Origin of the sequence: Actinoplanes sp. KI2, from assembly GCF_025630775.1 — a bacterium.
In the GTDB taxonomy this organism is placed as follows: Bacteria; Actinomycetota; Actinomycetes; order Mycobacteriales; family Micromonosporaceae; genus Actinoplanes.
In genome coordinates, this window is record NZ_JAOSZE010000026.1 from 110,995 (window position 1) to 158,564 (window position 47,570).

General features: G+C 73.0%; 44 protein-coding genes (1 of these 44 running past the window's edge). 19 read left to right on the forward strand and 25 right to left on the reverse strand.

The window, feature by feature from the left end:
- From ODJ79_RS26910 to ODJ79_RS26925, 4 genes are all read right to left on the reverse strand, one after another.
- On the reverse strand, nt 1-1,545 hold the 5' portion of the coding sequence (locus ODJ79_RS26910; protein WP_263026374.1) for an Hsp70 family protein. 660 nt of this gene lie to the left of the window's left edge; only the first 1,545 of its 2,205 coding nucleotides appear in the window; the start codon lies at nt 1,543-1,545; its stop codon lies off the left edge, out of view.
- 213 nt (nt 1,546-1,758) lie between these two features.
- Nucleotides 1,759-1,986, reverse strand: a complete 228-nt coding sequence (locus tag ODJ79_RS26915; RefSeq protein ID WP_263026375.1) for a hypothetical protein — start codon at nt 1,984-1,986, stop codon at nt 1,759-1,761.
- 49 nt (nt 1,987-2,035) lie between these two features.
- Nucleotides 2,036-2,287 carry a hypothetical protein gene (locus tag ODJ79_RS26920; RefSeq protein WP_263026376.1) on the reverse strand — a complete coding sequence of 84 codons (252 nt, stop codon included), beginning with the start codon at nt 2,285-2,287 and terminating at the stop codon, nt 2,036-2,038.
- A 47-nt stretch (nt 2,288-2,334) separates the two neighbouring features.
- On the reverse strand, nt 2,335-3,237 hold the full coding sequence (locus tag ODJ79_RS26925; RefSeq protein ID WP_263026377.1) for an aminoglycoside phosphotransferase family protein: 903 nt from the start codon (nt 3,235-3,237) through the stop codon (nt 2,335-2,337).
- 112 nt (nt 3,238-3,349) lie between these two features.
- Here ODJ79_RS26925 and ODJ79_RS26930 point away from each other — a divergent pair, with 112 nt between their 5' ends.
- From ODJ79_RS26930 to ODJ79_RS26940, 3 genes are all read left to right on the forward strand, one after another.
- A complete protein-coding gene (locus ODJ79_RS26930; RefSeq protein ID WP_263026378.1) occupies nt 3,350-6,847 on the forward strand; it encodes an ATP-binding cassette domain-containing protein in 3,498 nt (1,165 codons plus the stop codon).
- 67 nt (nt 6,848-6,914) lie between these two features.
- Nucleotides 6,915-7,523, forward strand: coding sequence for a TetR/AcrR family transcriptional regulator (locus ODJ79_RS26935; protein WP_263026379.1), 609 nt, complete (start codon nt 6,915-6,917; stop codon nt 7,521-7,523).
- Between the two features lie 79 nt (nt 7,524-7,602).
- Nucleotides 7,603-9,093, forward strand: coding sequence for an FAD-dependent monooxygenase (locus ODJ79_RS26940; protein WP_263026380.1), 1,491 nt, complete (start codon nt 7,603-7,605; stop codon nt 9,091-9,093).
- A gap of 6 nt (nt 9,094-9,099) precedes the next feature.
- On the opposite strand, the gene ODJ79_RS26945 is transcribed toward ODJ79_RS26940, so the two are convergent.
- Entirely contained in the window at nt 9,100-9,999 is a 900-nt protein-coding gene (locus ODJ79_RS26945; RefSeq protein WP_263026381.1) for a S1C family serine protease, read from the reverse strand.
- A 651-nt stretch (nt 10,000-10,650) separates the two neighbouring features.
- Between ODJ79_RS26945 and ODJ79_RS26950 the strand changes: the two genes are divergently transcribed.
- Entirely contained in the window at nt 10,651-10,902 is a 252-nt protein-coding gene (locus ODJ79_RS26950) for a peptidoglycan-binding protein (RefSeq protein ID WP_263026382.1), read from the forward strand.
- 10 nt (nt 10,903-10,912) lie between these two features.
- Entirely contained in the window at nt 10,913-11,623 is a 711-nt protein-coding gene (locus ODJ79_RS26955; protein WP_263026383.1) for a TIGR03089 family protein, read from the forward strand.
- Between the two features lie 342 nt (nt 11,624-11,965).
- Here the strand turns inward: ODJ79_RS26955 and ODJ79_RS26960 are convergent, their stop codons facing one another.
- The 9 genes from ODJ79_RS26960 to paaN form a co-directional block, all read right to left on the reverse strand.
- Nucleotides 11,966-12,796, reverse strand: a complete 831-nt coding sequence (locus ODJ79_RS26960) for a PHP domain-containing protein (RefSeq protein ID WP_263026384.1) — start codon at nt 12,794-12,796, stop codon at nt 11,966-11,968.
- A 43-nt stretch (nt 12,797-12,839) separates the two neighbouring features.
- Nucleotides 12,840-13,898, reverse strand: a complete 1,059-nt coding sequence (gene paaE, locus ODJ79_RS26965; protein WP_263026385.1) for a 1,2-phenylacetyl-CoA epoxidase subunit PaaE — start codon at nt 13,896-13,898, stop codon at nt 12,840-12,842.
- A 1-nt stretch (nt 13,899) separates the two neighbouring features.
- Nucleotides 13,900-14,388, reverse strand: a complete 489-nt coding sequence (gene paaD / locus ODJ79_RS26970) for a 1,2-phenylacetyl-CoA epoxidase subunit PaaD (RefSeq protein ID WP_263026420.1) — start codon at nt 14,386-14,388, stop codon at nt 13,900-13,902.
- Between the two features lie 14 nt (nt 14,389-14,402).
- Nucleotides 14,403-15,455: a 1,2-phenylacetyl-CoA epoxidase subunit PaaC gene (paaC, locus tag ODJ79_RS26975; protein ID WP_263026386.1), complete on the reverse strand. Its 1,053-nt coding sequence runs from the start codon at nt 15,453-15,455 to the stop codon at nt 14,403-14,405.
- Nucleotides 15,456-15,463: 8 nt separating this feature from the next.
- Complete coding sequence (gene paaB, locus ODJ79_RS26980; protein WP_263026387.1) at nt 15,464-15,760, reverse strand: 1,2-phenylacetyl-CoA epoxidase subunit PaaB; 297 nt, start codon at nt 15,758-15,760, stop codon at nt 15,464-15,466.
- The gene (gene paaA, locus ODJ79_RS26985) at nt 15,757-16,863 is read right to left on the reverse strand and encodes a 1,2-phenylacetyl-CoA epoxidase subunit PaaA (RefSeq protein WP_263026388.1); all 1,107 of its coding nucleotides are present in this window, start codon (nt 16,861-16,863) and stop codon (nt 15,757-15,759) included. Before paaA ends, paaB begins: the two co-directional genes overlap by 4 nt.
- The gene (locus tag ODJ79_RS26990; RefSeq protein WP_263026389.1) at nt 16,860-17,741 is read right to left on the reverse strand and encodes a 3-hydroxyacyl-CoA dehydrogenase family protein; all 882 of its coding nucleotides are present in this window, start codon (nt 17,739-17,741) and stop codon (nt 16,860-16,862) included. The genes paaA and ODJ79_RS26990 overlap by 4 nt, the downstream gene beginning before the upstream one ends.
- Before the next feature lie 112 nt (nt 17,742-17,853).
- Nucleotides 17,854-18,588, reverse strand: a complete 735-nt coding sequence (locus ODJ79_RS26995) for an enoyl-CoA hydratase/isomerase family protein (protein WP_263026390.1) — start codon at nt 18,586-18,588, stop codon at nt 17,854-17,856.
- A gap of 177 nt (nt 18,589-18,765) precedes the next feature.
- Entirely contained in the window at nt 18,766-20,460 is a 1,695-nt protein-coding gene (paaN, locus tag ODJ79_RS27000; RefSeq protein ID WP_263026391.1) for a phenylacetic acid degradation protein PaaN, read from the reverse strand.
- A 97-nt stretch (nt 20,461-20,557) separates the two neighbouring features.
- On the opposite strand from paaN, the gene paaI reads away from it, so the two are divergent.
- The 4 genes from paaI (at nt 20,558) to ODJ79_RS27020 (ending at nt 24,070) form a co-directional block, all read left to right on the forward strand.
- Nucleotides 20,558-20,938 carry a hydroxyphenylacetyl-CoA thioesterase PaaI gene (gene paaI / locus ODJ79_RS27005; protein WP_263026421.1) on the forward strand — a complete coding sequence of 127 codons (381 nt, stop codon included), beginning with the start codon at nt 20,558-20,560 and terminating at the stop codon, nt 20,936-20,938.
- Nucleotides 20,935-21,525: a TetR/AcrR family transcriptional regulator gene (locus tag ODJ79_RS27010; protein ID WP_263026392.1), complete on the forward strand. Its 591-nt coding sequence runs from the start codon at nt 20,935-20,937 to the stop codon at nt 21,523-21,525. Before paaI ends, ODJ79_RS27010 begins: the two co-directional genes overlap by 4 nt.
- Before the next feature lie 35 nt (nt 21,526-21,560).
- Nucleotides 21,561-22,877 carry a phenylacetate--CoA ligase PaaK gene (gene paaK, locus ODJ79_RS27015; RefSeq protein WP_263026393.1) on the forward strand — a complete coding sequence of 439 codons (1,317 nt, stop codon included), beginning with the start codon at nt 21,561-21,563 and terminating at the stop codon, nt 22,875-22,877.
- 122 nt (nt 22,878-22,999) lie between these two features.
- The gene (locus ODJ79_RS27020) at nt 23,000-24,070 is read left to right on the forward strand and encodes a glycoside hydrolase family 3 N-terminal domain-containing protein (RefSeq protein WP_263026394.1); all 1,071 of its coding nucleotides are present in this window, start codon (nt 23,000-23,002) and stop codon (nt 24,068-24,070) included.
- Between the two features lie 575 nt (nt 24,071-24,645).
- On the opposite strand, the gene ODJ79_RS27025 is transcribed toward ODJ79_RS27020, so the two are convergent.
- The gene (locus tag ODJ79_RS27025) at nt 24,646-25,641 is read right to left on the reverse strand and encodes a LacI family DNA-binding transcriptional regulator (RefSeq protein WP_263026395.1); all 996 of its coding nucleotides are present in this window, start codon (nt 25,639-25,641) and stop codon (nt 24,646-24,648) included.
- 97 nt (nt 25,642-25,738) lie between these two features.
- Here ODJ79_RS27025 and ODJ79_RS27030 point away from each other — a divergent pair, with 97 nt between their 5' ends.
- The 4 genes from ODJ79_RS27030 (at nt 25,739) to ODJ79_RS27045 (ending at nt 29,309) form a co-directional block, all read left to right on the forward strand.
- Complete coding sequence (locus tag ODJ79_RS27030; RefSeq protein ID WP_263026396.1) at nt 25,739-26,920, forward strand: Gfo/Idh/MocA family protein; 1,182 nt, start codon at nt 25,739-25,741, stop codon at nt 26,918-26,920.
- Nucleotides 26,921-26,931: 11 nt separating this feature from the next.
- On the forward strand, nt 26,932-27,933 hold the full coding sequence (locus ODJ79_RS27035; protein ID WP_263026397.1) for a sugar phosphate isomerase/epimerase family protein: 1,002 nt from the start codon (nt 26,932-26,934) through the stop codon (nt 27,931-27,933).
- A 492-nt stretch (nt 27,934-28,425) separates the two neighbouring features.
- On the forward strand, nt 28,426-29,055 hold the full coding sequence (locus ODJ79_RS27040; RefSeq protein ID WP_263026398.1) for an SDR family NAD(P)-dependent oxidoreductase: 630 nt from the start codon (nt 28,426-28,428) through the stop codon (nt 29,053-29,055).
- A 116-nt stretch (nt 29,056-29,171) separates the two neighbouring features.
- Nucleotides 29,172-29,309, forward strand: coding sequence for a hypothetical protein (locus ODJ79_RS27045; RefSeq protein WP_263026399.1), 138 nt, complete (start codon nt 29,172-29,174; stop codon nt 29,307-29,309).
- A gap of 209 nt (nt 29,310-29,518) precedes the next feature.
- On the opposite strand, the gene ODJ79_RS27050 is transcribed toward ODJ79_RS27045, so the two are convergent.
- The 6 genes from ODJ79_RS27050 to ODJ79_RS27075 all read right to left on the reverse strand — a co-directional run bounded on the left by ODJ79_RS27050 (nt 29,519) and on the right by ODJ79_RS27075 (nt 35,491).
- Nucleotides 29,519-30,472 (reverse strand): serine hydrolase domain-containing protein, encoded by a 954-nt coding sequence (locus ODJ79_RS27050; protein WP_263026400.1) that lies wholly within the window; start codon nt 30,470-30,472, stop codon nt 29,519-29,521.
- 152 nt (nt 30,473-30,624) lie between these two features.
- On the reverse strand, nt 30,625-31,212 hold the full coding sequence (locus ODJ79_RS27055; RefSeq protein WP_263026401.1) for a hypothetical protein: 588 nt from the start codon (nt 31,210-31,212) through the stop codon (nt 30,625-30,627).
- A 4-nt stretch (nt 31,213-31,216) separates the two neighbouring features.
- Nucleotides 31,217-32,050 (reverse strand): carbohydrate ABC transporter permease, encoded by an 834-nt coding sequence (locus ODJ79_RS27060; protein WP_263026402.1) that lies wholly within the window; start codon nt 32,048-32,050, stop codon nt 31,217-31,219.
- A gap of 57 nt (nt 32,051-32,107) precedes the next feature.
- Nucleotides 32,108-33,076, reverse strand: coding sequence for a carbohydrate ABC transporter permease (locus tag ODJ79_RS27065; protein WP_263026403.1), 969 nt, complete (start codon nt 33,074-33,076; stop codon nt 32,108-32,110).
- 26 nt (nt 33,077-33,102) lie between these two features.
- Nucleotides 33,103-34,440, reverse strand: a complete 1,338-nt coding sequence (locus ODJ79_RS27070) for an ABC transporter substrate-binding protein (protein ID WP_263026404.1) — start codon at nt 34,438-34,440, stop codon at nt 33,103-33,105.
- Nucleotides 34,441-34,456: 16 nt separating this feature from the next.
- On the reverse strand, nt 34,457-35,491 hold the full coding sequence (locus tag ODJ79_RS27075) for a LacI family DNA-binding transcriptional regulator (RefSeq protein ID WP_263026405.1): 1,035 nt from the start codon (nt 35,489-35,491) through the stop codon (nt 34,457-34,459).
- Between the two features lie 241 nt (nt 35,492-35,732).
- On the opposite strand from ODJ79_RS27075, the gene ODJ79_RS27080 reads away from it, so the two are divergent.
- The 6 genes from ODJ79_RS27080 to ODJ79_RS27105 are packed head-to-tail and all read left to right on the forward strand — an operon-like array spanning nt 35,733 to nt 42,749.
- Nucleotides 35,733-37,058, forward strand: coding sequence for a Gfo/Idh/MocA family protein (locus ODJ79_RS27080; RefSeq protein ID WP_263026406.1), 1,326 nt, complete (start codon nt 35,733-35,735; stop codon nt 37,056-37,058).
- Between the two features lie 4 nt (nt 37,059-37,062).
- Nucleotides 37,063-38,487, forward strand: coding sequence for a glucuronate isomerase (uxaC, locus tag ODJ79_RS27085; protein ID WP_263026407.1), 1,425 nt, complete (start codon nt 37,063-37,065; stop codon nt 38,485-38,487).
- Entirely contained in the window at nt 38,484-39,749 is a 1,266-nt protein-coding gene (locus ODJ79_RS27090) for an enolase C-terminal domain-like protein (RefSeq protein ID WP_263026408.1), read from the forward strand. Before uxaC ends, ODJ79_RS27090 begins: the two co-directional genes overlap by 4 nt.
- Nucleotides 39,746-41,209, forward strand: a complete 1,464-nt coding sequence (locus tag ODJ79_RS27095; protein ID WP_263026409.1) for a mannitol dehydrogenase family protein — start codon at nt 39,746-39,748, stop codon at nt 41,207-41,209. The genes ODJ79_RS27090 and ODJ79_RS27095 overlap by 4 nt, the downstream gene beginning before the upstream one ends.
- Before the next feature lie 49 nt (nt 41,210-41,258).
- Complete coding sequence (locus ODJ79_RS27100; protein WP_263026410.1) at nt 41,259-42,395, forward strand: Gfo/Idh/MocA family protein; 1,137 nt, start codon at nt 41,259-41,261, stop codon at nt 42,393-42,395.
- 42 nt (nt 42,396-42,437) lie between these two features.
- The gene (locus ODJ79_RS27105) at nt 42,438-42,749 is read left to right on the forward strand and encodes a hypothetical protein (RefSeq protein ID WP_263026411.1); all 312 of its coding nucleotides are present in this window, start codon (nt 42,438-42,440) and stop codon (nt 42,747-42,749) included.
- Between the two features lie 19 nt (nt 42,750-42,768).
- Here ODJ79_RS27105 and ODJ79_RS27110 read toward each other — a convergent pair whose 3' ends face one another.
- The 4 genes from ODJ79_RS27110 to ODJ79_RS27125 form a co-directional block, all read right to left on the reverse strand.
- Nucleotides 42,769-45,009: an ATP-binding protein gene (locus ODJ79_RS27110; RefSeq protein WP_263026412.1), complete on the reverse strand. Its 2,241-nt coding sequence runs from the start codon at nt 45,007-45,009 to the stop codon at nt 42,769-42,771.
- A 119-nt stretch (nt 45,010-45,128) separates the two neighbouring features.
- Nucleotides 45,129-45,962, reverse strand: coding sequence for a PmoA family protein (locus ODJ79_RS27115; RefSeq protein WP_263026413.1), 834 nt, complete (start codon nt 45,960-45,962; stop codon nt 45,129-45,131).
- A complete protein-coding gene (locus ODJ79_RS27120) occupies nt 45,959-46,762 on the reverse strand; it encodes a sugar phosphate isomerase/epimerase family protein (RefSeq protein WP_263026414.1) in 804 nt (267 codons plus the stop codon). The genes ODJ79_RS27115 and ODJ79_RS27120 overlap by 4 nt, the downstream gene beginning before the upstream one ends.
- On the reverse strand, nt 46,762-47,570 hold an 809-nt coding region (locus tag ODJ79_RS27125; RefSeq protein WP_263026415.1), incomplete at its 5' end, for a dihydrodipicolinate synthase family protein. The genes ODJ79_RS27120 and ODJ79_RS27125, both read right to left, overlap by 1 nt.

Genomic DNA, 47,570 nt, shown 5'->3' on the forward strand with positions numbered 1-47,570 from the left:
CAGCCACAGGATGAGCGGGACGCTGACGGCGATCACGAGAACGGCGACGACCGCGATCAGGATCCGGACGCGGTTGCGGCCGGCGGCCCGTCCGGAAGCCCTCGGTGGCGGCGCGATGTCCGGCGGACCGCCTGGGCCGATCATGCCGAGCGGGAGAAGCTGGACGGGGGTCTGCTCGTCCGCCGACGCCTGGCCCACCGCGAACGGCCGATTCGGCCCGGGCGGCTGCGTCGGCGGCACCCCGGGCTGCGGCGCCCCGGGCTGCGGCGCCCCGGGCTGCGGCGACGACACGGGCTGCGGCGACGACACGGGCTGCGGCGGCGACGCGCGCGAGGCCGGGGAGGGGGCGGGCGCGGTCACCGGGGCGGCCGCGGCGGCGGGTGACCTGGGTGCCGGGGCGACGGCCGGCACGCGCTCGGGAGCTGGGGCGGGTGCCGGGCCGGGCGCGGGTGCCGGGCCGGGCGCGGGTGCCCGCGCCGGGGCCGGGGCCGGGATGACGCCGGTCAGGCGGGCCGCGCCGAGCGCCATGCTGTGCTCCGGGTTGGGGTCGACGACGACCGGCCGCCCGAACGCCTCGCCGACCAGCGCCCCGATCAGCGGAATCCGCGACGACCCGCCGGCCAGCAGCACCACCCGCAGCCCGTCCGGCTCGACCTGTGCCGAGCGCAGCGCGCGACCCAGCGCGCGCGTCGTCTCGTCCAGCGCCGGCGCGATCATCGTCTCGAACTCGCGCCGGGTCAGCCGCACCCGGGTGTGCAGGCCGGGCAGCGCCACCGGGATCATCACCTCGGTGTCGAAGGACAGTGCCTCCTTCGCGTCCACGCAGTCGCGCCGCAGCCGGGTGAGTGCCGCCACCAGCTCGGGGTCGTCCCCGGCCAGCCGCTCGGCTGGCAGCACCCGGGTCACGTGGTCGAAGACCGCCTCGTCGAAGTCGGCCCCGCCCAGCTGCTCGATCCCCTCCGGCGTGCCGAGCAGCTCGAACCCGCCGGCGGTGCGGCGCAGCACGGCCGCGTCGAAGGTGCCGCCGCCCAGGTCGTAGACGGCCACCACGTCGCCGTCGGCCATGTGCTCGCCGGCCGCGTACGAGACCGCCGCCGCCTCGGGCTCGCTGCGCAGGACCACCTGCGGCACGTCGGCCATCCGCGCCGCCTGGGCCAGCAGGTCCCGTTTGTACGGACCCCAGTTCGCCGGGCAGGTGAGCACCACCGAGTCGGGCGGCCCCTGCTCCGCGGCCGTGGCGACGGTCAGCACGTGCTCCAGCTGGCGGGCGAGCAGCGCGTGCGCCGGATAGGGCGAGCCGCCGACCAGCAGCGGCACCGGATCGCCGACCCGCCGCTTGAACTCGCGGGCCAGCCGAGCCGGCTGCGCCTCGCCGCGACGCACGGCCGGCTCGCCGACCAGCACCGGCCCGCTCTCCGGCAGGAAGATCACCGAGGGGATCTCGGGCCGCCGGCCGCCGAGCCGCAGCACCTCCACGGCCTGCCCGCGGCGCACCGCCGCGGCGGTCCAGGTGGTACCGAGGTCCACGCCCAGCCCGTACGTCATCTCGGCCTCACCGCGACCTTCACCGGCCCCTTCCGCTCCGCGCCCCGGCGGGCCACGGCCGCACCGGCGACCGCACTCAGCATCGCCCCGCACCGAGAGCGGGGACAAGGCCGACACCAAGCATCGGCCCGCACCGATGCGCGGACAAGGCTACACACGACCGCCGCAGCAAAGGCTGCCCCGGCACACCCCCGCCGCGAGGGCGGTCGTGCGCTACCGGCGCCGGTTGCGGGGATGCTGCCGGGCCGCCCGCTCGTTGCCGTGCTTGTAATTGCCGGTGACGCGGGCCATCAGCTCCTGCGGATCGTCGCGGTCGACGTCGGCCAGGAACCGGGCCGCGGCGGCGCCCCGGAGCACCGTGGCCGGGCGGCCGTGGTGCAACACCTCCACGTCCCCGTTCTTGCGGAGACGATAGGTGAATCCCTCAGGCACGCCGGACATCCCCGCATCCTCCCCGCCCGGCCGATCCGCGCGCCACCGATTTCTCCGGCTACAGCAGCTCTGACAGCGGGGTGTCCGGGCCGGCCGTGTCGAGGCCGACGTCGAGCTCCTCGCGTACGTCGTCGATCGTGTCGTCCTCGCCGAGCACCTCGGGCACGTCGTTGCTGAGCTCCAGCTGCTCGAGCATGTCGTACGCCTCGCCCAGGGTCTCCGCGCCGTTCTCCTGCGCCCAGCGCAAGGTGTTCAGGGCGGCGGTGGATGGGGAGAAATCGTCATCCCACGGGTTGCTCACGGGCACCATCCAACCATCGCCGACGGCGCGATCGCGGGCGCAGCGCCGCCGCGACGTCAGGGGCGAAACGGTTCGGTTCCGGCCGCAGCGATCTCCTCGGCGGCGGCGAGCATCTGCGCGGCGACCGGCTGGAGGCCGGCCACCGTCAGCGTCAGTCCGGTGGCCACCCGGTCGAGCAGACCCCATTCCCAGATCGCCCGCGGGTCGGTGCCGGTCCGGTCGGCCAGCCATCGGCACCGGTCCCGGAGATCACCCTCGGCCGGGTCCTCGCGCAGCAGGACACCGAGATCGCACTCCGGCTCGGCGACGTACCCGTCCGGGTCGACCAGCTTGAACCCGGCCCCGGCGCGCATCGCGTTCCACTGGTGGATGTCGCCGTGCACCAGGACGGCCCGGCCCGGGGCGTGTGCGCGCCGCCGGCTCTCCCCCGCCGCGAGCGCCTGGTCGACCGCCGCGCGGCAGCACGGCTCGCCTAGTTCCGCCCACTTCCGGTGGACATAGCGGGACATGCGGGCCGCCCGTACGGCACCGGTCGGGAGATCCACATCGGTCGGGCGCCAGACCGCGGCGGCCAGGTCACACAGAATCGGCAGCCGCCGCGACATCGGGAGACCCAGGTCGGACAGGGCCGGGCCGAGCCGCTCCAAAAGCAGAGCACCAAGGCTTTCCTCGTACGCGAGGAGCCGGGCACACGCGTCGCCGCCCGCCTCGCGCAGGAACGTGATCTCGCCGGCGGCCGTGCTGCCGGGGCGCGGGACGAGCAGCTTGAGCACGGCCGGCGTGCCGTCGTTCCGGGTGACTTCCACGACGTACGCCTCGGTCGGGTCCTGGAACGGCGCACCCAGGCGCAAGTCCCACGCCGCGGCCAGGGTCGCGATCAGCTCGGGGAGGTTCTCCAGCCACGCCGTCGCGCCCAGGTCCACGGCCTTGGCCCGCACGGCCGCCGGAAGATCTCGCACGACGGCCGATGGTGGCACACGTGACATCCGGCGGCGACGTAATTGCGTTGAAGACCTTCCGGCTCGTCCGGAGGATGGAGAGACCGCCAACCGCCGACCGACGAGGTGTCTCATGCGTCTGCTTCGTGACCTCTGGGCCACGTCACCCAGCCGCACGGCCATGGCGGCCTTCCTCATCGTGCTCGGCGCGGCCGGGCAGGCGGGCGCGCTCGCGCTGGCCGGCGCCGTGCTGGTCAACCGGTCGGTCCCGCAGTTCGTGCTGCTCGCCGCCGCGCTGGTCGCCTCGGTGGTCAGCGACCTCGCGGTCGGGCTGATCGCGGCCGGGCTGACCGCCGACTGGGCGGCCCGGGTGCGCCGCGGGCTCAACCGGGTGGCCTTCGGGCAGGACCTGCCGACCCTGGAGAACACCCCGGTCGGCGAGCTGCTCGACCGCATCGACTCCGACGTCTACCAGGTGGGCTCCGAGATGCGCGGCGCCGGCGTGCGGATCGCGCAGTCGGTGGCGGTGGCGACGCTGTCCATCGTGACCGCGTTCTTCGCCTGGTGGCCGGCCGGGGTCGGCATGGTGTTCGTGTCGATCCTGCTCTACCTCACGATGAGCAGGCCGATCCGGCGCCTCTCGCCGCTGCGGATCGCCGAGGAGGAGTCCTGGTCCGACCTGGCCGCGGTGATGGAGGAGTCGATCCACGGGCAGGACGACGTACGCACCAGCCTGGCCGCGCCGTACGTGCTCCGCTTGTACGCCCAGCGCGCCGCCGAGGTGCTGCGCCGCGGCCGGCTGGTCTGGCGGTCGTCGTCCCGGATCACCATGGGGGCCGGCGCGATCACCCGGTCGCTGATCGCGATCCTGGTCGTGGTCGGCGCGTGGGCGCTGCTCACCGGCCACATCGACGGCGCCCGGCTGACCGCGGTGTGGCTGCTCGCGCTCGGCTTCGGCGGCACCCTCGAGCACGTCACCCGGATGGTCCCCGAGCTGCAGAACGCGCTCGGCGCCTGGAGCCGGGTGCAGCTGCTGCGCGACGTGCCGCAGGAGCCGGCCGGCGGGCTCGATCCGGTCGACGGCGACCTCACCGTGCAAGACCTGACCTTCCGGTACGCCGAGTCCGACAGCGGGCGCCCGCCGGCCCTGCGCGACGTCAGCCTCACCTTCGCGCGCGGCCGCTCGTACGCGCTGATCGGCCGGACCGGCTCGGGCAAGAGCACCCTGGCCAAGGTGCTGACCCGGGCGGTCGACGTGCCCCGGGGGACGGTGTTCCTCGGCGGGACCGACCTCAACGACCTGGACGTGGAGGCGCTGCGCCGGTGGACGGCGATCGTCCCGCAGCGCACCGAGATCCTGGCCGGCACCCTCGCGGAGAACATCGCGCTGTTCGACCCGGAACTGCTGCCGCTCGCGGCCGGCGCGCTGGCCGAGCTGGGCCTGACCCCGTGGGCGTCGAGCCTGCCCGAGGGCATCGACACCAAGCTCGGCGAGGGTGGCTACAAGCTGTCCGCCGGGCAGGAGCAGCTGGTCGCGTTCGCCCGGATCCTGGTACGCAACCCGCACGTGGTGATCCTCGACGAGGCCACCGCCCGGATGGACCCGGTCACCGAGACCTGGGTGCAGCGGGCCACCGACCGCCTGCTCGCGGGGCGGATCGGCGTGATCGTGGCGCACCGGCTCTCCTCGGTGCAGCGCTGCGACGAGGTCGTCGTGCTGGCCGACGGCGAGGTCCTGGAGTCCGGGCCGCTGCGCGAGTCGCGCCGCTTCGCCGAGCTGATGGCCTCCAGCGCGCTGACCGTGCCGGCCGCCGGCCCGGCCGGCGGCGGGGTGCTGGTCGAGGAGCGCGACTGGGCCGAGTCTTGGGAAACCGGTGCGGCACAGCTGGAGCTCGGCGCCGACGCGCTGGCCAACACGCTGCCCGCGGTCGAGCCGCCGCCGCTGCCCGACGAGCCGCCGACCCGCACCATGCGGGAGATCGTCCGGCTGGCGACCAACGACCCGCGCTACGGCCTGGCCGCGGTCGCTCTGTTCCTCGTGCTGATCGTGCTCGGGCTGGACGGCGCGGTCCTGCCGCTGCTCTGGGCGGACGTGGTCGACGGGGTGGGCAACCCGCTGCACCCCGCGATCGTCATCGCGGCCGCCCTGCTCGTGGCGATTCCGACGCTCTACTACACCGGGGCCTGGTTCCCCGAGTGGTGGGTGCGGCAGATGCTGCGGATCAGCCTGCGCCTGGTGCACGGCCAGATCGGCCCGCGCCGGGTCAGCAAGCACACCCCGGCCGAGGTGGTCGCCCAGGGCGGCGACACCGAGCGGGTGGTGATGCTCGCCGACAACCTGATCGACAACGCCGCCAGCCTGGTCCTCATCACGGTGATGACGATCGCGGCCCGGTCCCCCGTGCCCGCCCTGTTCTTCCTGGGCACGATGGTGGTCTCCGGGCTGGCCGCGACGATGTTCGGCCCCCGGCTGGAGAAGGCGGCCCGCCGTACCGTGCTGGCCCGGGCGGCGTTCGCCACCGCGCTGGTGTCGTCGCTGTCCGCGGCCCGCACGGTCAAGCTGGCCGGCGCCACCGAGCCGGTCCTCGACCACCTGGCCGGGCTCGACGTGGTGCGCAGCGACCGGCAGCGCCGGGAGATCGCGATCCAGGTGTGGGCGCGCTCCACGCCGTCGATCGCGAGCGGGCTGCTGCCGATCGCCGCCTGGGCGCTCTACCTGGACGGCCGGCTCACCTCGGCGGCGACACTGATCGCGGTGTCGGTGCTCGGCGCGGCCCGGTGGTTCGCGTGGACCACCGCGTCGCTGGTCTCGCAGCTGCCCTCGGCCCGGGTGTGGACCAGGCGGACGGTCGCCATGTCGGGCATCTCCGAATACACCGCGGACGTGCCCGGCGTGGACATCTCGGCCGGCACCGCGCCGGCACCGCCGACCGCGCCGCGCAACCCGCTCGACCGGCTCGAGCTGCGCCGGTTCAGCGCCGTGCACGAGAACGGCACGGTCGGCGCGCAGGACGTCGACCTCGCGGTCGACCGCGGCCAGCTGGTGCTGGTCGTCGGGCCGGTCGGGTCGGGCAAGTCGTCGCTGCTGCGGGCCCTCGCCGGGATCGTGCACCACACCGGCGAGCTGCGGTGGAACGGGCAGGTGGTGGACGAGCCGGAGATGTTCCTGCGACCCAACCAGGTCGGCTACGTCGCCCAGCTCCCGCGGGTGCTCTCCGGCACGGTGGCCGACAACATCCAGCTCGGGCACGAGCTGGACGCGGCCGACGCGGTGTCCACGGCCCAGCTGGAGCACGACCTGAAGGCGTCCGGCGGCGGCCTGCAGCTGCTGATCGGGCACAAGGGCACCCGGCTCTCCGGCGGGCAGCTGCAGCGGCTGGCGCTGGCCCGGGCCCTCGCGCCCCGCACCGAGCTGCTGATCGCCGACGACGTGTCCTCGGCGCTGGACGTCACGACGGAGCTGGAGCTCTGGCGGGCGCTCCGCGAGCACGGGGTGACCGTCGTCGGGTCGACGTCCAAGCGGGCGGCGCTGACCCAGGCCGACCGGGTGGTCGTGCTGATCGGCGGCAAGGTCGAGGACCAGGGGTCGTGGGCGGAGCTGCAGAACCGCTGGGACCACCTGGCGGGCTGAGAGTGGGCTGAGAAAACTGCGTGTCCCGCATCTTTGCGGGTCACGCAGTTTTTGCTACGGTGGTGGCGTGGGGCTGAGGGAGCGGAAGAAGCAGGAGACTCGCGCGGCGCTCAGCTGGGCGGCGATCAGGCTGATCGTCGAGCGAGGCTACGACAAGGTTCTGGTCGAGGACATCGCCACCGAGGCCGGCGTCTCACCCCGCACCTTCAACAACTACTTCGGGAGCAAGGCCGAGGCGGTCGCGTCCCGCCACCTCGACCGGATCCACCGGATGGCCGAGGCGCTGCGCGAGCGCCCGGCCGGTGAGCCGCTGTGGGACGCGCTCACCGAGACGACCATCGAGCAGCACCGGGCAGGGCCCGAGGTGACCCCGCAGTGGCGGCCCGACCGCGAGGCGTGGACGGCGGGGCTGCGGCTCATGTTCGAGGTGCCGGCCATCCAGGCCGAGACGCTGCGGGCTGGGGCACAGGCACAGGACGCGCTGGCGGCGGCGATCGCCGCCCGCACCGGGACCGACACCGAGACCGACATCTATCCGCACCTGGTGGCCGCCACCGCGCTGGCGGCACAGCAGGTGGCGCAGTCCGCCTTCATGGCGACCGGCCGGAGTCTGACCGACTTCATCCGGGATGCGATGCGGCAGGTTTCCGCGGGCCTGCCACCACCCACTCACTGACCACAATCGACCTTTATCGGAATGGCTGCCTGCGAGAAATGGCGGCGGGTGAGCCATGCCCATCGAGAGGTGTGCGGCAATGAATTTCGACGTGGTGATTTCCGGCGGCGGGCCCAACGGGCTCATGGTGGCGAGCGAACTGGCGCTGGCCGGGGTCCGGGCCGTGGTGCTCGAAAAGCTGACCGAGCCGACCGGCGAGCAGCGGGCCAACGGCATGGTCGGGCAGGTGGTCCAGCTGTTCCAGCGGCGAGGGCTGTACGGGCGGCTGACCGGGGACACCTCGCCCCCGGCGCCGGTGCCGCAGTTCATGTTCGCGGCGTTTCCGTTGCCGCTGCACGAAGTGGACGGCAATCCGGTCTACACGGTGATGGTGCCGCAGCGGAAGATCGAGGCCACGCTCGCCGGCCGGGCCGCGGAACTGGGCGTGACGGTAAGGCGGGGGCATGCCGTTTCCGGATTCGCGCAGAAGGACGACCTGGTGGTCGTCTCGGTGGACGGGCCGGACGGGCCCTATGAGATCGAAGCGCATTATCTGGTCGGTGCGGACGGCGGGAAATCTCTCGTACGCAAGATGGCGGGTATCGGTTTTCCGGGTTTCACCAACGACCGGACGGTGTCGCGAACCGCGCACGTCACGGTCCCGCCCGAGTTCCGCGACCCGGTCACCGGCGGTCTGCTCGTGCCCGGCTACGGGGTGATCCCGCCGTTCCTGCACCATCGCGCCGAGCGAGGACTCATCGCGTTCGCTCCGTTCCCGGACGGACGGACGCTGCTGAGCGTGAGCGCGTTCGACCTGCCGGAGGATGCCGAGCCGTTCGACCTCGCCGAGCTGCAGGCCGCGTTCGCGCACGCCGTCGGCGTCCAGATCCCGATCGGGCCGCCGACCGGCGACGGGCCGCACCTGCTGCGCCGGCTCAGCGGCGGGCAGACCCGGCTCGCCGAGCGCTACCGGGCGGGACGGGTGTTCCTGGTCGGTGACGCGGCGCACGTGCACTCGGCGATCGGCGGGCCCGGGCTGAACCTGGGCCTGCAGGACTCGGTCAACCTGGCGTGGAAACTCGCCGCGTCGGTCCGGGGATGGGCGCCGGACGGATTGCTCGACACCTACGAGGCGGAACGGCGGCCGGCCGGTCAGCGGGTCACCATGCACACCCAGGCCCAGCACCTGCTGGTCGGGCCGGGAGCGGAGGTCACCGCGATGCGCGAGCTCTTCGGCGAGCTGTTGCGGGAGCCGGCCGTGCTGCGGCGCATCGCCGATCTCATCGCCGGGTCGGACATCCGGTACGGGTCGAGCCCGTCGTCGCCGCTCGTCGGGGGTTTCGTTCCCGATCTCGGCGAGTTGACCCGCTCGGGTCGCCCGCTGCTGGTCGACAACACCGGAACGCTGGCGTCCGTGGCCAGGTCGTGGCGGGACCGGGTCGACCTGGTGACCGCGCCCGGCTTCGACCAGGCCACGGCGATGCTGGTGCGGCCGGACTGCTACGTGGCGTGGGCATCGTCGTCGCAGCAGCCCGACGAGGAGTCGTTGCGGGCCGCGCTGATCGAGTGGTTCGGCGCGCCTCTCAGCTGAGTCGGCTCACTGGATCTGGGTCTTCAGCTGGCTGATCACCTTGGTGACGGTGTCGGCCGGGATCGCGAAGCCGACGCCGATGCTGCCGCTGTCGCTCTGGCTCGCGGTGGCGATCGCGACGTCGATGCCGATCACGTGGCCGGAGGTGTCGACCAGCGCGCCGCCCGAGTTGCCCTCGTTGATCGGGGCGTCGGTCTGGAGCAGGCCGGACAGCTTCTCGGTGCCGGTGTCGACGCTGCGATCCACCGCCGAGACGATGCCGGAGGTGACCGTGTTCTCCAGGCCGAGCGGGGCGCCGAAGGCGAGCACCGTGTCGCCGACCACCACGCCGTCGTTCGTGCCGAAGGTCGCCGGGGTCAGCCCGGACAACCCGGTCGCCTGCACCAGCGCCAGGTCGTTCGTCGCGTCGGTGGCAACCACCTTCGCGGGTACGGTCCGGCCACTCGACAACCGCACGCTGACCGTCCCGTCCGAGGCGACCACGTGGTTGTTGGTGACGATCAGGCCGTCCGAACTGATGATCACGCCCGAGCCCAGCGACGACGACCGCGCCCCGTCGACCAGGACGGTGACGATGCTCGGCTGCACCGCCTTCACCACGCTCGCCAGGTTGTCGCTCTCGGTGGCCGTCGCGGCGGCGCCGGTCGCGACGGTGCTGCCGGTGGTCGTGGCGGGGTGGTCGGTGAGGTACCGCCCGGCCAGCACGCCGCCGGCCGTCCCGCCGCCGGCGATCAGGGCGAGCACCGCGGCCCCACCGGCTATCCGGCGCGGCCAGTGCCGTCCGCCGGGGGCCGGCGGGATCGCGTACGGGGGCGCGGGCGGCGGCGGGGGCGTCGTCCGGTCGTGCCGGTCGCCGGCGTACGTGTCGTCGCTCTGCTCGGGTGGCCGGGTCATCAGATCGGTCATGGCGGCGCCTCGCTTCCGTGGGGTGGTGACTCCACAGTTGCCCGGAAAGTTGTTGTCCAGCGGTGAGCGCGTTGTGGGTTGGCTGTACGCGGAAGATCACCCGGTCGGGTCAGCTCGGCGCCCGCCCGCGTGCCGGGTGGGCCACGGCGCGGCGGGGTCGGCCTAGGGTCACCGAATGACTTTTGCCCGCTTTACCGCCGTTTCGGTACCGTTACCGCCCCGGAAGCCCGCACCGCCGCCGCCACCCCCGGCCACCGTCATCTCCGGGCGCAACACCCTCCTGCTGCCCGTCTACCCGGCCGACGCCGGTCGGGAGAAGGCGCTGCCGCCGGTCTTCGGGGGCCGGCACCGCGGAGGCCGGGCGATCAGGCGGATCGAGATGCTCGCCGGGATCGGAGCGCCGGCCGAGGCCCGCAGGCTCCAGCAGGGCGGAGTCGCCCGCAACGTCGCCCTGAACCTGGTGCGGCTCGCCCAGGACGTCGCCCTGATCCTGGTACGGCTCGCCCGCGACGTCGCCGTCCGGGTCGGCCGAAAGGCAGAGAGCGAGCACGGCAACCCGGGACCTTGGTCCGATGTGCCGCACAGTCTTTACGCGGAAGCTGGAGATGTCCCCACCTGTGGGGCTTCAAGTTCGCCGCGAAGGAGGCCGCGATGTCCGCACGAGAAGTGCTCGGCTTGGTCGGCACCGCCCTAGGTGGCCTGATCGGCTGGACCGAGACGCCGCCACCGGCCGACCCGGCCAGCGTGCGCGCGCTGCTCGCCGAGGCCGGAGTGCCGCCCGGCGAGTCGCTCGAGGAGCAGGTGCGCACGTTCCAGGAGCGCGCCGGCCTGGAGCCGGACGGCGTCGCCGGCCCGCGCACGGTGCACCAGTTGGCCCGCTATTCCCAGGTCGCCCTTCGGTAGGGTGGGCCTGATGACCGCCGAGCTGCTCACCTACTACGACGACGCGACCGGCGAGCGGGCCGGGCTCAGCGCGGCCGAGCTCGGCGAGTGGTCGGCGGCGACGGCGGCGCTGCTCACCGCGGAGTGCGGCCTCGCTTCCGGCGACCGGGTCGGCGTGCTGCTGCCGCCGCACTGGCAGACCGCGGTCGTGCTGCTCGGTGCGTGGTCCGCGGGCTTGGCGGTCTCGTTCCGCGGCTGGGCCACGGCGGGGCTGACGCCGGCCGCGCCCCTCGACGCGACGTTCGTGGAGCGACGCCGGGTCGGCAGCTGGCTCGACGACGTGCCGCCGGCCCGGCACCAGTTCGTGCTCACGCCCGGTCCCCCCGTCGCCGACGCGCCGGCCGGCTACCGCGACTTCCTGACGTCGGTGCGACCACACCTGGGCGCCGCCGCGCCGGCCTGGAGCTCCGTCCTGCACGGCTCGGCCGTGCCGGACGGATCAACCTTCGGCGAGTACGGTGCCATGGCGCTCGAGATCGCCTCGGTGCAGGGCATCACCCGGGGCGACCGGGTGCTGATCGACACGGCCGCCGCCTCGGAGCAGCCGCTGATGTGGCTGCTCGCCCCCTTGTCGGCCGGGGCGTCGATCGTGCTGTGCGCCAACCTGGCGGCGGACGAGGTCGCCGCACGGGCCGCCGCCGAAGGCGCCACCCGGGTCTTCCCGCGCTCCATGGTCCACTGAGCCCGGCGTCACCGGCGTCGCGCCCGGCCGCCAGCCCTCGCCCCGGCGTCACCGGAGTCGCGCCGAACGGTCAGCCCTCGACACGGCCCCGCCCGCGTCGGGCCCGGCGGCCACCCGCGGCCCGGCCCCGCCGCGTCGCGTCGCGCCCCCCGGCCTGGCCCCGCCCCGCCGCGTCGCGCCCCCCGGCCCCGCCCCGCCGCATCGCGCCCCCGGCCCCGCCCCGCCGCGCCGCGTCGCGTCGCCCGCCCCGCCCCGTCGCGTCGCGTCGCGTCGGCGGCCATCTCGGCCCAGCCCCGCCGCGTCGCGCCCGGCACTCAGCCCCGGCCCGGCGTCACCGCGTTCTCAGCGGCGCCACAGGTCGTAGGGGTGGCGGCCCGGGCGGAAGCCGTGCGCCTCGACCATCGCCGCCGCCTCGGCGAAGGCGCGCGCGAGCTCGGCCGGCGAGTGTGCGTCGCTCCCGAAGCTGATCGTGGCGCCGCCCTCGGCTCGCCACCAGCGCACGATCTCGGGCATCGGCCGCCGGCTCGTGTTGACCTCCAGCGTGCGACCGGCCAGCGACCGCAGCGCGAAGCGGAACTCGTCCTCGAACTCGTTCACGTCGAACGGCGGCCCGTCCGCCGGCCAGGAGCGCACCGCGTAGTCGATGTGCGCGAGCACGTCGAACCGATCGTCCCCGGCCACGAGCCGCGAGATCTCGGCCAGGTAGTCGCGGAGCACCGCCCCCGGCGCCCGGCCGAAGTAGAGCCCACCCACCTCGTAGAACCGCTCCCCCACCGGCAGGCAGTGCAACGACCCCAGCACCCGGTCGAACCGATGCCCGCCGACCAGCTCGGCCATGCGCTCGGGAAACAGATGCGGCTCACCGAACTCCACGCCCGTCATGATCCGCAACCCCGGGAACAGGTCCCGGCACCGCTCGACCGCCGCGAAGTAACCGTCCGCGTCGAACCCGGGCGGCACCACCTCGAGGCCGGCCGTCTCGTACTGCCGGAGGTGCGGAAAGTCGTCCAGCTCGCCCTCCCGCACCGTCCACGGCGCGAGGTCGACGTGCTCGGTGAAGGCGACCGCCGGCAGGCCGATCTCGACCGCCCGGCGGCAGGTCTTCTCCATCGCCCCGTCCGGGGCGTCCCACGACCATTCGGTGTGGACGTGGTTGTCCGCGGGGATCGTCACTCGTCGAAGGTAACCGCCACCGTCGGACGGGCCACGGGGATCGTCAATCGTCGAAGGTCACCGCCACCTTCGGACTGGCCGGGTGCGACTGACAGGTCAGCACGAATCCCGCCGCCAGCTCCGCCGGTTCGAGCGCGAAGTTCCGCCGCATCGTCACCTCGCCGTCGGTGACCCGGGCCCGGCAGGTGCCGCACACCCCGCCCTTGCAGGCGAACGGCAGGTCGGGCCGCACCCGCTGCGCTCCTTCGAGGACGGTGTCACCCTCCGCGACGGTGACCGTGGTGGCCCGGCCGTCGAGCACCACGGTGACCTCGCTGCTCGGCCCCTCGATCCCGCGGTCCTCGCGGCGCGGCTCGGGCGGCACCTCGTCCACCCAGAACAGCTCCCGGTGGATCCGCCCGGCCGGCACCCCCCGCTCCTGCAGCACCTCGATCGCGTCGGTGACCATGCCGAACGGACCGCACAACCACCAGTGATCCACCGCGGCGACGTCGATCAGCATCGGCAGCAGCGTCCGCAGCTTGTCCGCGTCGAGCCGGCCGCTGAGCAGGTCGACCTCGCGGGCCTCCCGGGAGAGCAGGTGCACCAGCTCGAGCCGGGACGGATGGGTGTCCTTCAGGTCGGCCAGCTCCTCGGCGAACATCACGGTGTCGGCGCGCCGGTTCCCGTACAGGATGCTGACCTGCGCCCCCGGCGTCCGCAGCAGCGAGGTGGCGATCGACAGCACCGGCGTGATCCCCGACCCGGCCGCGATCATCACGTGCCGCCCGCCGGCGTCGAGATCCGGGGTGAAGGAACCGCTCGGCGGCGCCACCTCGACCGCGTCACCGACCCGCAGGCCGCGCACCAGCCAGGCCGAGACGATGCCACCGGGCACCTCGCGCACCCCGATCCGCGGCCGGTCCCCGACCGGCGCGCAGATCGAGTAGCTGCGCCGCTCGTCGTCCGGGTCGGCCGGCCGCCGCACGGTCAGCGACTGCCCGGCCCGGAACGCGTAGATCGCGGCGAGGTCGTCGGGCACCTCGAAGGTGACCGCCACCGCGTCGTCGCAGAGCCGCTCGATCGCGGCGACGCGCAGCGCATGGAAGTCGCGCACCACCACGTCAGATCTCCTTCATGTGCTCGAACGGCTCCCGGCACGCCGGGCAGCGGCGCAGCTCGCGGCAGGCGGTGGCGCTGAACGCGGAGATCCGCTCGGTCTCCGCGTGCCCGCACAACGGACAGGCCACGGCCTCCGCGCGCACGCCGAGCACCAGCGGCACCGGTCCGGCCGCCCGCTGAGGCGCCGCACCGGGCGGAGCGATGCCGGCGGCGGCCAGCTTGGCCTTGCCGGTTTCGCTGATCCAGTCGGTGGTCCAGGCCGGGGACAATTGCGTACGCACGGCGGCGCGCCCGAACCCCGCGTCCAGCAAGGCTTTCACGATGTCGTCCCGGATCGCCTCCATCGCCGGGCACCCCGAGTAGGTAGGCGTGATCGCCACCTCCACGCCGTCCGCGCTCTCCCGCACCTCGCGCACGATCCCGAGCTCGGTCAGCGTGACCATCGGCAGCTCGGGATCACACACCGTCGCCACCACACCGGCCGCCGTGATCGTGCCGCCCGGCGTCACCACACACCGCCCGGCAACGCCCGCGCAAGCTCCTGCATCTCGGCGAGAACCTCCCCCAGCTCGGGCCCGTGCACGCCGTCTCGACCACGGCCGCCGTCCGTCGAGCCGCCGCCCGTCGAGCCGTCGCCCGCCGAGCCGCCGCCCGTCGAGCCGTCGCCCGCCGAGCCGTCGCCCGCCCGGCCGCCGCCCGCCGAGCCGCCGCCCGCCCGGCCGCCGCCCGCCGAGCCGCCGCCCGCCGAGCCGCCGCCCGCCCGGCCGCCGCCCGTCGAGCCGCCGGCCGCCGGGGTCGACGCGGTCACCGTGGCGGCGTCCAGCACCTGGCTCATCGCCTCGTCGAACTCCGGGCGCAGCAACGCCGGGTCCACCGCGATCCCCGCCGACGCAAGGCGCGCCTCGACGTCGTGCGTCTCGAACAGCTCGCCGACCTCCGGCCGAACCGCGTCGATCGCCGTCTGCATCCGCTGGTGTGAGAGGTCGGTGCCGTCGCCAAGCCGGACCACCCACTGCGCCGCGTACTCCCGGTGGTAGGTGACCTCCTTGAGCCCCTTCGCGCCGATCGCCGCCAGCACCGGATCGCGCGAGCCGGCCAGCCGGTCGAGCAGCGGCAACCGCCAGCAGGAGAAGACCAGCAGCCGGGCCACGAGATGGGCGAAATCCGCATCCGCCAGCTCGGCCAGCCGCACGTTGCGGAACTCGGCGGCGTCGCGCAGGTAGGCCAGCGCGTCCTCGTCCCGGCCCGCGCCCTCCACCTCGCCGGCCCGCCCGAGCAGCAGCCGGGCCTGGCCGAGCAGGTCGAGCCCGATGTTGGCCAGCGCCAGCTCGTCCTCCAGCTCGGGCGCCCGGGTCACCCACTGCTGCAACCGGTGCGACAGGACCAGGGCGTCGTCCCCGAGCATCAGGCAGTACGCGGCCAGGTCGGCCCGGTCCACGTCGCCGGGAACGGCGGTCGAGACGCCGGCGAGAGGGTCGGCGAAGCCCGTCCCGTACGCCCAGCGGGCATCATCGGTGTGATCGGTGAGCGCCCCGTAGGCGTCGTCGTCGAAGGACATGGCGAACCTCAGATGTGCGGAACCGAGTCGGGGATGGAGTAGTACGTCGGGTGGCGGTAGACCTTGTCGCCGCTCGGGGCGAAGAACGCGTCCTTGTCCTCCGGCCCGGAGGAGACCACGTCGTCGGAGCGGACCACCCAGATGCTGACCCCCTCGTTGCGTCGCGTGTAGAGATCGCGCGCGTGGTGCAGCGCCATCTCGTGGTCGGCGGCCCGCAACGACCCGACGTGCACGTGGTTGAGGCCGCGCTTGGCCCGCACGAACACCTCGAACAGCGGCCACTCGTGCCGGATCTCGTCACTCATGCGCGAACCTCCCGTTGCTTCGCCGCGTGCGCCGCGGCCGCCTCGCGCACCCACGCGCCCTCCTCGTCGGCCCGGCGCCGGTGGGCGATGCGCTGCGCGTTGAGCGGACCGCCGCCGGCGATGACCTTCTTGAACTCGACCCAGTCGATCTCGCCGAAGTCGTGCTGCCCGCGCTCGGCGTTCCACCGCAGCTCCGGGTCGGGCAGCGTGACGCCGAGCGCCTCCGCCTGCGGGACGGTCATGTCCACGAACCGCTGCCGCAGCTCGTCGTTGCTGTGCCGCTTGATCTTCCAGGCCATCGACTGTGCGCTGTTCGGCGAGTCGGCGTCGGGCGGCCCGAACATCATCAGCGACGGCCACCACCAGCGGTTCGTCGCGTCCTGCACCATCGCCCGCTGCTCCGGCGTGCCACCCATCATCGTCATCAGCAGCTCATAGCCCTGCCGCTGGTGGAACGACTCCTCCTTGCAGATGCGGATCATGGCGCGCGCGTACGGCCCGTACGAGCTGCGGCACAGCGGCACCTGGTTGCAGATGGCCGCGCCGTCGACCAGCCAGCCGATCACGCCGACGTCGGCGAAGGTCAGCGTCGGGTAGTTGAAGATCGACGAATACTTCTGCCGGCCCTCGATCAGTCGCCGGGTGAGGTCACCCCGGTCAGCGCCGAGCGTCTCGGCCGCCGAGTACAGATAGAGCCCGTGCCCGGCCTCGTCCTGCACCTTGGCGAGCAGGATCGCCTTGCGCCGGAGCGTCGGCGCCCGGGTGATCCACGCGCCCTCCGGCTGCATCCCGATGATCTCGGAGTGCGCATGCTGGGCGATCTGCCGGATCATCGTCTTGCGGTAGCCCTCGGGCATCCAGTCGCGCGGCTCGACCCGCTGATCCTTCTCGATCGTCTCGGCGAACGCCCGCTCCCCCACGGTCACCGCAGCGTCGGTCGCCGCGCTCGCCGACGCCTCGGTCGCCGCGCTCGCCGACGCGCTCGCCGACGCCTCGGTCGCCGCGCTCGCCGACGCGCTCGCCGACGCTTCGGTCGCCGCGCCCGTCACCGCGCTCGCCGACGCTTCGGTCGCCGTTGTTGCCGGCGTGGTCAGGTCGCTCATGACGCCTCCCAGGTGAAGAAGCCCTGCCCGGTCTTGCGGCCCAGCTCGCCCCGGGCCACCTTGTCGCGCAGCAGCGCCGGCGGCGCGAACCGCTCGCCCAGCTCGCGGTGCAGATGCTCGGCGATGGCCAGCCGGACGTCGAGCCCGACCAGGTCGGTGGAGCGCAGCGGCCCCATCGGGTGGCGGTAGCCCAGCTCCATCGCCCGGTCGAGGGACGCGGCGTCGGCCACCCCCTCCTCCAGCATCCGGATCGCCTCGAGGCCGAGCAGCACGCCGAGCCGGCTGGTCGCGAACCCGGGCGAGTCGCGCACCACCACCTCGGTCTTCTCCAGCCCGGCCACCCAGGAGCGGGCGGCGGACGCGGTGTCGTCGCCGGTCGCCGGGCCGATCACGATCTCGACGAGCCGGCTGACCGGCACCGGGTTGAAGAAGTGCAGCCCGAGGAAGCGCTCGGGCCGGCGCAGCCCCTCGGCGATCCCGGCGATCGACAGCGAGCTGGTGTTGCTGGCCAGCACGGCCTGATCGCCGACCGCCCGCTCGGCGGCGGCCAGCACCTGGATCTTGAGGGCGGCGTCCTCGGGCACCGCCTCGATCACGAGGTCGGTGTCGACCGGCAGCGCGGCGGCGTCGTCGACCAGGACGAGGCGGTCGAGCACGGCGTCGGCCGACTCGGTGAGCTTGCCCTTCTCGGCGGCGCGCAGCAGACCCATGGCCACCCGGTCGCGGGAGGCGACGGCGGCCGCGGGATCCCGCTCGGCCAGGCAGACGACGGCCCCGGCCGCGGCGAACACCTGAGCGATGCCGGCGCCCATCCGGCCCCCGCCGATCACGCCGACCGTCTTGGGCACCGCGGGCGAGGTGGCGTCGATGTCGGTCATCCGCGGCCTCCAGCGGAAAGCTCAGCAGCACCGGGGTGGCGCGCCCGGCGACCGGCGGAAAGCTCAGCAGTCCCGGCGTGGCGCGCCCGGCGACCGGCGGCGGTCGTGGCGGTCACGATCGGCCGCCGCTGAGGAAGGCGTCCATCCGGGCGCGTTTGTCGGCGGACTCGAAGAGGATCGCCTGGGCCAGGTCGTCGGTGACCGGGTGCCCGCCCGGCGCGTCGGCGACCAGCTTGGTCAGCCGCAGCGCGAGCGGCCCCGACCGGGCCATCCGGTCGAGCAGCGCGTGCGCCCGTTTCAGCAGCTCGCCCGCCGGCGCGATCTCGGCGACCAGGCCGAGCCGCAGGGCGTCCTCGGCGTCCAGCCGCTTGCCGGCCAGCAGCACCTGCTTGGCGACCGATGCGCCGACCAGGTCGCGCAGCCGCCAGCAGGCGCCGGCCGCGGCGAGGATGCCGAGGCCGGGCTCCGGGTTGCCGAAGACCGCCGCCGGGGAGGCGAGGCGCAGGTCGCACGCGTACGCCAGCTCGGCGCCGCCGCCCAGCGCGTACCCGTCGACGGCGGCGAGGGTGGGCAGCGGCAGCCGGGCGATCCGGTCGAACAGCCGGCTGTTGATGCCCTGCAGCGCCTGGTCGCGCCCGCGCTCGCGCAGCTCGCCGATGTCGGCACCGGCCGCGAACGTGCCGCCGTCGCCGGTGAGCAGCAGCAGCCGGGGCCGCTCCTCCAGGGCCGCGCACACGTCGTGCAGCTCGCGCACCATGGCCGCGTTGATCGCGTTGCGCGCCTCGGGACGCGACAGGGTCACGACGACCCGGTCGTCGTGCTCCTCGACACGCAGCGTCGTGCTCACGACCGCACCCCCGACAGCCGCACGCCCCGGCCAACACCGGCCCCCGCGCACCGCACGCCCCGGCCAACACCGGCCCCCGCGCACCGCACGCCCCGGCCGGAGCCGGCCCCCGCGCACCGCACGCCCCGGCCGGAGCCGGCCCCGGCGGATCGCGGGGCCCGGCTGCGGCGGCACGGCTCAGCCATCCGTGCCCTCCGGAGCGGGCACGTGGTGGCGGGACTGCAGGGCGAAGAACCGGCCGGTCACGTAGTAGTCGTCGGTCAGCGAGGCGGTGGCGGCCGGGTTGGCGCCGGTGCCGTGCAGATCGCTGAAGGCCGCGGTCTGGTTGACGAAGACGCCACCGGTGAGGTTTTCCGACAGGTGCACGCCGGCGTCGAGGGCGGCCTCCCGCGCGGCGTCGAGGATCTCGGGGGAGGTCGAATACACCGCGGCGGTCAGCGCGCCGTGCGCCCGGACCGTGTCGACGAACAGCCGCAGGCTCGCCGGGGTCGAGTCGGTGGCGATCAGGAACGACACCGGGCCGAACCACTCCCGGGTGTAGGTCTTGTCGTCGGCGGCGTCGAGCCGGACCACCACGGGCGTACGGATCGTCGCGCTCGCGAACTGCTCGTCGGCGACCTCGGCGGACGGGTGCACGACGTTCGGCAGGGCGCCCGCCTCGGTGAGCCGGCCGAGGACGCCGTCGTTGACGATCGCGCCGAGCGTGCCGGCCGCGCGTTTCGGGTCGCCGAGCAGCTTGCCGAGGGCGGCGGCCAGGTCGGCCCCGAACTCGTCGAGGCTCTTGTGCCCGGCGTCGGTCTCGATGCCGTCCCGCGGGACCAGGATGTTCTGCGGGGTGGTGCACATCTGGCCGCTGTACAGCGAGAGCGAGAAGGACAGGTTGCGCAGCATGCCCTTGTAGTCGTCGGTGGAGTCGACGATCACCGTGTTGAGCCCGGACTTCTCGGTGTAGACGACGGCCTGCCGCGCGTTCGCCTCCAGCCAGTTGCCGAAGTCGCTGGACCCGGTGAAGTCGACGATCCGCACGTCGGGGTGGGTGGCGAGGGTGGCGGCGATGCCGTCGCCCGGCTCCTCGACGGCCAGGGTGACCAGGTCGGGGTTCTGCCCGGCCTCGGCGAGCACCTCGCGGCAGACCTGCACGGTGATGGCCAGCGGCAGCACCGCGCCGGGGTGCGGCTTGACGATCACCGGGTTGCCCGTGACCAGGCTCGCGAACAGGCCGGGATAGCTGTTCCAGGTGGGGAACGTGGTGCAGCCGATCATCAGGGAGACGCCGCGGCCGACCACGGTGGTGGTCTTCGCCAGCCGCAGCGGGTCGGCGCCGCGCTGCGGCTTGGCCCAGCCGGCGTCCCGCGGCATGCGGGTGGAGGCAGCCAGCGCATAGGCCACCGCCTCGAGCGCGCGGTCCTGCGCGTGCGCGCCGCCGGCCTGGAACGCCATCACGAACGCCTGGCCGGTGGTGTGCTGGACGGCGTGGGCGAGCTCGAAGCTGCGCGCGTTGATCCGCTTGATGATCTCGGCGGCGACCCCGGCCCGGCCGTACGGCCCGGCGTCGCGCCAGGCCGGCGTCGCGGCGCGGGCCGCGGCGACCAGGGCGAGCGGGTCGGCCTTGGGATAGCTCACGCCCAGCTCGAGGCCGAACGGCGAGCGCTCCGAGGCGACCGAGCCGACCGCGCCGGGCACCTCGATCGGGAAGGGTTTGCCGAGGAGGGCGGTGAATGCGCGCTCGCCCGCGGGCGCGGCGTCCTCACCGTAGACGGACTTGCTCGGCGATTCCGGGAAGGCGGACCAGTAGTCCCGCTCCCGCGCGGCCTCGATGGCCCGGTCGAGCAGCTCGCGATGCGTCTCGTACAACTCGGTCGGGGTTGTCATCTGCGCTCCATTGCGGTTGGCTGTCCCTATTCTCTACCGAACGCTCGGTCGGTTATCAAGCCCGGAGGTGAAGGTGGCACGGACCCCGGCACACGACATGTTCGACCGCGACACCGCGTCCAAGGCGCTCGGCATCGAACTGCTCGACGCGGGGAACGGGCAGGCCACGGTGCGGATGACCATCACCGGCGACATGATCAACGGGCACGCGATGACGCACGGCGGCTACGTCTTCATGGTGGCCGACACAGCGTTCGCGTGTGCCTGCAACAGCAAAGGCCCGGTGACCGTGGCGGCCGGCGGGGACATCGCTTTCCTGCGGCCCACGCGAGCGGGCGACGTGCTCACGGCGTACGCGAAAGAGAGGGTGACCCAAGGTCGCAGCGGCATCTACGACGTCACCGTGACCTGCGACGGCGAGGTGGTCGCCGAGTTCCGCGGCCGCAGCCGGGTGATCGACCGGGACGGCACGCCGTGACCGCGCCACGCCGCCGCGGTCGCCCCGGCCATGATCAGGACGCGGTGCTGGCCGCCGCCGTGCGGCTGTTCAACGAGCGCGGCTACGACGCCACCAGCATGTTCGACATCGCCGAGTCGCTCGGCATCACCAAGTCGAGCGTCTATCACCACATCAGCGGCAAGGAGCAGTTGCTGCAGATGGCGATGGACCGGGCGCTCGACGGGCTTTTCGAGGCGGCCGAGGAGGTCGACGATCTCGACCTGCCCGCGCTCGACCGGCTCGAGCGGCTGATCCGGCGCAGCGTGGTCGTGCTGGCCGAGCGCTTCGAGTTCGTGACGGTGCTGCTGCGGGTCCGCGGCAACACCGCGGTCGAGCAGCACGCCCTCGTTCGTCGCCGGGAGTTCGACGCGCTCGTCACCGGCCTGGTGAAACAGGCGCAGACCGAAGGCTCCGTACGGGTGGATGTCGACCCGGCCACCGCGGCCCGCCTGCTGCTCGGCATGGTCAACTCGCTGACCGAGTGGTACAAACCGCGCCCGGGTGGCAATGTCGACGCGATCGCCGACGCCGTCACCGCGATCGCCTTCGAGGGACTGCGCCTCTAGGAGCCTTCGAGGGACTGCGCCTCTAGGAGGTTGACGTGCAGGACCGCTCTCCCCGCCCGGAGGATCTCGACCCGATCGAGCGCGCCTCGGTCGACGAGTTGCGCGCGCTGCAGCTCGACCGGCTGCGGTGGTCGCTGAAGCACGCGTACGAGAATGTTCCGCACTACCGCAGGATGTTCGACGAGCATCAGGTCCACCCGTCCGACCTGCATGAACTCGCCGATCTCGGGAAGTTCCCGTGCACCGACAAGGCCGCGCTGCGCGCCAACTACCCGTTCGGCATGTTCGCCGTGCCCCGCGAGCAGATCGCCCGGATCCACGCCTCCTCCGGGACGACCGGCCGCCCGACCGTGGTCGGCTACACCCGGGACGACCTGCGCACCTGGGCCTCGGTGATGGCCCGGTCGATCCGCGCGTCCGGCGGCCGGCCCGGCGATCGAGTGCACATCGCGTACGGATATGGGCTGTTCACCGGCGGTCTGGGCGCGCATTACGGCGCCGAGGAGCTGGGCTGCACGGTGATCCCGGTCTCCGGCGGCATGACCGAGCGCCAGGTCCGCCTGATCACGGACTTCGAGCCCGAGATCATCATGGTCACGCCGAGTTACCTGCTGGCCATCGTGGACGAGATGGAGCGCCAAGGCGTGGATCCCCGGGCCACGTCGCTGCAGATCGGCATCTTCGGCGCCGAGCCGTGGACCCAGGAGCTGCGCCGCGAGATCGAGGAGCGCCTCGACATGCACGCGCTCGACATCTATGGCCTATCCGAGGTGATGGGGCCGGGCGTGGCCAACGAATGCATCGAGAGCAAGGACGGCCCGCACATCTGGGAGGACCATTTCTACCCGGAGATCATCGATCCGCTGACCGGCGAGGTGCTGCCCGACGGCGAGGCCGGCGAGCTGGTCTTCACGTCGCTGACCAAGCAGGCGATGCCGGTGATCCGCTACCGCACCCGCGACCTCACCCGGCTGCTGCCCGGCACCGCGCGCCCGATGCGCCGGATGGAGAAGATCACCGGCCGCTCCGACGACATGATCATCCTCCGTGGGGTGAATCTCTTCCCGACCCAGATCGAGGAGCTGATCTGCCGCACGCCCGCGCTCGCGCCACACTTCCAGTGCGTGCTGACCCGGGACGGCCGCCTCGACGCCCTCACGGTCCGGGTGGAACGCCGCCACGAGACAAACCCCGAGGTGGCCGCGCAGGCGGGCAACGACCTGGTCACCGCGATCAAGAACAACATCGGAGTTTCCGTACGGGTGGAAGTCATCGAACCCGACGGCGTGGAGCGGTCGATGGGCAAGATGCGGCGCATCGTCGACCTTCGCGGCAGTGGGCCGACGGGTTAGCGTTGGCGGCGATGCGTAAACGGATCATGATGTGCGGCGCCGCGCTCGCCCTCGCGGGGTGCGCGTCACCGTCGCCCGCCGCCGCGCCCCCTTTCTCGGCGTCGCCGTCACCGTCACCGTCGGTGGCGCTCCCCGTATCGCCCTCCGTGTCGCCGACGCCGAGCGCCGACTGCGTCACCCGGGCCCTCGGGCGGCTCACGCTCGCCGAGCAGGCCGGACAGCTGCTCATGGTCGGCACCGGGGTGGACGCGCCGAGCGGCCTCGGCGACAGCGTCCGCCGGTACAACCTGGGCGGGGTCTTCCTGCACGGCCGCAGCACGCGGGACGCGGCCGCGCTCCGCGCCGACATCGCGGTGCTGCAGAAACGGGCCGCGCTGCCGCTGCTGGTCTCGCTCGACCAGGAGGGCGGCAGCGTACAGACGCTGAAGGGCCCGGACTTCCCGCGGCTGCCGTCGGCGCAGAAACTGGGCGCCGCACCGGCCGCGACGATCCGCGACACCACCCGGGACAGCGCCCGCCGGCTGGCCGGGATCGGGGTGAACATCAACCTCGCGCCGGTCGCCGACACCGTCCCGGCCGCGCTCGGCGAGGGGAACCCGCCGATCGGCTACTGGCACCGGCAGTTCGGCTCCGACCCGGCGCTGGTCGCCGCCGACATGCGCGCGGTGGTGCCGGCGAGCCAGGACGCCGGGGTGCTGACCACGCTCAAACACTTCCCGGGCCTCGGCCGGGTGCGGGCGAACACGGACACGTCGACCAAGGCGGTCGACGCCACGGCGACCGCGAACGATCCCTACCTCGAGCCGTTCCGGGCCGGCATCGAGTCCGGGTCGGCGGCGGTGATGATCTCGTCGGCCAGCTATCCGCGGCTCGACGACGACGCGATCGCGGCCTTCTCCAAGCCGATCGTGACCGGGCTGCTGCGCGACCGGCTGGGCTTCCGCGGGCTGATCATGTCGGACGACCTGGGCGCCGCGGTCGCGCTGAACGGCGTGCCGGTGGGCGAGCGGGCGGTACGCTTCATCGCCGCCGGCGGCGACCAGGTGCTCACCATCCGGCCACCGGACGCGGCGCCGATGGTGGCCGCCTTGATCGACCGGGCGGGGCACGACGCCGCCTTCCGATCCCGCGTGACCGACGCGGCCCAGCACGTCTTGCGGGCCAAGGAGCGCGCGGGCCTCCTGCGCTGCTGACCACCACGACACCGCAGCGGGCCACTGCCGGCACACGCCACCGCACGCCCCTGCGCGGCACCCGCGCCGCACGCCCCGCGCGTCACCACGCCGCACGCCCCCACGCGGCACCACCGGCACGCCCCCACCCGGCACCACCCGCACGCCCCCGCGCGGCACCACCCGCACGCCCCCACGCGGCACCACCCGCACGCCCTCGCGCGGCACCACCCGCACGCCCTCGCGCGGCACCACCCGCACGCCCCCACGCGGCACCACCCGCACGCCCCCACGCGGCACCACCCGCACGCCCCCACGCGGCACCACCCGCACGCCCCCACGCGGCAGCACCACTGCACGCGCCAGCGGCACACCATCGCACGCCCTCGCGGCACACCGCTGCACCTTGCGGCACACCACCGCACGGCACCACAACCGCACGGCCCCGCGCGGCACCACAACCGCACGGCCCCGCGCGGCACCACCCCCGCACACCGCTGCGTGCCACTGCGGCCACGCGCAACCGCGTCGTCGCGTGGCATCGCCGTCGCGGGGCACCTCCGTCCCGCGGCACCGGATTTCCGGGCGGCGCTCCCCTATGCCGGCCGGGGTGGGGCTGTGCTTCCTCGCACCACCAGGTGCGGGACCAGGACCGTTTCCATCCGGGCGGTGCGGCCGGCGTCGAGGCGGGACACTGCGGCCTGCACCGCGTGCCGGGCCTGGGCCGGGGCGTCCTGGTTGACCGAGGTCAGGTCGATGTGGGCCAGGCGGGCCAGCGTGCTGTCGTCGTACCCGACCACGGAGACCTGGCCCGGCACGTCGACGCCGGCCCGGACGAACGCGTCCATCACGCCCACCGCGAGCCGGTCGTTGGACGCCACCACGGCGGTGGGCAGGACGTGTTCCGCGATGATGCGCCGGCCGGCGCGTACACCTCCTTCTTCCGTGTGATCGCCGGGCAGGACCTCGGCGACCAGGCCGGCCCGCCGCATCGCCCGGCGATAGCCGCGGCGGCGATTCGCGGCCACGGCGCCGCGGCCGCCGTCCACAAAGGTGATCCGGCTGTGTCCGAGAGCGATCAGATGGTGCAGCGCCGCGTCGACGCCCACGTCCTCGGCCGGGCGCACGACGTCCACATCGGCGTCGGCGACCGGGCGGCCGACCACCACGCACGGGACCTGGGCGGCCAGCTTGTCGAGCCCGGCGTCGGACGCATCCGGCCCGAGCAGGATCAGCGCCTCGCAGCGGAAGTCGAGCAGGGTCTCGATCGCGCGCTCCTCGTCGCGACTGCGGGTCAGCGTGGACAGCACCACCTCGTAGCCCGCCTGGTCGGCCTCGGCGTGCACCTCTTCCACCAGCTCGGCGTGGAACGGGTTGCGCACGTCGAGCAGCACGCCGAGCAGGTGACGGCGGCGGCGGGCGAGCAGGCTGGCCGTGCGGTCGGCGCGATAGGACAGGTCGGCGGCGGCCGCGAGGACCCGTTCCCGGGTCTCGGCGCTCGGGCCCGGCGCCCCGCGGAGAACGAGGGACACCGATGCGGTCGAGACGCCGGCGCGCGCGGCGACGTCGGCGAGTCGCGGTCGCTGATCCACTGAATCACTCCCCGTGCAGGACTTGACACACATCGAGATCGACTCAGATAGTACAGGGACTTAAAGCGCTTTAAAAGCATCGCCCCTGGAGGTCCCCATGACCCAACCGTCGTCTCAGCCGCCCATCGGCGTGGCGGTGGTCGGGGCCGGCATGGTCGGCCGCGCCCACGCCAACGCCTATCGCGGCGCCGCCACCGTCTTCGGTCTCGACCTGCCCGCCCCCCGGCTGGTGGCGGTCGCCGACCTGCACGAGCCGTTCGCCGCCGACGCGGCCGCCCGTTACGGCTTCGCCCGCGCCGAGACCGACTGGCGCGCCGTCGTCGAGTCCCCGGAGGTCGACGCCGTCAGCGTCGCCGTCGCCAACGGCCTGCACCGCGAGATCACCGAGGCCGCCCTGGCCGCAGGCAAGCACGTGCTCTGCGAAAAGCCGCTCGCCCCGTCGATCGCCGACGCGCAGGCCATGGTGGCGGCAGCCGCCGCCGCGCCCGACCTGGTCGACGCGGTCGGCTTCACGTTCCGCCGCTCCCCCGCGATCAACGCGATCAAGCAGCAGGTCGAGGGCGCGCTCGGCCCGGTCCGCCACTTCGTCGGCAACTACTGGTGCGACTATGGCTACGACCCTGGCCGCCCGATGAGCTGGCGCTATCTGGGCGGCCCCGGCAGCGGCGTGCTGGCCGACATCGGCAGCCACATGGTCGACCTCGCCGAGTTCTTCTGCGGCCGCACCGTCGGCGTGCAGGGCACCACGATGGCCACCCTGGTGAAGGACCGGCCCCGCGCGCTCGGCGTGGCCGTGGGCCACGCCGGCGGCGTCCAGGTCAGTGACGAGCGCATCCCGGTGGAGAACGAGGACGTCTGCACCTTCACCACGTCGTACGCGAGCGGCGCGGTGGGCACGTTCTCGCTGTCCCGAGTCGCCTTCGGCCACGCCAACACACTCCGGATCGACCTGTTCTGCGAGAACGGGACGGCCTCGTTCGACCTGACCCGTCCGGCCGAGTTCACCATCACCGATGCCGGCCCGGCCATCCCGGTCAACGGCGTGCGCACCGTCCACATCGGCCCTTGGCACCCGTACGCCGGGCGCGGACTGCCGATGGACTTCCCCACCGTCGGCCACGGGCAGAACGACTTCTTCGTCTACCAGGCCCGCGCGTTCCTCGACCAGATCGCCGGTTCGGAAACCCTCCCGCCCTGCCCCGACATGGCGCACGGCCTGCACAACCTGCGTGTCCTCGATGCGGTCGTCTCCGCCACCGACAAGCCCGTCCAGCTCTGAGGAGTCCCCCGATGAAACTCGGCGCCTACACCGCCTGCCTGCACGACCGCTCCCTCGACGAGACCCTGAAGATCCTAGGTGAGCTGGGCCTGACCAGCGCCGAGATCAATACCGGCGGCTTCATCGGCACGCCGCACATCCCGATCGACGACGTGCTCTCCAGCCGCGCCGCCCGGGAGGATTACCTGGGCCGGTTCGCCCAGGCCGGCATCACGCTCACCGGCCTCAACGTCAACGGCAACCCGCTCAACCCCGACCCGCTGGTCGGCCCTCGGCACGCCGCCGACCTGCGCCGCACCATCGAGCTCGCCGCGCTGCTCGGCGTCAAACGGGTGGTCACCATGTCCGGCCTGCCCGGCGGCCACCCCGGCAGCACCACGGCGAACTGGGTGGTCAACCCGTGGGACAGCCAGTGGCTCGACGTCCTCGACCACCAGTGGAACGAGGTGGCGATCCCGTTCTGGACCGACATCCAGGCAAGGGCCGCGGACGCCGACGTAAAGGTCTGCATCGAGATGCACCCCCACAACCTGGTCTTCAACCCGCCCACCCTGCAGCGGCTGGTCGAGCAGACCCGGGCCACCCACATCGGCGCCGAGATGGACCCGAGCCACCTGTTCTGGCAGGGCATCGACCCGGTCGCCGCGGTGGAGCACCTGGGCGACCTGGTGTTCCACGCCGCCGCCAAGGACACCCGGATCAATGAGGAGAACGTCCGCCTCTTCGGGGTCCTGGACGACCGTTTCACCCGTACGCCCGCCGACCGCAATCCGCTGAACCTCGGCGGCCGCAACACGCTCAACCAGTGGCCGGACCGCCCGTCGTGGCAGTTCGCGGCGGTCGGCCGCGGCCACGGCGAGGAATTCTGGGCGCCGTTCCTGCGCGCGTTGCACGCCATCGACCCCGACATGGCGGTGAACATCGAGCACGAGGACACCGAGCTCGACCAGTTCGAGGGCTTGCGCCAGGCCGCCGTCAACCTGCTGGCCGCCGCCAAGTCCGCCGGCGTCTGACCCGCGACGACACCCGACCCGCCAAGGCAACCCGCCACGACCGGCCAGAGGCAGCCCGACCGCCGGCGCGCGGCCACGACCGGCCGCGGGCAGCCCGACCCGCGCGGCAGCCCGACCCGACGCTACGGCCACCACCGGGCAGGGGCGGCAGCCCGACCCGACGCTACGGCCAGCACCGGGCAGGGGCGGCAGCCCGACCCGACACTACGGCCACCACCGGGCAGGGGCGGCAGCCCGACCCGACACTACGGCCACCACCGGCCACGGGCGGCAGCCCGACCCGACACTACGGCCACCACCGGCCACGGGCGGCAGCCCGGCCCGCCGGCACGCGGCCACGACCGGCGCGTGCCGGGGCGCTGCCATGCGGGCCGCCACGTGATCACGCCTACCGTCGTTCGTCCGGTTTCCGCCTCGGCGGCTGTGGTTCACTGTGGACACCGCTACCCTGGGCATCTCGTCGGTCCCCTCGGGCCAGCGAAGGGTGGACGCATGGGCAGGGTCGCCATCGTGACCGGGGCGTCGGCGGGGATCGGCGCCGCCACCAGTCGCCTGCTGCACGAGCGTGGTTTCGAGGTCTACGCGGCCGCCCGCCGCCTGGACCGGATGGCTCCGCTCGCCGCGCTCGGTGTCCGGACCGTCCGGGTCGACGTCACCGACGAGGCCGGCCTGGCGGCACTGGTCGATCGAGTCGTCACGGAGTCGGGCCGCATCGATGTCCTGGTGAACAACGCCGGCTACGGCTCCTTCGGCGCGCTGGAGGACGTGCCGCTGGACGAGGCCCGGCGGCAGTTCGAGGTAAACGTCTTCGGCGCGGCCCGGCTGTGTCAGCTCGTGCTGCCCCATCTGCGGGCCCGGGGCTCGGGGTGCATCATCAATGTCACCTCGATCGGTGCGAGGATGTACCAGCCGCTGGGCGGGTGGTACCACTCGACGAAGTACGCGCTGGAGGGTCTCAGCGACTGCCTGCGGGTCGAGCTCAGGCCGCTGGGCATCGATGTTGTCATGATCCAGCCGGGCGGTATCGATACCGAGTTCCCCGGGTCGCCGGCGAGCAACTGCTCGCCAGCTCCGGCGACGGCGCGTACGCAGGCTACGCCCGCCGGTATGCGGCGTCGCTGACCTCGGAGGCCAAGGGCATCTCGTCCCCGTCCGTCGTCGCCCGGACGATCGTCCGGGCCGCGACGGCGCGGCGGCCGCGCGCTCGCTACGCGGTCGGGCGCGGCGCGAAGGCGGCATTGCTCGCCCGCTGGCTGCTGCCCGACCGCGCCTACGATCGCGTGCTGGTGGGCCTGTTCACCGCCCTGGCCGCCGCGTCTGCCCGAAACGCCGAAGACTCGAGCCGGGCAAGCATCGAGGATCGCCACAAGCAGTGAGCCCAGCGAACCCAGCCCAGCGAACCCAGCCCAGCGAACCCATCCCAGCGAACCCAGCCCAGCGAACCCAGCCCCAGCGAACCCAGCCCCAGCGAACCCAGCCCAGCGAACCCAGCCCAGCGAACCCAGCCCCAGCGAACCCAGCCAGGCGAGCCCAGCCCGGTCGTCTGCATGTCCCGCGGTGCTGGGTGGGTTCGGGCCGCCGGGCGTCAGCCGTAGGTGCGGCGGGCCAGGTCGATGAGGGCGCGCAGCGTCTTGGGGCAGTCCTCGGTGTCGGTCATCACCGCGACCGCCGTGCCCGAGGCCGGCCAGGCGAACGAGAAGCAGCTGTAGCCGGTGTTCTGCCCGGTATGCCCGAAGCACCCGTCGCCGAGCTCGGTGCCGAGACCAAACCCGCCGGGTACCTGCGGGGTCAGCATTTGCCCGGCCAGGTCCTGCGGCAGCAGCGCGGACTCGCCGGCGGCGGCCCGGCCGATCTCCCGCTCCAGCCGCACCAGGTCGCCCGGGGTGCTCCACAGGCCGGCGCCGGCCCTCTCCGGCTGCGTGTGCCAGCCGCCGCGCACGGGGGCGCCACCGGCATGGCCGCGGGCGGCGCGTTCCCGATGCTCGTACGGGAAGTGCTGGTCGTAGCTGCTGTCCGCCATCCCCACCGGTTCCAGCACGAGGGTCGCCATCAGCTTGTCGAACGGCGTCCCGGTCACGTCGATCAGGAGCTGCTCGAGAACGGCGTAGTGGCTCCCGGAGTAGCGGAACTCGGTGCCGGGCGGCAGCTCGCGCCGGACCGGGGGCGTGTTGGCCGGCGGCTCGCCCCGCAGGATCTGCCCCAGTGACGGCACCGGCTCGCCCTCGGCGTACCCGGGGAACCAGTTCTCGGTCAGGCCCGCGGTGTGAGCCAGCAGCTGGCGTACGGTCACCGTGCCGCTTCCCGGCAGCTGCCAGGCGGACAGGTACGCGTTGACGTCGGTGTCGAGGTCGAGGACCGCGTCGGCGACCAGCCGCAGCGTGCCGAACGCGGCGACGTGCTTGCTGATCGAGCACGCCGGGAACAGCAGGTCGTGACCGGCGGTCCGGACGTCGCCGTTCAGCCCGCCGACCGCGACCCCGATGGCGGAAACACGGTCGGCGTCCGCGACCAGGTCCGGCCACTCCTCTTCGAAGCCCATGAGTCCCGAGTATGCCGTGACCGGACCAGGCCGAGGATTCGGCCGCCGGGCCGCCGCGGCAGGGCGACGAACTCTCCGAAAAGGACGGTCACCGCGGCCAGGCCGGAATCGGTCCGGGCTTCGAGCCTCGGGTCGCGCCCGCCGCCGAGCTCCTACCCGGGGGAGGTCTCCGGCGCGGGCCCGATGCGGCGGCGCGCCACCGCATGCAGGGCGAACAGGGTGTAGCCGGCCAGCACCGGCACCAGGGCAGGGTGGACCAGCACCGCCAGCAGGGCTGCCACCGCCAGGACCCCCGCGGCCGTCACCGCGGCGAGCGGACGGCTCAGCGCCAGGGCCAGGGCCTCACGTGCGGCGCCGCGCTCGCGGATCCCGGCCAGTACCGCGGCGAGGCCGACGTAGCCGGCCGCCAGCGCCGCCGCCGTCAGCACCGCGGCCAGGGCCGGGCCGCCGCCGGGGGCGGCGCCCCGGCGCAGGCCCGACACGTCGATGACGACCAGGGCGGTCGCGGCGAGCACCGCCGGGCCGGCGAGCAGGCCCGGCACCAGGCGGGGGCGGAAGTACGCCCAGCAGTCGGCGAAGGACGGCCACCGGCCCTGGGTTGTCACGTGGTGGATGGCGTAGCTGCCGGTGGCCACCGCCGCGCCTGCCGTGACCAGCGGGAGCGACGACAGGGTCAGCACGATGCCGAGCAGCGCCAGGTCGGCGGCGAGCCGGACCGAGTCGCGCCAGTCGTGCGGCATGGGATCACCCCTTCAGCCCGCTGGTGTTGATGCCCTCGACGAGCAGCCGCTGGAAGGCCACGAAGAAGAGGAACACCGGAATCAGCGAGAGCAGCGACATGGCGAACATCGGGCCGACCGAGCTCTCGCTGGTCGAGTCGATGAACAGGGTCAGCGCCACCGGCGCGGTGTAGTCCTTGAGCTGGGACAGGTACACCAACTGCCGGAAGAAGTCGTTCCACGTCCAGATGAACGAGAAGATCGCCGTGGTGACCAGGGCCGGGCGGCTCAGCGGCAGCACCACGTGGCGGAAGACGCTGAACGCCGAGGCTCCGTCGATCACGGCGGCCTCGTCCAGCTCGCGCGGGATGCCGCGCATGAACTGGACCATCAGGAACACGAAGAACGCCTCGGTCGCCAGGAGGTGTGGCACGAGCAGCGGCAGGTAGGGGAAGTCTCCGCCGACCAGGCCGAGGGTCCGGAACAGGATGTACTGCGGGATGATCAGCACGTGCCCGGGAAGCAGCAGGGTGCCGATCATGAGGGCGAACCAGAAGCCGCGCAGCCGGAACCGCAGCCGGCCCAGGGCGTACGCGGCAAGCAGGCAGGAGACCGTGTTGCCGAGCACCGTCAGGGTCGCCACCAGCGCGCTGTTGAGGAAGAACCGGCCGAACGGTTCGTCGAACTTGTGCCAGCCCTCGCTGAAGTTGGCGGGGGTGAACTCGTGCGGGATCAGGCCGATGTTGCTGGCGATCTCCTCCGGCGACTTGAACGACGTACCGATCATCCACAGCAGCGGATAGAGCACGACGGCCAGGATCAGGATCAGCGCCGACAGGCGCACCACCTTCGAGCGCATCACCGCTCCTCGGTGTCATGAGGGCGCATCACCGCTCCTCGGTGTCATGAGGGCGCATCACCGCTCCTCGGAGTCGGAGTAGTGCACCCAGAACCGGCCGGTGTTGAACAGCACCACGGTGATCAGGCCGACCACCAGGAGGAAGACCCACGCCATCGCGGAGGCGTAGCCCATGTTCAGGTCGACGAAGCCCGCCTTGTAGAGGTGCAGCGTGTACATCAGGGTGGCGTCCACCGGCCCGCCCGTGCCGTTGCTGAGCACGAACGCCGACGTGAAGCCCTGGAAGCCGTGGATCGTCTCCAGCACCAGGTTGAAGAAGATGACCGGGGAGAGCATCGGCAGCGTGATGTGGAAGAACTTGCGCCAGGCCCCGGCACCGTCCACCGCGGACGCCTCGTACAGCTCGACCGGGATCTGTTTCAGGCCGGCCAGGAAGATCACCATGGGCGCGCCGAACTGCCAGATGGCCAGCAGCATCAGCGTGGGCAGCGCCCAGGTGGGGTCGTTCACCCAAGCTTTGCCCTCGATGCCGAAGATCGACAGGAACGCGTTGAACGCGCCGTCCCCGGAGAACATGCCACGCCAGACGATGGCCAGCGCCACGCTGCCGCCGAGCAGTGACGGCAGGTAGAACAGGCCGCGGAACAACGCGATCCCGCGCATGGTCTTGTTCAGCAGCATCGCCACGGCGAGCGCGGCGGCGAGCTTGAGCGGAACGGCGATCAGCGCAAAGGTCACCGTGACCCGTACGGCGTGCCAGTACGACGGGTCGGCGGTGAACATCCGGCGGTAGTTGTCGAGACCGATCCATTGCGACTCGGTCACCGGGATGAGCGGGCTGTAGTCGGTGAAGCTGAGATACAGCGAGAGCAGCATCGGGATCGCGGTGATTCCCAGCAGCCCGAGCAGCCACGGGGAGAGGAAGACGTAACCGGCCAGGTCCTCGCGGCGGCGGCGCCGGGCCGCCCGGCCCCGCCGATGGGCGGCGGGGACCGGGGGCACGGGCTCGGTCGGACGGACCGGCATCTGAGCCATGGTCACGGAGTCGGTTCCTAGCTCTGTCCGATGGCCGCCTTGGCGGCGGTGACGAAGTCCTTGGCGCCCTGCTCGGGGGTCGCCCGCCCGAACGTGACCCCCTCGGCGATCCGGACCAGCTCGGTCTTCACCTTGCTGTGGCCCTTGGGCGGCACGCTCGGCGAGGTCGGCCCGAACTTCGTGGCCAGCTCGTTCTGCACCTGGATGGTCTGCTTCATGTTCGGGTCGGTGACCGTCGCCTCGACCTGCTTGCGGACGTCGAGGTTCGGCGGCAGCCCACGGTCGGTGCCGAGGATCGCGCCGGCCTCGGGGTCGTTCGCCAGGAAGTTGACCACGTCGACCGCGGCGTCCTTATGCGGACTGCCGCGGAAGACCGAGAAGTACAGCGAGGCGCGGGCCCACTGGGCGCTGGGGTCACCCGGGTACGCCATCAGGCCCAGGTCGTTCTTGGTGTTCTTCTTCAGCTCGGGCATCTGGTTGGTCCAGACCCACGACGTGTCGGCCTTGCCTGTGACGACCAGCTGCTTGCTGACGCTGGAGTCGTTGCCCTCGTGGATGACGTCCGGCGTCGGGGTGGCACCCTTCGCGCCCGCGTCCTTCCACATCTGGAACCACTTGGTGATGTCCGACTCGTCGAAGGCGATCTGCTTGCCGGTGTACAGGTCCTTGCCGTTCTGCCGCAGGTAGACCCAGAGGGCCTGGTAAACCGCGCTGGGGTCCTGGGTGCCGGGGACCTTGCTGGTCTTGGAGACGTTCGCCGCCCAGGTGATGAAGTCCGCCCAGCTCATGCCGGTGGTGGGCGAGGGCAGCTTGTACTTGTCGAGCACGGTCTTGTCGAACACCAGGCCCTGGGTGTTCTCGCCCATGGCGACGCCGACCAGCTTGCTGTCGACCTCGCCGTACTCCTTGAGGCCCTTGGAGAACTTGCTGACGTCGAGCTTGCCGTTCGTGCTGTACGGGGTGAGGTCGAGCGTCACGCCGCGGTCGGCGTAGTCCGAGATCGCGTTGTCGTCGATCTGGAAGATGTCCGGCGCGTTGCCGCCCGCGGTCAGCGTGGCGAGCTTGTCGTAGTAGCCCTGGTTGGCCTGCCAGGTCTTCTTGAACGTCACGTTCGGGTGCTTCTGGGTGTAGAGGGCCAGGGCCTTCTCGGTGAGGTCGGCGCGGGCCTGCGCGCCCCACCAGAAGATCGAGAGCTCGACCTTCTTGTCCGACCCGCTGCCCGAGTCACCCCCGCCGCAGGCTGCCGTCCCGAGCGCGACGGGCACGGCGAGGGCGGCGGCGAGCAGTTGGCGGCGTGACGGGCGGAACGGCGAGGTAGGTTGATCGTGCGTGGCGCTCCTCGTGGAGGAATCCATGACGGTTGGCTCCTTTTTAGGAGGCGACACCTCCGGGGACGTTCACGTAGCCCGGGTCCGCAGGGCTGTGCGGACCCGGGCCCGGCCCCGTCGAGTCGCGAATGACCAGTTCGGTCTGCAGGTGTAGGTGTGCGGTGGAACGGCGGTCGTCGCCATGCGCGAGCAGCATGTCGACGGCCGCCCGACCCGCGGCGGCGGTGGGTGTCGCCACCGTGGTCAGCTTCGGTCGGGTGAGCCGGCTGAGCATGATGTCGTCTATTCCGACGACGCTGACGTCCTCGGGCACCCGCGCCCCCGCGGAGAGCAGCCCCTCGATGAGGCCGATCGCCATCAGGTCGTTGTAGGCGAGCACGGCGGTGGCGCCGGCCCGCAGCACGTCCTCGGCGACGGTGAGGCCGCCGATCTCGGTGGGCGGGTTGGGCCCGATGACGGTGAGCTCGGCGTGGCCGGCTCGGGCCGTGGCGGTCGCGGAGCGCCGGATCTCCCGGCTGGTCCACGAGCCGCGCGGGCCGGTGAGCAGTGCGATGTTGCGGTGCCCCCGGCCGGTCAGGTGCTCGACGGCGAGCCGGGCGCCCTGCGCCACGTCCATCACGACGGCGGGGATGCCGGCGATCTGGCGGTTGACGACGACCAGCGGAACCTCGCGGCTGAGCTGCTCGATCAGCGCGTTGTTCATCCGCGGGCTGCAGATCAGGACGCCGTCGACCTGCTTGGCGAGCGCCCGCACCACCTCTTCCTCGGCGGCCGGGTCCTCATTGGTGTCGGCGACGAAGATGTGGTGGTCGTGCTTGCGGGCCTGGCTCTCGGCCGCCTTGATCAGCGGGGGGAAGAACGGGTTGGCGATGTCGGCGACGATCAGGCCGATGTTGTACGTCCGGCCGGTGATCAGCGCACGGGCCGCCCGGTTGGGCCGGTAACCCAGCTCCTCGGCGCAGGCCAGCACGCGGCTGCGGGTGTTGGGGTTGACCAGGTGGGGTGCCGAGAACGTGCGCGACACCGTGGAGATGTGCACGCCGGACGCGCGGGCGACATCGCGAATGGTGACGGACACGCTCTGACCTCCCCTGCCGATCTGTGGCGGCGATCACTGACGACCACAATTAATGCAAGCGGTTGCACGAGTGTCAATGTGCTTGTGTTGCATAAAGATTGCAGACGGGCATGAGGTACGCGCTTTCCTTCCGACAAACCCGGACAATCGCCCGTGGGGTCATTGACTCGACCTCATCGATCCGCCTAACTTCGCTGCAAACCTTTGCAGACATCCACCAGCTCGTCGGCCGGGAGGACCCATGCCACGAGACCACCGCCGCCGGTACGCCCTGGTCGGCGCCGGCGCCCGCGCCGAGATGTTCGTCCGCGCCGTCACCGCCGACCACGCCGGCACCGCCGAGCTGGTCGCGCTGGCCGACGTCAACCAGTCGCGGATGGACACACACAACCGCTGGCTCAAGGCCGCCGGGCACGAGCCGGTGCCCACCTACTCCGCCGCCGAGCTGGCCGCCATGCTCGCTCGGGAGCGGGCCGACGAGCTGATCGTGACCAGCGTCGACCGCACCCACGCCGGGCACATCGTGACCGCGCTCGAGGCCGGCTGCGACGTGCTCACCGAGAAGCCGATGACCGTGGACGCCGAGAGCGCAAGGCGCATCCTGGACGCGCAGCGGCGTACCGGAAATCGGGTTTCGGTCGCCTTCAACTACCGGTTCAACCCGGTGCACGAGGTAGTACGCACGCTGCTGGCCGGCGGCGAGATCGGCGAGATCGGCTCGGTGCACTTCGAGTGGCTGCTCGACGTGCGGCACGGCGCCGACTACTTCCGGCGCTGGCACCGTGACAAGGCCAACTCGGGCGGGCTGCTGGTGCACAAGTCCGGTCACCACTTCGACCTGGTCAACTGGTGGCTCGGCGCGGCGCCCGAGCAGGTCTACGCCGCCGGCCGGCTGTTCTTCTACGGCGAGGCCGGCAAGCGGCACGGATACGCCCGCGACTACGAGCGCGCGCACGGCAGCCCCGCGGCGCAGGACGACCCGTTCGCCCTGCATCTGGCGGGCAACCCGCGGCTGCGCGAGCTCTACCTGGACGCCGAGGACGAGGACGGCTACCACCGCGACCGGAACGTCTTCGCCCCCGGCATCACCATCGAGGACGACCTGTCGGTGCTGGTCCGCTACGACACCGGGGCGACCATGACGTACCACCTCACCGCGTACGCGCCGTGGGAGGGCTACCGGCTGATGGTCAACGGCAGCAAGGGGCGCCTCGAACTGGAGGTGGTGGAGAGCGATCACGTCAGCCCGGACGCGGCCGGCGAGCTCAAGGGCGCCGCCGTGCACGGCACCACCGCCGCTCCGGAGCGGGGCGGGGTCACGCTGACGATCCGGCCGTACTGGGCCCCGCCGTACGCGGTGGAGCTGCAACCGCACCGCCGGGACGGGCACGGCGGCGCCGACCAGCGGATGACCGCCGTCCTGCTCGGCGGGCAGACCGACCCGATGCGCCGCTCGGCGACCGCCCGCGACGGCGCCCTGGCCCTGCTCACCGGGCTGGCCGCCAACCGCTCCCTGCAGACCGCCGCGCCGGTGCGCGTGGCCGACCTGCTCGACCTGAACTCCTGACGAGGTGACTGTGTCCGACCCGACGTTCGCCATCGAGCCGCGCCATCGCCAGGTCGCTCGCGAGCTCTATGCCACCGCCCGCGACCTGCCGCTGATCAGCCCGCACGGGCACGTCGACCCGCGCCTGCTCGCGGACGACGAACCGTTCCCCGACCCGGCCCGGCTGCTGATCGTGCCCGACCACTACGTCACCCGGATGCTGCTCAGCCAGGGCATCCCGCCGGACCGGCTGGGTGTGCCCCGGCGCGACGGCGGCCCGGTCGAGACCGATCCACGGGCGATCTGGCGGCTGCTCGCGGACAACTGGCACCTGTTCCGGGGGACCCCGTCCCGGCTCTGGCTCGAACGTACCCTCAAGACGGTTTTCGACGTGGAGACCCGACTGAGCGGGGACACCGCCGACGACGTGTACGACGCGATCGCGGCGCGCCTCGCCGAGCCCGGCTTCCGGCCGCGGGCGCTGTTCGAGCGGTTCGGCATCGAGGTCCTGGCGACCACCGAGTCGCCCACCGACGACCTGGAGCAGCACGCCAAGCTCGCGGCGGACGGCTGGGGCGGTCCCGGCGGTCGGGTGATCTCCACGTTCCGGCCGGACGACGTCGTCGACCTGGACCGCGAGGACTGGTTCGCGAACATCGGCCGGCTCGGCGAGCTCGCCGGTCAGGACACCGGGACGTACGCCGGATACCTGGCCGCCCTGCGCCACCGCCGGGAGGCGTTCATCGAGGCCGGTACGACCTGCTCCGACCACGGGCACCCGACCGCGCGCACCGAGGTGCTGACCGCGGCCGAGGCGGCGGCGATCTACGAGCGAGGCCTGCGCGGGTCGGCGTCGGCCGCGGACGCCGAGACGTTCCGCGGGCACATGCTGCTCGAGTTCGCCCGGATGTCGCTCGACGACGGGCTGGTCATGCAGCTGCATCCGGGCGCGGTGCGCGACCACAACCGCCGGCTGCACGCCGCGCACGGCCGGGACGTCGGCGGCGACATCCCCCGGGCCACCGACTACGTGCATGCCTTGAGACCACTGCTTGACACGTACGGAATGGACCCGCGCCTGCGGGTCGTGGTGTACACGCTGGACGAGTACACGTTCAGCCGCGAGCTGGCCCCCCTCGCGGGCGGCTACCCGGCGCTGTTCCTCGGCGCGCCGTGGTGGTTCCTGGACACGCCGGACGCGATGCGCCGGTTCCGGGAGGCGGTGACCGACTCGGCCGGCTTCTACAACACGGCCGGGTTCGTCGACGACACCCGGGCGTTCTGCTCGATCCCGGTACGGCACGACGTCTCGCGCCGCTCCGACGCGGCCTACCTGGCGTCCCTGGTGGTGCAGGACCGGCTGCCGATGGACGAGGCGGTGGAGACCATGGCCGACCTCTCCTACCACCTGCCGAAGCGGATCTTCCGGCTGGACAAGGCGGCGAAATGATCATCACGGGACTGACCGTCCACGACGTACGCTTCCCGACCGCGGCCGCCGGGGACGGCTCGGACGCGATCAACCGCGGCGACTACTCGGCCACCTACGTCGAACTGGCCACCGGCGACGGCCCGGCCGGGACCGGGTTCACCTTCACCAACGGGCGGGGCAACGAGATCACCTGCGCCGCGGTCGAGGCCCTCGCCCACCACGTGGTGGGCCGGACGCCCGAGGAGGTGGTTCCGCGCGACCTCACCGCCGACGTGCAGCTGCGCTGGCTGGGCCCCGAGAAGGGCGTCATCCAGATGGCCGCCGGCGCGATCCTGAACGCGGTGTGGGACCTGCGGGCCAAGGCCGCGGGCAAGCCGATGTGGCAGCTGCTGGCCGAGATGCCGACCGCCGACCTGGTGGCCTGCGTCGACTTCCGGCACATCGACGACGCCCTCACGCCCGAGGACGCGGCCGCCATCCTCGACAAGGGCCGCGACGGGCTCGACGATCGGCTGGCCCGGCTGCGGCGGGCCGGCTTCCCGTCGTACACCACCAGCGTGGGCTGGCTCGGGTATCCCGACGACAAGGTACGGGCGCTGACCCGGGTGGCGTACGCGCAGGGCTGGCGGGCGATGAAGATGAAGGTCGGCGGCCCGATCGAGGACGACCTGCGCCGGGCCCGGATCATCCGCGCCGAGATCGGGCCGGACGCGCTGCTGATGATGGACGCCAACCAGGTGTGGGGCGTCGACGAGGCGATCGCGAACATGCGCCTGCTGGCCGAGACGAACCCGTACTGGATCGAGGAACCCACCCACCCGGACGACTTGCTCGGCCACGCGCGCATCCAGCAGGCCGTCGCGCCGGTCCGGGTGGCCACCGGCGAGGTCGCCGCCAACCGGGTCATCTTCAAGCAGCTGCTGCAGGCCGGCGCGATCGGGGTCATGCAGATCGACGCCTGCCGGGTCGCCGGCGTCCCCGAGGTGCTGGCCGAGCTGCTGATGGCCGCGAAGTTCGGGGTGCCGGTCTGCCCGCACGCCGGCGGGGTCGGACTGTGCGAGCTGGTCCAGCACCTGGCGATCTTCGACTACCTGCGGGTCGGCACGTCCCTCGACGGCCGGATGGTCGAGTACGTCGACCACCTGCACGAGCATTTCCAGGATCCGGTACGCACGAGGGACGGGCGCTATCTGCTCCCCGAACGGCCCGGCTACAGCTCGGATCTGAAACCGGAGTCGATCGCCGAGTTCCGCTTCCCGGACGGGCCGGCCTGGAAATGAGCGATCTCCTCGGCCTCGCCACCCTCGGCCGCGTGCCCGCCGCCAGCCGCCCGCGGATCACGCCGGGCGACGCCGGCGCCGGCATCGTCCACCTCGGCCTCGGCGCATTCCACCGGGCCCATCAGGCCGTCTTCACCGAGGACGCGATGGCGGCCGCCGGCGGCAACTGGGGCATCGCCGGCGTCGCGCCCCGCTCGGTCACCGTCCTCGATGCGCTGCGGGCGCAGGACCGGCTCTACAGCGTCACCACGCTCGCCGCGGAGGGCCGCTCCACCCGGGTGGTCGGATCCCTCGCCTCGCTGCACCACGCGGCGGGCGACCCCGACGCGGTGGTCCGCCTGCTCGCCGACCCGGCCATCCGGATCGTCACGCTGACCGTCACCGAGAAGGGCTACCGGCTCGACCCGGCGACCGGGCGGCTGCTGCTCGACGACGAGCTGCGCGGCGACCTGGAGAGCTTCCGGCCGCCGCGTACCGTGCCGGGCCTGCTGATCCGCGGCCTGGCCGCCCGGCGGCGGGCCGACGCCGGGCCGATCGCGCTGGTCAGCTGCGACAACCTGCCGGCCAACGGGCACCGGATGCGCGGGCTGGTCGACTACCTGGCCGCGGCCACCTCGCTCACCGACTGGATGCGGGAGAACGTCACCTTTCCCGGCACGATGGTCGACCGGATCGTGCCGGCCAGCACCGACGAGACCCGGTCCCTCGCCCTCGGCCGGCTGGGCCTCCGCGACGACGCCGCATTGTCCGGCGAGCCCTACTCGGCGTGGGTGATCGAGGACGACTTCCCGGGCGGCCGCCCGGCCTGGGAGAAAGCGGGCGCGGTGCTCACCGGCGACCCGCGGCCGTGGGAGATGCTGAAGCTGCGGACCCTCAACGGGGTGCACTCGGCGATCGCCTACCTCGGCGCGCTGGCCGGGCGGGAGACGATCGCCGACGCGCTCACCCTGCCCGGGATGGCCGGGGTGATGCGGCGGTTCATCGCCGAGGACATCGCGCCCAGCTTCATGCCGCCGCCGGGCGTCGATCGGATCGAGTACGGCGAGGAGGTCCTGCACCGGTTCGCGAACCCGGCCATCAGGTACCGGACCGTGCAGGTGGCGACGGACGGCTCGCAGAAGCTGCCGCAGCGCGTCCTGCACACGATCCTCGACCGGCGCGCGGCCGGCGCCACCCCGCACTGGGCGATCATGGTGGTCGCCGCGTGGATGCGCTACGCCGGGGGCGTCGACGACAACGGGCGGCCGCTCCCCCTCGACGACCCCCTGGCGGCCCGGATCCGGGCGCGGCTGGCGGCGGCCCCGGCCACCCCGGCCGGCGTGGTGGACGCGCTGCTGGGGCTGGACACCGTCTTCGCGCCCGAGCTGGCCGGCGACGACACGGTCCGGGACCTGCTGATCGAGTGGCTGACCGAGTTCGACAAACACGGCGTGGAAGCGACCCTGGCAGGTGCGGCATGACCGCCTGCGCCGAGCGAGGGCCGGACGGGCACGTCTGCGGAGGCACCGCATGACGGCGACGGTGGCATTGATCGGGGCGAACGGGCACGGGCGGTGGCATCGGCGGCGGATCGCCGAGGTGGCGGCGACCGGTCGCATCCGGCTCGTGGCCCTCGCCGACGTGCGGCCGCTGGAGCCGGACCCGCCCGTACCGGATGGGGTGCCGGTCTTCACCGATCACCGTGAGCTGCTCGCCGCGGCCGCCCCCGAGGTGGTGGTGATCTGCACGCCGCCGCACACGCACCTGCAGATCGCGCTGGACGCGATCGACGCCGGCTGCGACCTGCTCCTGGAGAAGCCGCCGGTCGCGTCGCTCGCCGCGCACCACACGCTCGCCGCCTCGCTGAGCGCGGCGGGCCGGGCCTGCCAGGTCGGCTTCCAGGCGCTCGGTTCGACCGCGTGGCAGCGGTTCCGCGACGCGCTGCCGGGGCTCGGGGCGCTGGGCGGGATCACCGGCACGGCGTCCTGGCAGCGGGACGACGTCTACTATGCCCGGTCGCCGTGGGCGGGCCGGCGGGTCGTCGCCGGCCGGCCGGTGATCGACGGCGCGCTGGTCAACCCGCTCGCGCACGCGGTCATGCAGGCCCTCGCCGGCGCCCGGGCGGTGGGCGCGGGCCGGCCGCGGCAGCTGGTCGCCGAGCGCTACCGGGTGCGGCCGATCGAGGTGGAGGACACCGCGTTCGCCCGGATCGCCTTCGACAGCGGGCTGTCCGTGATGATCGCGGTGACGCTGGCCGGCGAGGACTTCATCGCCGGCGAGATCGCGGCCCGCGGGCCGGGCGGCCGGGCCGTGCTGGAATACCCGACCGACCGCCTCGCCCTGCCCGGCGACGCCGAGCCGCGGCCGGTCGAGGGCCGCGCCGACCTGCTCACCAACCTGGTCGAGCACCGTACGGACGGGACGCCGCTGCTCGTGCCGCTGGCGGCGACCGCCGACTTCACCGCGGTGCTGGAGGCGCTGACCGTCCCCGGCGTGCCGACGCCGCACCTGCTGGACGACGCGGCGGTGCTCACCGAGGGCCCGAAGCGCACCATCCCCGGCGTCAACGACCTGCTCCGCAAGGTGGTCGAGACGATGGCGCTGCCCTCGGAGATGGGCGTGCCGTGGGCGGTGCGGCCGTTCACCCAGCGGCTGCCGGCCGCCTAGTCGATCGACATTCATGCATCGATAGGGTGTAGTCTGCCCGCCGTGGTGAGCCGGACGCGCGCCTTCACCATCGCCACGGCCTGGATCGTCGCCGGGCTGGCGGCGGGTATCGCCGCGTTCGCCGTCACGACCGGCGTACTGACCGACGGCATCCGGTCCGTGGTGACGGCCGGCGTGCTGTTCCTTCCCGCCTGCCTGATCGTGGCGGGCGTCTGGGTAGGCGTCGGCGCCCGCACCGCCCGCTCGTCCGCGTCGCTCGGCGGCCAGGCGGCGCTGTTCGGCCTGGCCGCGGCCGTGGTCGCGGTCCTGCTGCTGGCCGCGCTGGGCCCGGCCCTCGGCGACGCCGCTCACTGACAGGCGGCTCCTGGAGAGGTCACGCCCGGGCGTGCGCCACCGCTGCCAGGGCCGGGTGGGCGGACAATCGGGCAACCTCGACCGGGGCGGGCGGGGTGAGCGGCAGGCCGGCCGCGTTCACCGGGGTGGCCGGTGGGTCGGACGCGGGCAGGGTGAAGGTGAAACGGGTGCCGCCGCCCGGGTTGTCGGTGGCGACGATGGTGCCGCCGTGGCGGGTGACGACGCGGTGGCAGATGGCCAGGCCGAGGCCGTTACCGGCGTAGCCGGCGCCCTGGTGGGCCCGGTGGAAGCTGTCGAAGATGGCCTCGTGCTGCCCCGCCGGGATACCGATGCCGTTGTCCGCGACGGTGACCTGCACGACGTCGCGCGTCTGGGTGCTGGTGACCCGGACGTGCGGGGTCACCCCGGGTGCCGTGTACTTGATCGCGTTGCCGATCAGGTTCTCCAGCAGTTGCCGGATCGCGCCCGCGTCGCCGTTCACCGGGTGCAGCCGGCCCAGCGCGACCTGCGGGACCGGGAGCCCGGCGGCGGCCGCCGCGTCGGCGCGCCCGGCGCCGATGTCGGTGACCATGGCGGTCAGCTCGACCCGGGTGAGGTCGAGGTCGGCGTCGCGGGCCGAGGTGTACGCCAGCAGGTCGTTGATCAGCCCGCGCATCCGGACGGCCGCGCGGGTGACCCGGTTGATGCCGTCCCGGGCGATCCCGATCGCGGGCTGCTCGGCGTCCAGGGCGTCGGCGGCGGCCTCGGACCAGCCCTCGACGGTGGTCAGCGGACTCTGCAGGTCGTGCGCGACGACCCCGGCGAAGGTGGCGAGCTGGTCGCGGTGGCGACGCTCGGTGGTGACGTCGTGGAAGAGCACGACCGCGTTGCGGGCGCCGTCGGAGGCGGGCAGCGGGGTCGCGGAGACCCGCAGGATCCGCCCGTCGTGGCCGTCCTGCTCGGTGAACAGCAGGTCGACCGGTTCGACCTTCTCACCGGCCAGGGCCCGCGCCGGCGGCAGCATCCGCGCGGCGACCGGGCTGCCGTCGAGGTTGCGTGCCCGGGTCTGGATGTCGCACATGGTCCCGGCCGGCCCGAGCAGGCGCACCCCGGCGGGGTTGCGCAGCAGGACCTTGCCGTCGGCGTCGACCAGCGACAGGCCGTCGGCCATCGAGTCGATGACCGCGCTCATCAGTGCGGCGTGCCGGGTCTGCTCCTCCTTCTGGGCGGTCAGCTCGGTCACCAGCGCGGTGCGTTCGTCGCGGCCCAGCGCCAGCGCCAGTCCGACGGCGGCGATCAGCACCACGTACAGCTGCGCGACCATGACCCGGGCCCGCGGATCCGCGATGGAGGCCATCGGCCCCTCGCCGTACAGGGTGAACAGCAACGCCGCGCAGCCGAAGATCAGGTGGTGCCCGACCAGGAAGCTGGTGCGCAGCCGCACCGCGGCCCACACGGTCACCGCGACCAGCGGGAACGCCAGCGGCAGACCGTGGTCGAAGACGAAGCCGAACAGGTAGGCCGCGGCCGAACAGAAGGCCACCGCCAGGTACTCGACGGCCTTCCAGGCAGGCACCGCCCGCACCGCCTGGTCGACGGCGCGGCACCAGCCGGCCGGCGTCCCGTACCGGGCCCGGAATCCGCTGACCGCGGGACCGAACCACAGCCCGGTGCTGCCCAGCACGAAGATGCTGGTGACCTGCCGTCCCATCCAGTCCGCCGCGATCAGCCACGACGCCGGCGTCCCGGTCAGCCACATGGTGGCGAGGCCGAGCGCCGCACCAGCGGCGCTGGCCACGGCCGTGACACCCAGCAGGTAGGCCAGGTCCCGGGGCGCGGAGAGGCGGGCGCTGCCGCCGGCGCCCCACAGCGTGGGCCGCCAGCGTCCCAGCAGCCACCCGAACAACAAAGTCTGCACCAGGTTGGCCAGCGCCAGACCCACGCTGCCCGGCACGGTCACGCCCGTGACGACGTTGCCCGCCAGCGCGATCAGGAACAGGGCACACGCGTCCACCCACCGGGTTCCCGCGTATCGCTGGGCGCAGAACCACACCACCGCGACCCCGGCCGCGGGCCACACCAGCGACACGCAGCTGTCGTCGATGACGGTCAGCCGCCCGGCCATCAGTGCCACGGCGTAGACGACCGCAAACCCCGCGGTGCGCGCCAGCGACACCCGCAGCGAGAGCGGGCCGCGCCCGGTACGGCTCGACGCCGTTACCGAAGTGCCTGCCGTTCCCCCTGTGGCGACGCTCGTGCCGGGTGCGCGAGTGCGCTCCACGTGAACCCCCCGATTCACCGGGCCGCAGTCGGGCCCGACTCCCCAAAGACTCGAAGAGCACGGGTGCGGACCGGGGCACAGCACGGTTGCCGGCCGGGTGCCATCAGCCCTTCAGTCGATCATGCCGCCGGACGGGCGAGGCCGGTCGACCGAAGATCCGACCGACGAGCATCCTCGATCTGCGAACCGGTCAGGACGCCGTCGGCGACCAGCACGGAGACAGTCCGGGCCAGCGGCGCCCCCGGCTCGATCGCGAGCACCTCGTCGAAGGCCAGGGCCGCGCAGACGCCGACGTACTCCTCGGTGCGGACGAACCAGCGGTCGGCGCCGGCCAGCCCCTCGAAGACCAGGGTGTAACGGTCGGCCACGGTGACGGCCAGCCACCGGTCGGCCGTGCCGTGCGGCGCGTCCGTGGTGGCACCGAACGCCTTGGCCGGCCCGGGAGTCGCACGCCAGAAGAAGCCGCCGTAGCCGGCCTGGCCCGGGCGGCCGTGGGTGGCCGGGCTGCCGAGCGTCACCGGGGCATCGCCGGGGGCGCTCAACGCGTACGCGAAAGAAAGTCGCCAACCGTGCGGCGCGGCAGTGGCCGTCACCGTCCGTTGCTCGCGCAGGACCACCTCACCGTCGGCCGTGCACCAGTCCAGCCGGGCCGTGAAGCCGTCGTCCACCGGGGACGACGAGGTGTGGACGATCCGGCCGTGGTCGTCGAGCCAGACGTAGCCCCGGTCGCGGACGAAGGTGCGGCCGCCCCAGAAGTTGCGGCCGGCCACGTCGGCCATCGTCACCGAGGTGCCCAGGTGCCAGGGGTGGTCGTAGCAGAGCGCGTCGGTGACCGCCACCCCGGTGAGGGTGCGGACCGGGTGCAGGTAGGGCCGCGGCGCCAGCCGGATGTCCAGCGACGGCGACTCGACGTAGGTGGCGACCGCTTTCCCGGCCACGCGAAGTGTGGTCATGACGCGAAGGCCCGATAGCCGGCGTACGCCTCGGCCAGCACCTCGGCGCCGGGGCGGGACCAGACGTCCTCGTGGAAGACCTCGACCTCGACCCAGCCCCGGTAGCCGGCGTCGTGCACGGCCGCCGAGAAGCGGCGCATGTCGACGCAGCCGGTCCCCGGCAGCCCCCGGCCGAGCAGCACGCCCTCGGGCAGCGGGGTGATCCAGTCGGCGAGCTGGAAGGCGGCGATGCGGCCCTGCCGGCCGGCCTCGGCGATCTGCCGCCAGACCTGGTCGTCCCACCACAGGTGGTACGTGTCGAGGCAGACGCCGACCGCGTCGGCCGGGTAGGGCGCCGCGATCGCCAGGGCCTGGCCGAGCGTGGCCACCACGCAGCGGTCCGAGCAGAACATCGGGTGCAGCGGTTCGATCGCGAGCCGCACCCCGGCCGCCCGCGCGTCGGGGACCAGGGCGCCGATCGCGTCGCCGATGTGCCGGCGGGCGCCGTCGATGTCCCGGGACTTGCCGGGCAGGCCGCCGCTGACCAGCACCAGCGTGTCGGTGCCGAGGGTGGCCGCCTCCTCGATCGCGCGGCGGTTGTCGTCGTACCAGTCCTGCTCGTGGAAGAACCCGCCGCGGCACAGCGAGGACACCGTCAGGCCGGCGTCGCGGACCAGGGCGGCGGCCTTGTCCAGGCCGTACTCGGCGACCTCTTCCCGCCACAGGCCGACCGCGGGTACGCCCGCGGCGGTGCAGCCGGCGACCAGGTCGGCGAGGGGCCAGCGCTTGGTGGTGGCCTGGTTGAGCGAGAAACGGTTCATCAAAGTCCTACCGTCGTGAGCCAGGCCCGAGCGCGGGTAGTGGCAAGGTCGGCGTCGGGGAGGATCCCGGCTTGATCGGCGAGGCGCATCAGCTCGAGCAGGTGGCGAGGGGAGCGGCCGGCCTGGGCGCCGCCGACCATGGTCAGATGGTCCTGGTGGCCGGCGAGCCAGTTCAGGAAGACGATGCCAGTTTTGTAGTGGTATGTCGGCGAGGCGAACAGATGCCGGGCGAGGGGCAGCGTCGCATCCATAATCCGGTCATACGAGGAAATATCGCCCGCATCCAGAGAGCGCAGCGCAGCGGCAGCCGGCGGAGCGATCACGGCCAGGACCCCGAGCAGCGCCTCCGAGTGGCCGACCTCGTCCCCGCGGATCAGGGACAGGTAGTTGAAATCGTCGCCGGTGTACATGCGGACCCCGGCCGGCAGCGCCCGCCGCATGGCGATCTCGCGCGACGCGTCCAGCAGGGACATCTTGATCCCGTCGACCTTGGCGGCATGCGCGGCGATGATCTCCAGGACCACGTCGTCCCCGCCCCAGTAGCCGGCCAGCGCGGGGTCGAAGGCCTCCCCCAGCCAGTGCAGCAGGACCTTGCCGTCGGCCTGCTCGATCAGCTCGCCGTAGACGCGCCGGTAGTCGTCCGGGCCGGTGGCCGCCGCCGCGAGGTGCCGGGAGCACATCAGCACCGGCCGGGCGCCGGCTTCCTGCACGTCGGCCAGCTGTTCCGCGTACGCCTTGCGGATGTCGTCGATCGTGGCGGGACCGGCGGGCAGCTGGTCGGGGGCCGGGCCCCCCCCCGACGGGGCCC

Coding starts and splice junctions, on each gene's coding strand:
- ODJ79_RS26915 (WP_263026375.1), bottom strand. CDS start 1,986: ATGTCCGGCGTGCCTGAGGGATTCACCTATCGTCTCCGCAAGAACGGG.
- ODJ79_RS26920 (WP_263026376.1), bottom strand. CDS start 2,287: ATGGTGCCCGTGAGCAACCCGTGGGATGACGATTTCTCCCCATCCACC.
- ODJ79_RS26930 (WP_263026378.1), top strand. CDS start 3,350: ATGCGTCTGCTTCGTGACCTCTGGGCCACGTCACCCAGCCGCACGGCC.
- ODJ79_RS26940 (WP_263026380.1), top strand. CDS start 7,603: ATGAATTTCGACGTGGTGATTTCCGGCGGCGGGCCCAACGGGCTCATG.
- ODJ79_RS26945 (WP_263026381.1), bottom strand. CDS start 9,999: ATGACCGATCTGATGACCCGGCCACCCGAGCAGAGCGACGACACGTAC.
- ODJ79_RS26950 (WP_263026382.1), top strand. CDS start 10,651: ATGTCCGCACGAGAAGTGCTCGGCTTGGTCGGCACCGCCCTAGGTGGC.
- ODJ79_RS26955 (WP_263026383.1), top strand. CDS start 10,913: ATGACCGCCGAGCTGCTCACCTACTACGACGACGCGACCGGCGAGCGG.
- paaC (WP_263026386.1), bottom strand. CDS start 15,455: ATGTCCTTCGACGACGACGCCTACGGGGCGCTCACCGATCACACCGAT.
- paaB (WP_263026387.1), bottom strand. CDS start 15,760: ATGAGTGACGAGATCCGGCACGAGTGGCCGCTGTTCGAGGTGTTCGTG.
- paaA (WP_263026388.1), bottom strand. CDS start 16,863: ATGAGCGACCTGACCACGCCGGCAACAACGGCGACCGAAGCGTCGGCG.
- ODJ79_RS26990 (WP_263026389.1), bottom strand. CDS start 17,741: ATGACCGACATCGACGCCACCTCGCCCGCGGTGCCCAAGACGGTCGGC.
- paaN (WP_263026391.1), bottom strand. CDS start 20,460: ATGACAACCCCGACCGAGTTGTACGAGACGCATCGCGAGCTGCTCGAC.
- paaI (WP_263026421.1), top strand. CDS start 20,558: ATGTTCGACCGCGACACCGCGTCCAAGGCGCTCGGCATCGAACTGCTC.
- ODJ79_RS27030 (WP_263026396.1), top strand. CDS start 25,739: ATGACCCAACCGTCGTCTCAGCCGCCCATCGGCGTGGCGGTGGTCGGG.
- ODJ79_RS27035 (WP_263026397.1), top strand. CDS start 26,932: ATGAAACTCGGCGCCTACACCGCCTGCCTGCACGACCGCTCCCTCGAC.
- ODJ79_RS27040 (WP_263026398.1), top strand. CDS start 28,426: ATGGGCAGGGTCGCCATCGTGACCGGGGCGTCGGCGGGGATCGGCGCC.
- ODJ79_RS27050 (WP_263026400.1), bottom strand. CDS start 30,472: ATGGGCTTCGAAGAGGAGTGGCCGGACCTGGTCGCGGACGCCGACCGT.
- ODJ79_RS27055 (WP_263026401.1), bottom strand. CDS start 31,212: ATGCCGCACGACTGGCGCGACTCGGTCCGGCTCGCCGCCGACCTGGCG.
- ODJ79_RS27060 (WP_263026402.1), bottom strand. CDS start 32,050: ATGCGCTCGAAGGTGGTGCGCCTGTCGGCGCTGATCCTGATCCTGGCC.
- ODJ79_RS27065 (WP_263026403.1), bottom strand. CDS start 33,076: ATGCCGGTCCGTCCGACCGAGCCCGTGCCCCCGGTCCCCGCCGCCCAT.
- ODJ79_RS27070 (WP_263026404.1), bottom strand. CDS start 34,440: ATGGATTCCTCCACGAGGAGCGCCACGCACGATCAACCTACCTCGCCG.
- ODJ79_RS27080 (WP_263026406.1), top strand. CDS start 35,733: ATGCCACGAGACCACCGCCGCCGGTACGCCCTGGTCGGCGCCGGCGCC.
- ODJ79_RS27090 (WP_263026408.1), top strand. CDS start 38,484: ATGATCATCACGGGACTGACCGTCCACGACGTACGCTTCCCGACCGCG.
- ODJ79_RS27095 (WP_263026409.1), top strand. CDS start 39,746: ATGAGCGATCTCCTCGGCCTCGCCACCCTCGGCCGCGTGCCCGCCGCC.
- ODJ79_RS27100 (WP_263026410.1), top strand. CDS start 41,259: ATGACGGCGACGGTGGCATTGATCGGGGCGAACGGGCACGGGCGGTGG.
- ODJ79_RS27115 (WP_263026413.1), bottom strand. CDS start 45,962: ATGACCACACTTCGCGTGGCCGGGAAAGCGGTCGCCACCTACGTCGAG.
- ODJ79_RS27120 (WP_263026414.1), bottom strand. CDS start 46,762: ATGAACCGTTTCTCGCTCAACCAGGCCACCACCAAGCGCTGGCCCCTC.